This is a genomic window from Streptomyces sp. NPDC101191 (assembly GCF_044767915.1).
GTDB lineage: Bacteria > Actinomycetota > Actinomycetes > Streptomycetales > Streptomycetaceae > Streptomyces.
Map to the genome: position 1 here is coordinate 99,776 of NZ_JBIWOU010000013.1, position 56,882 is coordinate 156,657.

General features: G+C 72.3%; 47 protein-coding genes, 1 tRNA gene and 1 riboswitch (1 of these 49 cut by a window edge). Of the genes, 25 read left to right on the plus strand and 23 right to left on the minus strand.

Annotated elements, in window-relative coordinates; all coding sequences use genetic code 11:
* Positions 1-135 precede the first annotated feature (135 nt).
* Positions 136-813, minus strand: a complete 678-nt coding sequence (locus ACIRQF_RS35315) for a TetR/AcrR family transcriptional regulator (RefSeq protein WP_376637113.1) — start codon at positions 811-813, stop codon at positions 136-138.
* Positions 813-1,796, minus strand: coding sequence for an acyl-CoA desaturase (locus ACIRQF_RS35320; protein ID WP_376637026.1), 984 nt, complete (start codon positions 1,794-1,796; stop codon positions 813-815). Before ACIRQF_RS35320 ends, ACIRQF_RS35315 begins: the two co-directional genes overlap by 1 nt.
* A gap of 236 nt (positions 1,797-2,032) precedes the next feature.
* Between ACIRQF_RS35320 and ppc the strand changes: the two genes are divergently transcribed.
* The gene (gene ppc, locus ACIRQF_RS35325; protein WP_376637025.1) at positions 2,033-4,762 is read left to right on the plus strand and encodes a phosphoenolpyruvate carboxylase; all 2,730 of its coding nucleotides are present in this window, start codon (positions 2,033-2,035) and stop codon (positions 4,760-4,762) included.
* A gap of 77 nt (positions 4,763-4,839) precedes the next feature.
* Here ppc and ACIRQF_RS35330 read toward each other — a convergent pair whose 3' ends face one another.
* From ACIRQF_RS35330 to ACIRQF_RS35365, 8 genes are all read right to left on the minus strand, one after another.
* Positions 4,840-5,580 carry an LPXTG cell wall anchor domain-containing protein gene (locus tag ACIRQF_RS35330; RefSeq protein WP_376637024.1) on the minus strand — a complete coding sequence of 247 codons (741 nt, stop codon included), beginning with the start codon at positions 5,578-5,580 and terminating at the stop codon, positions 4,840-4,842.
* Positions 5,581-5,713: 133 nt separating this feature from the next.
* On the minus strand, positions 5,714-6,157 hold the full coding sequence (locus tag ACIRQF_RS35335) for a hypothetical protein (RefSeq protein WP_376637023.1): 444 nt from the start codon (positions 6,155-6,157) through the stop codon (positions 5,714-5,716).
* A gap of 45 nt (positions 6,158-6,202) precedes the next feature.
* On the minus strand, positions 6,203-6,799 hold the full coding sequence (pth, locus tag ACIRQF_RS35340) for an aminoacyl-tRNA hydrolase (RefSeq protein WP_376637022.1): 597 nt from the start codon (positions 6,797-6,799) through the stop codon (positions 6,203-6,205).
* Positions 6,800-6,901: 102 nt separating this feature from the next.
* Positions 6,902-7,498, minus strand: coding sequence for a 50S ribosomal protein L25/general stress protein Ctc (locus ACIRQF_RS35345; protein ID WP_376637021.1), 597 nt, complete (start codon positions 7,496-7,498; stop codon positions 6,902-6,904).
* Between the two features lie 362 nt (positions 7,499-7,860).
* Positions 7,861-8,835 (minus strand): ribose-phosphate diphosphokinase, encoded by a 975-nt coding sequence (locus ACIRQF_RS35350; protein ID WP_376637020.1) that lies wholly within the window; start codon positions 8,833-8,835, stop codon positions 7,861-7,863.
* Between the two features lie 120 nt (positions 8,836-8,955).
* Positions 8,956-10,401 carry a bifunctional UDP-N-acetylglucosamine diphosphorylase/glucosamine-1-phosphate N-acetyltransferase GlmU gene (gene glmU / locus ACIRQF_RS35355; RefSeq protein WP_404098757.1) on the minus strand — a complete coding sequence of 482 codons (1,446 nt, stop codon included), beginning with the start codon at positions 10,399-10,401 and terminating at the stop codon, positions 8,956-8,958.
* A gap of 111 nt (positions 10,402-10,512) precedes the next feature.
* Positions 10,513-10,584 (minus strand) — tRNA-Gln (locus ACIRQF_RS35360).
* Between the two features lie 24 nt (positions 10,585-10,608).
* Positions 10,609-11,481, minus strand: a complete 873-nt coding sequence (locus tag ACIRQF_RS35365) for a hypothetical protein (RefSeq protein ID WP_404098760.1) — start codon at positions 11,479-11,481, stop codon at positions 10,609-10,611.
* Positions 11,482-11,634: 153 nt separating this feature from the next.
* On the opposite strand from ACIRQF_RS35365, the gene ACIRQF_RS35370 reads away from it, so the two are divergent.
* The gene (locus ACIRQF_RS35370) at positions 11,635-13,017 is read left to right on the plus strand and encodes a sensor histidine kinase (RefSeq protein ID WP_404098763.1); all 1,383 of its coding nucleotides are present in this window, start codon (positions 11,635-11,637) and stop codon (positions 13,015-13,017) included.
* 14 nt (positions 13,018-13,031) lie between these two features.
* Here ACIRQF_RS35370 and ACIRQF_RS35375 read toward each other — a convergent pair whose 3' ends face one another.
* Together ACIRQF_RS35375 and ACIRQF_RS35380 are read right to left on the minus strand one after the other, a co-directional pair.
* On the minus strand, positions 13,032-13,532 hold the full coding sequence (locus tag ACIRQF_RS35375) for an SUKH-3 domain-containing protein (RefSeq protein WP_404098766.1): 501 nt from the start codon (positions 13,530-13,532) through the stop codon (positions 13,032-13,034).
* 7 nt (positions 13,533-13,539) lie between these two features.
* On the minus strand, positions 13,540-14,079 hold the full coding sequence (locus ACIRQF_RS35380) for a YwqJ-related putative deaminase (RefSeq protein ID WP_376637015.1): 540 nt from the start codon (positions 14,077-14,079) through the stop codon (positions 13,540-13,542).
* A 281-nt stretch (positions 14,080-14,360) separates the two neighbouring features.
* Between ACIRQF_RS35380 and ACIRQF_RS35385 the strand changes: the two genes are divergently transcribed.
* From ACIRQF_RS35385 to ACIRQF_RS35400, 4 genes are all read left to right on the plus strand, one after another.
* Positions 14,361-15,362 (plus strand): SMI1/KNR4 family protein, encoded by a 1,002-nt coding sequence (locus ACIRQF_RS35385; RefSeq protein ID WP_376637014.1) that lies wholly within the window; start codon positions 14,361-14,363, stop codon positions 15,360-15,362.
* A gap of 7 nt (positions 15,363-15,369) precedes the next feature.
* Positions 15,370-18,216: an SUKH-4 family immunity protein gene (locus ACIRQF_RS35390; protein WP_404098770.1), complete on the plus strand. Its 2,847-nt coding sequence runs from the start codon at positions 15,370-15,372 to the stop codon at positions 18,214-18,216.
* Positions 18,217-18,348: 132 nt separating this feature from the next.
* Positions 18,349-18,441 carry a DivIVA domain-containing protein gene (locus tag ACIRQF_RS35395; RefSeq protein WP_404098772.1) on the plus strand — a complete coding sequence of 31 codons (93 nt, stop codon included), beginning with the start codon at positions 18,349-18,351 and terminating at the stop codon, positions 18,439-18,441.
* Positions 18,442-18,516: 75 nt separating this feature from the next.
* On the plus strand, positions 18,517-19,383 hold the full coding sequence (locus tag ACIRQF_RS35400; protein WP_404098775.1) for a cellulose-binding protein: 867 nt from the start codon (positions 18,517-18,519) through the stop codon (positions 19,381-19,383).
* A 6-nt stretch (positions 19,384-19,389) separates the two neighbouring features.
* On the opposite strand, the gene ACIRQF_RS35405 is transcribed toward ACIRQF_RS35400, so the two are convergent.
* The gene (locus ACIRQF_RS35405; protein ID WP_404098842.1) at positions 19,390-21,252 is read right to left on the minus strand and encodes an MFS transporter; all 1,863 of its coding nucleotides are present in this window, start codon (positions 21,250-21,252) and stop codon (positions 19,390-19,392) included.
* A 288-nt stretch (positions 21,253-21,540) separates the two neighbouring features.
* On the opposite strand from ACIRQF_RS35405, the gene ACIRQF_RS35410 reads away from it, so the two are divergent.
* The 3 genes from ACIRQF_RS35410 (at position 21,541) to mfd (ending at position 28,647) form a co-directional block, all read left to right on the plus strand.
* Positions 21,541-22,329 carry an ABC transporter ATP-binding protein gene (locus ACIRQF_RS35410; protein WP_404098777.1) on the plus strand — a complete coding sequence of 263 codons (789 nt, stop codon included), beginning with the start codon at positions 21,541-21,543 and terminating at the stop codon, positions 22,327-22,329.
* Complete coding sequence (locus ACIRQF_RS35415) at positions 22,326-24,902, plus strand: ABC transporter permease (RefSeq protein WP_376637010.1); 2,577 nt, start codon at positions 22,326-22,328, stop codon at positions 24,900-24,902. Before ACIRQF_RS35410 ends, ACIRQF_RS35415 begins: the two co-directional genes overlap by 4 nt.
* A gap of 190 nt (positions 24,903-25,092) precedes the next feature.
* Positions 25,093-28,647, plus strand: coding sequence for a transcription-repair coupling factor (gene mfd / locus ACIRQF_RS35420; RefSeq protein ID WP_376637009.1), 3,555 nt, complete (start codon positions 25,093-25,095; stop codon positions 28,645-28,647).
* A gap of 110 nt (positions 28,648-28,757) precedes the next feature.
* On the opposite strand, the gene ACIRQF_RS35425 is transcribed toward mfd, so the two are convergent.
* Both ACIRQF_RS35425 and ACIRQF_RS35430 read right to left on the minus strand, forming a co-directional pair.
* Positions 28,758-30,044, minus strand: a complete 1,287-nt coding sequence (locus tag ACIRQF_RS35425) for an SGNH/GDSL hydrolase family protein (RefSeq protein ID WP_404098782.1) — start codon at positions 30,042-30,044, stop codon at positions 28,758-28,760.
* A gap of 100 nt (positions 30,045-30,144) precedes the next feature.
* Positions 30,145-30,708, minus strand: coding sequence for a TetR/AcrR family transcriptional regulator (locus ACIRQF_RS35430; protein ID WP_404098784.1), 564 nt, complete (start codon positions 30,706-30,708; stop codon positions 30,145-30,147).
* Between the two features lie 137 nt (positions 30,709-30,845).
* Between ACIRQF_RS35430 and ACIRQF_RS35435 the strand changes: the two genes are divergently transcribed.
* Both ACIRQF_RS35435 and ACIRQF_RS35440 read left to right on the plus strand, forming a co-directional pair.
* Positions 30,846-31,730 carry a hypothetical protein gene (locus ACIRQF_RS35435; protein ID WP_404098787.1) on the plus strand — a complete coding sequence of 295 codons (885 nt, stop codon included), beginning with the start codon at positions 30,846-30,848 and terminating at the stop codon, positions 31,728-31,730.
* A gap of 54 nt (positions 31,731-31,784) precedes the next feature.
* Entirely contained in the window at positions 31,785-32,537 is a 753-nt protein-coding gene (locus ACIRQF_RS35440) for an N-acetyltransferase (protein ID WP_376637005.1), read from the plus strand.
* Between the two features lie 310 nt (positions 32,538-32,847).
* Here the strand turns inward: ACIRQF_RS35440 and ACIRQF_RS35445 are convergent, their stop codons facing one another.
* Complete coding sequence (locus tag ACIRQF_RS35445; RefSeq protein ID WP_404098790.1) at positions 32,848-33,615, minus strand: hypothetical protein; 768 nt, start codon at positions 33,613-33,615, stop codon at positions 32,848-32,850.
* Positions 33,616-33,933: 318 nt separating this feature from the next.
* On the opposite strand from ACIRQF_RS35445, the gene ACIRQF_RS35450 reads away from it, so the two are divergent.
* The 4 genes from ACIRQF_RS35450 to ACIRQF_RS35465 all read left to right on the plus strand — a co-directional run bounded on the left by ACIRQF_RS35450 (position 33,934) and on the right by ACIRQF_RS35465 (position 38,758).
* Positions 33,934-36,015 (plus strand): N-6 DNA methylase, encoded by a 2,082-nt coding sequence (locus tag ACIRQF_RS35450; RefSeq protein WP_404098792.1) that lies wholly within the window; start codon positions 33,934-33,936, stop codon positions 36,013-36,015.
* 94 nt (positions 36,016-36,109) lie between these two features.
* Positions 36,110-36,697 (plus strand): hypothetical protein, encoded by a 588-nt coding sequence (locus tag ACIRQF_RS35455; RefSeq protein ID WP_404098794.1) that lies wholly within the window; start codon positions 36,110-36,112, stop codon positions 36,695-36,697.
* Positions 36,694-38,232, plus strand: a complete 1,539-nt coding sequence (locus ACIRQF_RS35460; RefSeq protein WP_382485218.1) for a protein kinase domain-containing protein — start codon at positions 36,694-36,696, stop codon at positions 38,230-38,232. The genes ACIRQF_RS35455 and ACIRQF_RS35460 overlap by 4 nt, the downstream gene beginning before the upstream one ends.
* Before the next feature lie 127 nt (positions 38,233-38,359).
* On the plus strand, positions 38,360-38,758 hold the full coding sequence (locus ACIRQF_RS35465) for a hypothetical protein (protein ID WP_382485220.1): 399 nt from the start codon (positions 38,360-38,362) through the stop codon (positions 38,756-38,758).
* A gap of 200 nt (positions 38,759-38,958) precedes the next feature.
* Here the strand turns inward: ACIRQF_RS35465 and ACIRQF_RS35470 are convergent, their stop codons facing one another.
* Positions 38,959-39,309, minus strand: coding sequence for a DoxX family protein (locus ACIRQF_RS35470; RefSeq protein WP_404098797.1), 351 nt, complete (start codon positions 39,307-39,309; stop codon positions 38,959-38,961).
* Positions 39,310-39,459: 150 nt separating this feature from the next.
* Here ACIRQF_RS35470 and ACIRQF_RS35475 point away from each other — a divergent pair, with 150 nt between their 5' ends.
* On the plus strand, positions 39,460-39,837 hold the full coding sequence (locus ACIRQF_RS35475; protein WP_404098844.1) for a winged helix-turn-helix transcriptional regulator: 378 nt from the start codon (positions 39,460-39,462) through the stop codon (positions 39,835-39,837).
* A 158-nt stretch (positions 39,838-39,995) separates the two neighbouring features.
* On the opposite strand, the gene ACIRQF_RS35480 is transcribed toward ACIRQF_RS35475, so the two are convergent.
* The 5 genes from ACIRQF_RS35480 to ACIRQF_RS35500 all read right to left on the minus strand — a co-directional run bounded on the left by ACIRQF_RS35480 (position 39,996) and on the right by ACIRQF_RS35500 (position 46,740).
* Positions 39,996-41,369, minus strand: coding sequence for an RICIN domain-containing protein (locus ACIRQF_RS35480; RefSeq protein WP_404098800.1), 1,374 nt, complete (start codon positions 41,367-41,369; stop codon positions 39,996-39,998).
* Between the two features lie 404 nt (positions 41,370-41,773).
* Positions 41,774-42,502 (minus strand): hypothetical protein, encoded by a 729-nt coding sequence (locus ACIRQF_RS35485; RefSeq protein ID WP_404098802.1) that lies wholly within the window; start codon positions 42,500-42,502, stop codon positions 41,774-41,776.
* Positions 42,503-42,860: 358 nt separating this feature from the next.
* The gene (locus ACIRQF_RS35490) at positions 42,861-43,343 is read right to left on the minus strand and encodes a carboxymuconolactone decarboxylase family protein (RefSeq protein WP_389753895.1); all 483 of its coding nucleotides are present in this window, start codon (positions 43,341-43,343) and stop codon (positions 42,861-42,863) included.
* A gap of 151 nt (positions 43,344-43,494) precedes the next feature.
* On the minus strand, positions 43,495-44,160 hold the full coding sequence (locus ACIRQF_RS35495) for a DUF4097 family beta strand repeat-containing protein (protein ID WP_376638295.1): 666 nt from the start codon (positions 44,158-44,160) through the stop codon (positions 43,495-43,497).
* Between the two features lie 216 nt (positions 44,161-44,376).
* Positions 44,377-46,740: a YfhO family protein gene (locus ACIRQF_RS35500; RefSeq protein ID WP_404098805.1), complete on the minus strand. Its 2,364-nt coding sequence runs from the start codon at positions 46,738-46,740 to the stop codon at positions 44,377-44,379.
* A gap of 125 nt (positions 46,741-46,865) precedes the next feature.
* Here ACIRQF_RS35500 and ACIRQF_RS35505 point away from each other — a divergent pair, with 125 nt between their 5' ends.
* The 4 genes from ACIRQF_RS35505 (at position 46,866) to ACIRQF_RS35520 (ending at position 50,028) form a co-directional block, all read left to right on the plus strand.
* Positions 46,866-47,846 carry a glycosyltransferase family 2 protein gene (locus ACIRQF_RS35505; RefSeq protein WP_404098807.1) on the plus strand — a complete coding sequence of 327 codons (981 nt, stop codon included), beginning with the start codon at positions 46,866-46,868 and terminating at the stop codon, positions 47,844-47,846.
* On the plus strand, positions 47,843-48,268 hold the full coding sequence (locus ACIRQF_RS35510) for a GtrA family protein (protein WP_376638298.1): 426 nt from the start codon (positions 47,843-47,845) through the stop codon (positions 48,266-48,268). Before ACIRQF_RS35505 ends, ACIRQF_RS35510 begins: the two co-directional genes overlap by 4 nt.
* Positions 48,269-48,349: 81 nt before the next feature.
* Entirely contained in the window at positions 48,350-48,988 is a 639-nt protein-coding gene (locus ACIRQF_RS35515) for a SurA N-terminal domain-containing protein (protein ID WP_376638299.1), read from the plus strand.
* A gap of 32 nt (positions 48,989-49,020) precedes the next feature.
* The gene (locus tag ACIRQF_RS35520; RefSeq protein WP_403527000.1) at positions 49,021-50,028 is read left to right on the plus strand and encodes a nucleoside triphosphate pyrophosphohydrolase; all 1,008 of its coding nucleotides are present in this window, start codon (positions 49,021-49,023) and stop codon (positions 50,026-50,028) included.
* Positions 50,029-50,046: 18 nt separating this feature from the next.
* Here ACIRQF_RS35520 and ACIRQF_RS35525 read toward each other — a convergent pair whose 3' ends face one another.
* Positions 50,047-51,249: a globin domain-containing protein gene (locus ACIRQF_RS35525; protein WP_382485241.1), complete on the minus strand. Its 1,203-nt coding sequence runs from the start codon at positions 51,247-51,249 to the stop codon at positions 50,047-50,049.
* A 185-nt stretch (positions 51,250-51,434) separates the two neighbouring features.
* On the opposite strand from ACIRQF_RS35525, the gene ACIRQF_RS35530 reads away from it, so the two are divergent.
* The 5 genes from ACIRQF_RS35530 to ACIRQF_RS35550 form a co-directional block, all read left to right on the plus strand.
* Positions 51,435-52,718 (plus strand): cytochrome P450, encoded by a 1,284-nt coding sequence (locus ACIRQF_RS35530; protein ID WP_404098812.1) that lies wholly within the window; start codon positions 51,435-51,437, stop codon positions 52,716-52,718.
* Positions 52,719-52,832: 114 nt separating this feature from the next.
* Positions 52,833-53,867: a transglycosylase family protein gene (locus ACIRQF_RS35535; RefSeq protein ID WP_404098814.1), complete on the plus strand. Its 1,035-nt coding sequence runs from the start codon at positions 52,833-52,835 to the stop codon at positions 53,865-53,867.
* A gap of 257 nt (positions 53,868-54,124) precedes the next feature.
* Positions 54,125-54,298: riboswitch (cyclic di-AMP (ydaO/yuaA leader) on the plus strand.
* A 3-nt stretch (positions 54,299-54,301) separates the two neighbouring features.
* Entirely contained in the window at positions 54,302-55,000 is a 699-nt protein-coding gene (locus tag ACIRQF_RS35540) for a transglycosylase family protein (RefSeq protein WP_382485248.1), read from the plus strand.
* 268 nt (positions 55,001-55,268) lie between these two features.
* Complete coding sequence (gene eno / locus ACIRQF_RS35545) at positions 55,269-56,555, plus strand: phosphopyruvate hydratase (RefSeq protein WP_376638305.1); 1,287 nt, start codon at positions 55,269-55,271, stop codon at positions 56,553-56,555.
* A 153-nt stretch (positions 56,556-56,708) separates the two neighbouring features.
* Positions 56,709-56,882, plus strand: partial view of a septum formation initiator family protein gene (locus tag ACIRQF_RS35550; protein WP_376638306.1) — the 5' portion only. Its footprint extends 297 nt past the window's final position; only the first 174 of its 471 coding nucleotides appear in the window; the start codon lies at positions 56,709-56,711; the stop codon falls past the right edge of the window.

Sequence of the window (56,882 nt, forward strand, 5' to 3'; positions counted from 1 at the left end):
GGGGTTGGGGGCCCCCCCCCGCGCCGCCCCCGGGCCGCTGACCCCGTTTGCCGGGGGCGCGCGGGGGGGGGGGGGGGGGGGGGGGGGGGTGTGGTGGGGGGGGGGGGGGGGGGCCCCCCCCCCCGCCCCCGGGGTTCAGCTCTTGCGGTGCCCTATCAGCCGGGGCTTCTGCTCCAGACCGTCCAGGCCGTGCCAGGCCAGGTTCACCAGATGCGCCGCCACCTCGGCCTTCTTCGGCTTGCGCACGTCCAGCCACCACTGGCCCGTCAGCGCCACACTGCCCACCAGCGCCTGCGCGTACAGCGGCGCCAGCTTCGGATCGAACCCGCGGGCCTTGAACTCCAGCCCCAGGATGTCCTCCACCTGCGTGGCGATGTCGCTGATCAGCGACGCGAAGGTGCCCGTGGACTGCGCGACCGGCGAATCGCGGACCAGGATGCGGAAACCGTCCGTGTAGCGCTCGATGTAGTCGAGCAGGGCGAACGCCGCCTGCTCCAGCAGCTCCCGCGGGTGGCCCGCCGTCAGCGCACCGGTGACCATGTCCAGCAGCTGACGCATCTCCCGGTCCACCACGACCGCGTACAGGCCCTCCTTGCCGCCGAAGTGCTCGTACACCACCGGCTTGGAGACCCCCGCCTTCGCCGCGATCTCCTCGACCGAGGTGCCCTCGAAGCCCTTCTCCGCGAAGAGCGTGCGACCGATGTCGAGGAGCTGTTCACGGCGCTCCGCGCCCGTCATCCTCACCCGCCGGCCACGCCTGGGCTTCTGCTCGCTCGTGCTCGGGGAACCGCCGTCGATCGCCACATCCTCCATCATGCCGCGTCGGCGGCCGCATCCCGGCGCCGGGCGTCGATCCGCGCCTGCGCCGGCCAGCGCACGTCGTGCGCCCAGCCCAGCTGCTCGAACCAGCGGATCAGCCGCGCACTGGAGTCGACCTGCCCCTTGAGGACACCGTGCCGGGCCGAGGTCGGGTCCGCGTGGTGCAGGTTGTGCCAGGACTCCCCGCAGGACAGCACCGCGAGCCACCACACGTTGCCCGAACGGTCCCGCGACTTGAAAGGACGCTTGCCGACCGCGTGGCAGATCGAGTTGATCGACCAGGTGACGTGGTGCAGCAGGGCGACCCGCACCAGCGAGCCCCAGAAGAAGGCCGTGAACGCCCCCCACCACGACATCGTCACCAGACCGCCGATCACCGGAGGGATCGCCAGCGACAGGACCGTCCACAGCACGAACTGGCGGGAGATCGCCCGGATCGCCGGATCGTTGATCAGGTCCGGCGCGTACTTGTGCTGCGGCGTCTGCTCCTCGTCGAACATCCAGCCGATGTGCGCCCACCACAGGCCCTTCATCAGCGCCGGGACCGTCTCGCCGAACCGCCACGGCGAATGCGGGTCGCCCTCCGCGTCGGAGAACTTGTGGTGCTTGCGGTGGTCCGCCACCCAGCGCACCAGCGGCCCCTCCACGGCCAGCGAACCCATGACCGCCAGCGCGATCCGCAGCGGGCGCTTCGCCTTGAAGGAACCGTGCGTGAAGTAGCGGTGGAAACCGATCGTGATGCCGTGGCAGCCGATGAAGTACATCGCCGTCATCAGCCCCAGATCCAGCCAGCTCACCCCCCACCCCCAGGCCAGCGGCACCGCCGCGACCAGGGCGAGGAAGGGCACCGTGATGAACAGCAGCAGCGTGATCTGCTCGATCGAACGCTTGTTGTCCCCGCCCAGCGTGGCGGAGGGCAGGGCCTGGGCGGTGTCGAGCACCTCGGACTCCGAGGTCACCTCGGGGCTTGTGGTCATGGGTGTCCCCTGGGGGGTGAGGGTGGGGGTGCGTGCGGAAAGAAGGCCGAGGCTACGGTCCCGTAACCTACGGCGACGTAAGTATGGCAGCGCCGCGGCCCGCGGCAAGAGCGCCAAAGGCGGGGCGTTCGCCGTGCCGGGAAGACGGACACCTATCCTGGGTGCGTCGGACAGCGCGGTCCGCAAGCCTGCAGTACCCCTCCAGACGTGCTCAAACACTGCAAGGAGCCGCACCTGTGAGCAGTGCCGACCAGACCTCCACCGCCAGCGCCGAGCTGCGCTCCGACATCCGCCGACTGGGCGATCTCCTCGGCGAGACCCTCGTCCGCCAGGAGGGCCCGGAGCTCCTGGAACTCGTCGAGAAGGTCCGCAGCCTCACCCGTGAGGACGGCGAGGCCGCCGCCGAGCTGCTGCGCGGAGTCGAACTCGAGACCGCCGGCCGGCTGGTACGGGCGTTCTCCACCTACTTCCACCTCGCCAACGTCACCGAGCAGGTGCACCGAGGCCGCGAGATGCGCGAGAGGCGGGCCGCCGAAGGCGGTCTGCTCGCCCGCACCGCCGACATGCTCAAGGACGGCGACCCCGCGCACGTCCGCGAGACGATCAAGAATCTCAACGTCCGGCCGGTCTTCACCGCCCACCCCACCGAGGCCGCACGCCGCTCCGTGCTCAACAAGCTCCGCCGGATCGCCGTCCTCCTGGAGACCCCCGTCATCGAGGCCGACCGGCGCCGCCACGACCTCCGGCTCGCCGAGAACATCGACCTCATCTGGCAGACCGACGAGCTGCGCGTCGTCCGGCCCGAGCCGGCCGACGAGGCCCGCAACGCCATCTACTACCTCGACGAGCTGCACGGCAACGCCGTCGGCGACGTCCTGGAGGACCTCGCCGCCGAACTGGAGCGCGTCGGCTACGAGCTGCCCGCCGGCACCCGCCCGCTCACCTTCGGCACCTGGATCGGCGGTGACCGCGACGGCAACCCCAACGTCACCCCGCAGGTCACCTGGGACGTACTGATCCTCCAGCACGAGCACGGCATCACCGACGCCCTCGAACTCGTCGACTACCTGCGCGGACTGCTCTCCAACTCCATCCGCTACGCCGGCGCCACCGAGGAACTCCTGGAGTCCCTCCAGGCCGACCTGGAGCGGCTCCCCGAGATCAGCCCCCGCTACAAGCGCCTCAACGCCGAGGAGCCCTACCGGCTCAAGGTCACCTGCGTCCGGCAGAAGCTCCTCAACACCCGCGAGCGCCTCGCCAAGGGCACCCCGCACCAGGAAGGCCGCGACTACCTCGGCACCGCCGAACTGCTCCGCGACCTCACCCTGATCCAGACCTCGCTGCGCGAGCACCGCGGCGCCCTGTTCGCCGACGGCCGGATGGACCGCACCATCCGCACCCTCGCCGCCTTCGGCCTCCAGCTCGCCACCATGGACGTCCGCGAGCACGCCGACGCCCACCACCACGCCCTCGGCCAGCTCTTCGACCGGCTCGGCGAGGAGTCCTGGCGCTACGCCGACATGCCGCGCGACTACCGGCAGAAGCTGCTCGCCAAGGAACTGCGCTCCCGCCGCCCGCTCGCGCCGACCCCCGCGCCGCTGGACGCCGCCGGCCAGAAGACCCTCGGCGTCTTCCGGACCGTCAAGCGGGCCCTCGAGGTCTTCGGCCCCGAGGTCATCGAGTCGTACATCATCTCGATGTGCCAGGGCGCCGACGACGTCTTCGCCGCCACCGTCCTCGCCCGCGAGGCCGGCCTCGTCGACCTGCACGCCGGCTGGGCCGAGATCGGCATCGTGCCGCTCCTGGAGACCACCGACGAGCTCAAGGCCGCCGACGTCATCCTCAACGACATGCTGGCCGACCCCTCCTACCGACGCCTCGTCTCGCTGCGCGGCGACGTCCAGGAGGTCATGCTCGGCTACTCCGACTCCTCGAAGTTCGGCGGCATCACCACCTCCCAGTGGGAGATCCACCGCGCCCAGCGCCGGCTCCGCGACGTCGCCCACCGCTACGGCGTCCGCCTGCGCCTCTTCCACGGCCGCGGCGGCACCGTCGGCCGCGGCGGCGGCCCCTCGCACGACGCGATCCTCGCCCAGCCCTGGGGCACCCTGGAGGGCGAGATCAAGGTGACCGAGCAGGGCGAGGTCATCTCCGACAAGTACCTGATCCCCTCCCTGGCCCGGGAGAACCTCGAACTGACCGTCGCGGCCACCCTGCAGGCCTCCGCCCTGCACACCGCGCCCCGCCAGTCCGACGAGGCCCTCGCCCGCTGGGACGCGGCCATGGACACCGTCTCCGAGGCCGCCCACTCCGCGTACCGGCGCTTGGTCGAGGACCCCGACCTGCCCGCGTACTTCTTCGCCTCCACGCCGGTCGACCAGCTCGCCGACCTGCACCTGGGCTCCCGCCCCTCGCGCCGCCCCGACTCCGGCGCCGGGCTCGACGGACTGCGCGCCATCCCGTGGGTGTTCGGCTGGACCCAGTCCCGCCAGATCGTCCCCGGCTGGTTCGGCGTCGGCTCCGGCCTCAAGGCGCTGCGCGAGGCCGGCCTCGACGCCGTCCTCGGCGAGATGTACGAGCGCTGGGGCTTCTTCCGCAACTTCCTCTCCAACGTCGAGATGACGCTGGCCAAGACCGACCTGCGGATCGCCCGCCACTACGTCGACACCCTCGTGCCCGACGAGCTCAAGCACGTCTTCGAGACCATCGAGGCCGAGCACCGGCTGACCGTCCAGGAAGTCCTCAAGGTGACGGGCGGCCAGGAACTGCTCGACTCCAACCCGGTCCTCCAGCAGACCTTCTCCATCCGCGACGCCTACCTGGACCCGATCTCCTACCTCCAGGTCGCCCTGCTGCACCGCCAGCGCGCCGCGGCCGAACGCGGCGAAGAGGCCGACCCGCTGCTCTCCCGCGCGCTGCTGCTCACGGTGAACGGCGTGGCGGCGGGTCTGCGCAACACCGGCTGACCCCCTTCCGCACGAACGACGGTGCCCCCGCCGGAGCCAGGCTCCGGCGGGGGCACCGTCGTCGTTCAGGCGCTGCGTCAGTGCTGCTGGGCCTTGCGGCGGCGCATCACCAGGAAGGCACCGGCGCCCGCGAGCGCGACGGCCGCGGCCGCGAGGAAGCCGACGGGGGCGCTGGAACCGGTCTCGGCGAGGTTGCCCTCGGAACCGCCGTCGTCACCGCCCTTGTCGCCGGGGACCGTGGTGGCGCCGGGCGTGGTGGGGGAGCCGGAGGCGGAGGGCGACTCGGAGGTGCCGGGGGTACCGGACGGCGTTCCGGAGGGGGTGCCGGACGGCGTGCCCGACGGCGTCCCGGACGGGGTGCCCGACGGGGTGCCCGTCGGCGTGCCCGGGTTCTCCTCACCGGGCTCGCAGTCGGTCTTGAAGACCTTGTGCTTCGCGCGGCCGTTCTCGCCCTCGAAGTTCCAGAACAGCTTGTACTGGCCGTTCGGGAGGGTCATGTCCTCGGTGCGCTCGTGGCCCTTGCCGTCGAGGACGAGCGTGCCCTCCTTGACCGTGGTGCCCTTGTCCTGGTCGTTGTTGGCCCACGCCTCGATGTGCCACTGGACCTTCTGCGCGGCGTCGAAGCCGAAGGAGACCAGGTAGAACTCGCAGACCTTGGGCTCGTTCTTCTTCAGCTCTTCGCCGGTCTCGGCGTCGTGGATCTTCACGGTGCCGTTGTCGCCGTGCGGCTTGCCGGTGGCCGAGGCGGCCGGCGCCAGCACGAGAGAGCCCGCAACGGCCGCGACGAGCGCGCCGGCGGAAATCAGGGAACGTCGCATGTGCAGTCGTCCATCTGTGGGATGAGGGATGCCGTGGGGAGTGGCGGAGGCAGCCTATCCGTCGCTCTGCGTAGCACTTAACCCAAAGGGAGATAACGATTCGAAGGGACCAGGTCACTCTGTCCGATAACGCTCAGAGCGCGAAGAACGCACCCAGCAGAACCGCCGCCCCCGCAGCCGCGAACCCCCACGCCGTCCGCACCAACCGCAGCCCGCCACCCACCAGCGGCGCCGCCAGCAACAGCGCCCCGCCCAGCGGAAGCCACGCGTGCAGACCGCCGCCCCAGCCCGCACGGACCGCCTCCTCCGTACCCGGCTTCACCACCACCGGCAGCGTCTCGCCCTTCTCCGCCGCCACCGAATGCCCGATCGTCAGCGTGTGGTGCGAGGACCCCGCGGAATCCGGCGTGTAACGGCCGCTGCACGTCTCCTCGTTGCAGCCCGTCACCGTCAACGTGCCGTGCTCACGCCCCTTCGGCAACAGGACATGCTGGGCCGTCTCCCAGGACGACCACGCGCCCCCCACGAGAAGCAGCAGGACGACCAGGGCCACGGCGGCGTTACGGACGTGCGTCATGACCCGCGATCGTACAGTCGTACGGCAAAGCCGCCAGGAGTCGCGCTACGAGTTGTACGCCGACTGCGCCCGCTCCAGGCCCTCCGTCACCAGGCACTCCACCGCGTCGGCCGCCCGGTCCACGAAATAGTCGAGCTCCTTGCGCTCCGTCGACGAGAAGTCCTTCAGAACGAAATCGGCCACCTGCATCCGACCCGGCGGACGCCCGATGCCGAACCGCAGCCGGTGGTACTCCGCCCCCATCGCCTTCGTCATCGACTTCAGACCGTTGTGCCCGTTGTCACCGCCACCGACCTTCAGCCGCAGCACCCCGTAGTCGATGTCCAGCTCGTCATGGACCGCCACCACATGCGCCGTCGGCACCTTGTAGAAGTCCCGCAACGCCGTCACCGGCCCGCCCGACAGATTCATGTACGACATCGGCTTCGCCAGCACCACCCGGCGGTTCGCCGGACCCGGCGCACCCAGCCGACCCTCCACCACCTGCGCCTGCGCCTTCTGCGCCCGCTTGAACTTGCCGCCCATCCGCTCGGCCAGCAGGTCCGCCACCATGAAGCCCACGTTGTGCCGGTTGCCCACGTACTCCGGACCCGGATTACCGAGGCCGACGATCAGCCAGGGGGCGTTCGCGTCGTCCGTCATCTGCGTCTCGTCTCCTCGTATCCGCACGTGCTCGGGACAGAAAGAAACGGGGTGACGGGCCCGTGGGCCCGTCACCCCGTCACGTCAGGCAGAGCCTACGGCTCAGGCCTCGGCGCCCTCGGCGGCCTCGGTCTCGCCCTCGGCGGCCGGCTCCTCGGCCTGCGCGGCCAGGACCTGCAGGACGACGGCGTCGCCCTCGGTCACCAGGGAGATGCCCTTCGGCAGGTCGATGTCCTGCGCCAGGACGGAGGCACCGGCCTCCAGGCCCTCGACGGAGACCGTCACGGACTCCGGCAGGTGGGTGGCCTCGGCCTCGACCGAAAGGGTGTTCAGAACGTGCTCGAGCAGGTTGCCACCGGCGGCCAGCTCGCCCTCGGCGACGACCGGCACCTCGACGGTGACCTTCTCGCCACGCTTGACCAGGAGCAGGTCGACGTGCTCCAGGAAGCCCTTCAGCGGGTCACGCTGGGCGGCCTTCGGGATGGCGAGCTCGGAGCCCTTGCCCTCGATGTCCAGGGACAGCAGGACGTTCGGGGTACGCAGCGCCATGGCGGTGTCGTGGCCCGGGAGGGTCAGGTGGACCGGGTCCGTGCCGTGGCCGTAGAGCACGGCGGGGATCTGCGCGTCGCGGCGGATCTTGCGGGCGGCACCCTTGCCGAACTCGGTACGGATCGACGCGGTGAGCTTCACCTCGGACATGTGCACTCCTCGTAATGTGGTGACGATGGCGACTGTCACCCGGCCCCGACTGGCGTGGGCCTGCTACGAAGAGCGCGTCGATAACGGACCGCCGGCACCCGGTGCGTCCTGCGCACGGGCACGGCCTCCCTCGCCGAGCAACCACGACAGTCTAGCCGGACCCCTCCGGACCGCCCAAATGGATCACACCGCCACCGCCGGCACGGGCCCACCAGCCCCGCCGGTACGCGCCCACCGCCCCTGCGGACACGGCCCCACCAGCCCCCGCCGGCCCGATCCGGACCCAACCCCCACAGGACACGCGGAAGGGCCGCCTCCCCAGGGGGAGACGGCCCTCACGACACCGGCACGTCGGCCGAGGCTCAGTGCTCCTCGAACAGGCTCGTCACCGAACCGTCCTCGAACACCTCACGCACCGCGCGCGCGATCGTCGGAGCGATCGACAGCACCGTGATCTTGTCGAGCTCCAGCGAGCTCGGGTCCGGCAGCGTGTCCGTGAACACGAACTCGCTCACCTTCGAGTTCTTCAGCCGGTCCGCGGCCGGACCGGACAGGATGCCGTGCGTCGCCGTCACGATGACGTCCTCCGCACCGTGCGCGAACAGCGCGTCCGCAGCCGCGCAGATCGTGCCCGCCGTGTCGACCATGTCGTCCACCAGGACACACACACGGCCCTTCACGTCACCCACGACCTCGTGGACCGTCACCTGGTTGGCGACGTCCTTGTCACGACGCTTGTGCACGATCGCCAGCGGCGCGTCCAGACGGTCGCACCAACGGTCCGCCACCCGCACCCGACCCGCGTCCGGAGACACGATCGTCAGCTTCGTACGGTCGACCTTCGCACCCACGTAGTCCGCCAGCACCGGCAGCGCCGACAGGTGGTCCACCGGACCGTCGAAGAAGCCCTGGATCTGGTCCGTGTGCAGATCCACGGTCAGGATCCGGTCCGCACCCGCCGTCTTCAGCAGATCGGCGACCAGACGGGCCGAGATCGGCTCACGGCCACGGTGCTTCTTGTCCTGACGGGCATAGCCGTACGACGGAATGATCACGGTGATGCTCCGGGCCGAAGCCCGCTTCAGAGCATCGAGCATGATCAGCTGCTCCATGATCCACTTGTTGATCGGAGCCGTGTGGCTCTGGATCAGGAAGCAGTCCGCGCCGCGAGCGGACTCCTGGAACCGAACGTAGATCTCACCGTTGGCGAAGTCGAACGCCTTGGTCGGAACGATCCCGACGCCCAGCTGGTGCGCGACCTCCTCGGCCAGCTCGGGGTGGGCGCGGCCGGAGAAGAGCATGAGCTTCTTCTCGCCGGTCGTCTTGATCCCGGTCACAGCACTGTCTCCTCGACGGTTTCTCTGGCCGCGAATCCCGCGCTCCCGTGCGCGCGTGCGAGCCAGCCGAATTTGTGTGCACGTATCACGGTACGCCGAGTTCGACGTACCCGTTTCCGGTCAGTCTTCGGCAGAAGCCTTCCCGGACGCCGTCTGAGCAGCCTGCGCAGCGGAACTACCCGGCCGCTTACGAGCCACCCAACCCTCGATATTCCGCTGCTGGCCACGGGCGACGGCCAGCGCGCCGGCCGGCACGTCCTTCGTGATGACGGACCCCGCAGCCGTATAGGCACCGTCCCCGATGGTGACGGGAGCCACAAACATGTTGTCCGAACCCGTCTTGCAGTGTGAGCCCACCGTCGTGTGGTGCTTCGCCTCACCGTCGTAGTTCACGAAAACACTCGCCGCACCGATGTTGGTGTACTCGCCGATCGTCGCGTCACCCACATACGACAGATGAGGGACCTTCGTACCCTCACCGATCTGCGCGTTCTTCATCTCGACGTACGTACCCGCCTTGGCCTTCGCACCGAGAACCGTCCCCGGACGCAGATACGCGTACGGCCCCACCGAAGCGCCCTCGCCCACCACGGCCGAATCCGCCACCGTGTTGTCGACCCGCGCCCCACGCCCCACCGTCGTGTCCGCGAGGCGAGAATTCGGCCCCACGACAGAATCCTCACTCAGATGCGTGGCACCCGACAGCAACGTGTTCGGCAGCACCGTCACGTCCGGCTCGAACGTCACCGTCACATCCACGAACGTCGACGCCGGATCCACCACCGTCACACCCGCGAGCATCGCCCGCTCCAGCAGGCGCTCGTTCAACAGCGCACGAGCCTCCGCCAGCTGCACCCGGTTGTTGATCCCCAGGATCTCCCGGTGATCCGCCGCCACCGACGCACCCACCCGGTGCCCCGCCTCACGAAGAATCGACAGCACATCGGTGAGGTACTCCTCGCCCTGGCTGTTGTCCGTCCGCAGCTTGCCCAGCGCATCCGCCAGCAGCACCCCGTCGAACGCGAACACCCCGGAGTTGATCTCCCTGATCGCCCGCTGCCCGTCCGACGCGTCCTTGTGCTCCACGATCGCCGTCACCGCACCCGACGCATCGCGCACGATCCGCCCGTAACCGGTCGAGTCCGGCACCTCGGCCGTCAGCACCGTCACCGCGTTCCCGTCACCCACATGCGTGCCGGCCAGCGCCCGCAGCGTCTCCCCCGACAGCAGCGGAGTGTCGCCACACACGACGACCACGGTCCCCTCGGGCGCCCGCCCCAGCTCCCGCAGCGCCATCCGCACCGCGTGCCCGGTCCCGTTCTGCTCCTCCTGCACCGCGGTCCGCGTCCCCGCGTAATGCGCGTCGAGGTGACCCTTCACCTGCTCCCGCGCATGCCCCACGACCACGACCAGGTCCTCGGGCTCCAGCTCGCGAGCGGCGGACACGACGTGCCCGACGAGCGAACGTCCGGCGATCTCGTGCAGGACCTTGGGGGTCTTCGACTTCATGCGGGTGCCCTCACCCGCTGCGAGGACGACGACGGCTGCCGGGCGGTTGGCGCTCACGGGAATGCCCTTCGGCTTTCGGGTGGTGGACTTCCGAAGGATACCGGGGGGTGCCAGGGGGGACATGAGTAAGGGTCCCGACCTCCCAGGTCGGGACCCTTCGTCGCCAGGCTCCCCTGCCAGGACTCGAACCCGGACATAGGACTCCAAAGGTCCCAGTGCTGCCGATTACACCACAGGGGATAGCAAAGTCGACCAAATCGGACATTAGGTCGTGCTGATCGAGTCGACGGCACCTACTATGCCGCACCACCAGCCCTCGATGCGACGGTAAAGCTCGGCGCCTTGCGAGACGCGGATGACGAGGCACCCCCGATAGTCGGGGCCGACGTTCTTCCGGATCGTCTTCGGGTTGTGCGTTTTGATCGTGGTCTTCCGGAAGGCGCTCGGATCGACACCGACGAGATCGGCCCAGTAGCGCAGCGCACCTTCGACATCCGCCGTCGCGTGGATCATGAGCCGGAACGCCAGTCGTTCCGGCTCGATCCGCAGGAGGCGCAGCCAGGCCAGGTAGAGCTGAATGACGCCGGGGTCGCTGTTCACGAACTGGACGTTCTCCCGGCGCGAGTACGGCTTGTCCTTCGCGCCTTCCGCCCAGTAGAGAGCGGTCCCCACGAGCAGGAGTTCACGGTCGGAGAGTGAGCCGATCTCCAGGGCCGCGGCTGTCTTGGTGCTCCGGCGTCGCGCGTCGCGCACGGCCGACTCGTGCTCCCAGCGTTTCCGGGCGGCGATCCTCGCCTGCTCGGACGGATCGCGGCGCTCCGGCTTCGGCAGGTCCCGTACCCAGAGCGAGATCGAGCTCTTCGAGCAGCCCAGCTCGACCTGGATCTGGTCGTAGGTCCTGCCCTCCAGGCGTAGCTCGCGGGCGCGGGCGCGGAGGTCGTCCTTGGCGTTGGGGCGCTTTGTCCAGTCCGGCGCGGGCTCGCCCTTGACGAGGCGGTGGAGGAGGTCGTTGTTGTAGATCTGCAGGCGGTCGCGGATCTGGCGGAGGCTGAGGCCCTCGCGGCGTAAGGCGACGGCCTGCGCGCGCAGGCCTTCGAAGTCGGCGTACCGGCTGGTTTCCGGCGTCTCGTGTGTCATGGGGACACTTTCGTTCGGAATGCGGACACCCGTGTCGAAAACCCTGTCGATTCAACAGTTCGAGGGACTGGCGTGCGCGCGGGTTGACGGGCGGCGCTCCGGGGCCCGTGGGAGGCGGGAAAATCGGTGGCCCTCGCCCGTAGGGTGGAAGGCATGACCACAACGGGGGCAGGGCGGGACGCGGTGGCGCCGCGTACCTGGTGGTGGTGGGGAAGACGGCGCAGTGTGGTGCTGGATGTGACGCTGGGCGTCCTGTCCGCACTGGAGTGCGGGCTCGAAGGGGTGGGCTTCGCGCAGCAGGCGTCGTTGCCGGTGCCGCTGGGGGTGTTGTTCGGGCTGCTGGTGGGGTCCGTGCTGCTGGTGCGGCGAAGGTGGCCGATCACGGTCGTGCTGGTGTCGATCGCCGTCACGCCGGCCGAGATGGGCTTCCTGATGGGGATCGTCGGCCTGTATTCGCTGGCGGCGTCCGAGGTGCCCCGGCGGTTCACGGCCGCGCTGGCCGGTATGTCGACGGTCGCGGTGTACATCGTGACGGTGGTGCGGATGCGCCAGGACGTCGCGCAGGCGGACGCGGGGCAGCCGGACTTCGATCCGAGCACCTGGTACGTGCCGGTCGTGTCGCTCTTCATGACCTTGGGGCTCAATGCCCCGCCGTTGCTGTTCGGCCTCTACATAGGGGCGCGCCGCCGGCTCATGGAGTCGTTGCGGGAGCGGGCGGACAGTCTGGAGCAGGAGCTGTCGTTGCTCGCGGACCGTGCGGAGCAGCGGGCGCAGTGGGCGCGGCAGGAGGAGCGGCGGCGGATCGCGCGGGAGATGCATGACGTGGTGGCGCACCGGGTGTCGTTGATGGTGGTGCATGCGGCGGCGTTGCAGGCGGTGGCGTTGAAGGATCCGCAGAAGGCGGTGAAGAACGCGGCGCTGGTGGGGGACATGGGCCGGCAGGCTCTGACGGAGCTGCGGGAGATGTTGGGGGTGCTGCGGGAGGAGCCTTCTCCGGCGGGTGTGGCAGGTCCGGCGGGCGTGTCAGGTCCGGGTCCGGAGGGTTCGGTGGGGTCTTCCGTGGTGCCGTTGGCGGCGGTGGGCCGGGCGGCGGCTGCGGCTGCGGAGGCGGCCGCGGTGGGCGGGTCCGAGGGTGCCGGGCCGTGTCTGGACGCCCTGGAGGCGTTGGTCGAGCAGTCGCGTCAGGCGGGTGCCGTGGTGGAGTTCGTGGTCATGGGTGAGGTCCGGGCGTACGGCGCGGATGTCGAGCGGACGGCGTACCGGGTGGTCCAGGAGGCGTTGACGAACGTCCACAAGCATGCGGCGGGTGCCGAGGTGGTGGTGCGTCTCGCGCATCGTGGGGCGGAGGTCGCGATGCAGGTGGAGAACGGTCCGTCGGACGCGACGGCCGCGGACGCGCATCTGCCGAGCGGGGGGAACGGGCTGGTGGGGATGCGGGAGCGGGTGACCCGGCTGGGCGGGGTGTTCGTGTCGGGTCCGACGGACGCGGGGGGTTTCCGGGTGAGTGCGGTGCTGCCGGTGACGGCGGTCTCGTAGGCCCCCCGGCGTCGTCAGGCCTCGGCGACGAGTCGGGTCGGCTGGGTGCCGGTGACCAGGGTGGCGAGGGCGGTGTCGATGTCGCGGCCGAGGAACCAGTCGCCGGTGTGGTCGATGCTGTAGACGCGGCCTTCGGCGTCCATGGCGAGGACGGCGCGCTGTCCGCTTTCCTCGCCCTCCTCTCCGAGGGGGGCGAGTTCGGTGTCGAGGGCGCGGCCGAGGTCGCCGAGGGTGCGGGCGAGGTGGAGGCCGGCGAGGGGGTCGATGCGGACGGTCGCGGGGGCTATCTGGCGTCCGTGGCCGGGGGCGGTGACGCGCAGGCCGCCGAATTCGGCCCAGGCCTCGACGACTGCGGGGAACACGCTGTGCCGGTGGCCGGCGGGTGAGACGTGGGCGCGCAGGAGGTCGGCCCAGTGTTCGGCGAGCTGTATGTCCCAGCGGCCGGGTTGCCAGCCGGCCTCGCGGAGGGCGGCGTCGATGTTGACCGGGAATCGGGTGCTGTTCAGGTCGGGCATGGGCGGGTCAGCCGTTCTGGGCGGTGGCGGCGGTGGTGCCGGCGGTGGGGTCGACGGTGCGGACCCCGAAGTGCGCGAGCATCGCCGTACAGGAGCGGCAGGGGGCGGCGTAGCTGCCGTGGAGGGGGTCTCCGTCCTCGCGGATGCGGCGTGCGGTGAGTTTGGCCTGCTTCAGGGAGCGGCGGGCTTCGCTGTGGGTGAGCGGTTTGCGCTGGGCGCGTTTGGAGCGGGCGTTCTCGGCGGCGGTGAGGTGCCGGGAGAGCAGGATGGCTTCGGGGCAGCGTCCGGTGAAGCGTTCGCGCTGGCCGCTTGTGAGGGTGTCGAGGAAGTCCTGGACGAGCGGGTGAAGGGTGGGCGGCAGGTCGCCGCGCGCGGCGGTGCAGGTGAGTGTCTCGCCGCGGACGGACAGGGCCGCGCCGACGGTGGGCAGGATGCCGTCGCGGCGGTGGCGCAGTAAGGGGGCGCGGTGGGTGTCGGCGGCGCTGCCCCAGCTGAGGCGTGGGTCACCCTGCGTGGGCGTTGGTGCTGGTGTTGCGCTTGCGTGCATGGTGCGGTTCTTCCCCTCCTGCAATCCCCCGAGTTGCGGGAACAGCCTGCCAAACGCGGTGCCCGATGGGGAAGCTGGGGCGCGGAAACGTGCTTTCGGTGTGTCGGAACCATGGCGTTGCTGTCATGCCGTCGTGACAGTTGGTCACCAGGGGTGGGGTGGCGGGGTCAGGCCGGGGCGGGCCGGGTCGGGGGCTTGTGGCAGCGCATAGGCTGTGCGGACCACCAGCCAGTAGAAGCCACAGGCAGAAGCAGCCAGCAGCCACTCAGGGGGCAACCGCCATGACGACAGGTCGGCTCGGCCAGGACACCGCGCCGCCGAACGCGGCGTACGCCGGTCAGGTCGTGCACTTCCCGGATCCGGTCCGGGCCTCCCGTCATCCCCGAGGGGTGCGGGTGGACGAGCGCGGCTACCCGGATTTCTCTCCGTACGCGCGGGCGGCGGCGGAGATCGCCGATCCGCCGGAGGGTTTCGGCGTCGACGAACTGCGTCTGACGGACTACGTGTCGGCGAACGCGGCGCTGGCCGCGACGGGGCACGAGTTGTGGGACACGATTCCGGCGGTGGCGACGCCGCACGGCTGGACGTGGCACCACGTGGCTCATTCGCGGCGTCTGGAGCTGGTCCCGGTCGAGGTGAAGGCGCTGTTGCGGCATCACGGTGGGGTGGCGACGGCGCGTTCGGTGGACCCGTCGAAGCGGGGTACGCGCCCGCTGCAGGAGACCCGGCCGGTGCACTTCGGGCTGCCGAAGCGTGTGGTCTCGGTGTCGGAGCAGCAGGTGCAGGGCGTGGAGGAGGATCTGGGCTACCGCCTGCCGGGCGCGTACCGCTCCTTCCTGAAGGCGGCGGGCGGTGCCGCTCCGGTGGGCACGGCGCTGGACGCGGAGCTGGGGCTGCTGGTGGACCAGCCGTTCTTCACGCTGCGTGAGGAGGCGGGGATCAACGACCTCGTCTATGTGAACAAGTGTCTGCGGGACCACCTGACGAAGGACTACCTGGGGGTGGCGTTCGTGCAGGGTGGTCTGCTCGCGGTGAAGGTGCGGGGCGCGGCGGTCGGTTCGGTGTGGTTCTGCGCGTACGACGACGCGCGGGACGGCGGCGAGGTGGCGGCCGGCTGGACGGTCAACGAGCGGGTGGAGCGGTTGCTGCTGCCGTGCGGTGGGGACTTCGACGAGTTCCTGCAGCGTCTCGCGGGCAGTCCGCCGGAGCTGGAGACGGTGGCGAACCTGATGGTGGACGGCGGCTTCGCGCGTGCCGTGCCCGTGGTCCCGGTAGGGGAGTGAACTGGCTGTGGTGACGTTCGCGCAGGCGCAGGAGCGCGCCGAGGAGTGGATCAACGGCGATGTGCCGGCGTATCTGCACCGTGAGGTGCGGGTGCGGGAGTTCGGGCTCGGGTTCGTGGTCTGGGCGGAGGACCGGGAGGAGGCGCCGACCCCGGACGGGGATCGGCTGCGTCTGGTCATCGCTCGGGACAGCGGCGAGGCGACGTTGTGGCCGGGGTTGCCGGTGGGTGAGGTGATCCGCCGTTACGAGGAGGAGTACGGCGCTGTCGCGGAGCCGGCCGCGGCGGTTCCGGCGCAGGCGGCCCGGGTCGATCTGAATCAGACGTCGTTCCTGCTGAGCCCGCCGGAGTGGCTGCAGGAGGCGGCGGACAAGATCGGTCTTCCGCCGGTGGAGTCGAACGCGTCGCAGGCGGCGGCGTCGGCGTCCGCGGAGGCGGTGTCGGCCGCGCCGGCGCCGGTGGCGCCCGCTTCGCCCGCGTCGCCGGTGGAGGCGGGTGCGGGTGTGCCGGCGGCGGTCGAGCCGGCCGCCGGTGGTGCCGGTTCCGGGGGGTCGGGCGGGGTGTCGTCCGGGTCCTCGGCGGGGGAGAGCGCGCCGGGTGCTTCCGGGGCGGGTGTCCCGGACGCTGCTTCCGGGGCGTCGGGCGAGGTGTCGGCCTCGCCGTGGGCGGCTGCGCCGGACGCCGTTCCGGGCGCCGTTCCGGGCGCGTCCGCGTCGGCCGCTGCCGCTTCCGGTGAGGTTTCCGGTGCTTCTGCTGCTTCTGCTGCTTCCGGTGCCGGGGCGGCCGGTGCGCCTGAGGGCTCGGCCGGCGCGTCTGCTTCCGGTGCCGTTCCGCCGGCGTCCGGCCCGGTGGACTTCGCGGTCCCCGCGACCCCGGCCGCCCCCGCGACCCCGGCCGCCCCTGCGACCCCGGCCGCCCCTGCGACCCCGGCCGCCCCCGCGACCCCGGCCGCCCCGGCGACGCCGGCCGCCCCCGCGGCATCGTCTTCCGCCGCGACCCCGCCCCCGGCTTACGAGCCCACCGCCAACGACGGTGTCCCGGCGCAGAGTCCGTGGGCGGACGCGAACGCGAGTGCCGGCGGGGCCGAGGGTGCCGTGCCGTTGCCGGCGACCGTGTTCGCGCCGCCCCTCTCGGGGGCGGACGACGAGGACACGCCGCCGCCGTCGGTGGGGGCGGATGCGCCCACCGCGCTGATGAAGGGCGGGAGCGCGCTGCCGGCGACGGCCATCGCGCCGCGTCTGAACAACGACGGGACGTTCGGGCGGGGCGGCGCGCAGACGCCGCCTCCGCCGCCGGGCGTGCCGGCTTCGGCGGGTGACATCGCCGATGCCGCGACGAGCAAGGCGGCCACGCCGCCGCCCGCCGGGGGCTACGTGCGGACGCAGTTGGTGTCGCAGCTGCCCGACGGTCCGCCGGCCCCGCCCGGGCCGCCCGCGCCCACACCGCCCGGTCCGCCGGGGCCTCCCGCGCCGACGCCGCCCGGTCCTCCCGGTCCGCCGGCGCCGCCTTCGGCGACGCCTCCGCCCGCCGTTCACCAGGCCGCGACGATGCTCGCGCACCCGAGCCAGGGCGGTCCCGGTACCCCGCTGCCGCCTCCGCCTCCGCCGGGTGCGCCCGGTGGCGGTGGTACGCCCGCGGGCGGGGTGGCGCACGCCGCGACGATGCTGGCGCACCCGGGTCAGAGCGGTCCGGGGGCTCCGCCGCCTCCGCCTCCGCCGCCGGGTGTGCCGGGCGGCGGTACGCCGGCGGCCGGTGTGGCGCACGCGGCGACGATGCTGGCGCAGCCCGGTCCGGCCGGGCCGCCCCCGCCGCCGGGGCCGGCGCCCGCGCCCGTACAGGGGCAGGCGCCCGCGTACGGGTACCCGCAGCCGCAGCCGACGGGTCAGCCGACGGTCGGTCCCGGCTACCAGGCCGTGCTGCGCTATCGCGCGCCCGACGGTTCGGAGCAGCAGATCATCCGCCGCTCCGCGCCGGGCACTCCGCACCCCGAGTGGCAGATCCTGCACGAGCTGCGCGCGATGAACGTGCCGCCGCAGCAGGTGCTGGAGCTGCACACGGAGCTGGAGTCCTGTGAGCTGCCGGGCGGTTACTGCGCGCGGATGATCCGGGAGACCTGGCCGCAGGCGCGGATCACCAACATCGCGCCGTACGGGCGGGATCACGCGGGCCGTCAGCAGGGGATGCGTCAACTGCTGACGCACCAGGGTGAGCTGCACCAGGTGGCGGACGGCCCGGCGCGGCCCGCGCCGGTGCGGGCGCCGCTGCCGCAGGTGCAGCCGGCGCCGCCGCTGCCGCCGGACGGGGTGGCGCAGGAGCTGGCCGGGGCGTTCGGTCCGGGCATCCTGCGCTTCGACCAGCGCGCGGTGTCCCGGCAGGGCGTGCCGGAGTTGGTGGCGGTCACGCTGATGTGGGCGGGTCTGCCGGCGGACTTCGGTCCGTTCTTCTGGGCGCAGCCGGCGATGCCGGTGGTGCCGACGCTGGCGGAGCTGGCGGGTCAGCGGCAGGTGCAGCCCGCGGCGGACGCGAGTTCGTACCTGGTGCTGGGTTCGGACTTCGGCCGCGCGATCTGTGTCCAGTACGGGACGGCGAACATCGTGGCCGTGCCGGTGGAGTCGGGTCCGGGCGGGCAGTCGGTGCCGCCGCAGTTCGTGAACACCGGGCTGCCGGAGTTCGTGCGCTGCCTGGCGCTGCTCGGGCGGATGTGGCGGCTGCGGTTCGGGCTGAACCCGGAGCAGGCGGGGCGCTGGACGGCTGATTTCCAGGCGCAGTTGGCGATGCTGGACCCGGCCGCGCTGTCGTCGCCGGAGAACTGGTGGTCGGTGCTGCTCGAGCAGATGTGGGACGGGCTGCTGTAGCCGGAAGGGCCCGCTCCATAAGCGCAATGTGACCAAAGGCGCTCGATGTGTGTTCACGTCGGGCGCCTTTTGTCTGTTCCCATGGCGCATCCTTGATGTTTGAGGACATAAGGATACGAAGGGGCGTCAGGGATGAGTTTCTCCGTCGGACGCGGGCGTGGATACCGCCCCGAGCAGGTCGACCGCCATCTCGCGGCGCTCACCGCGGAGCGCGACGACGCCTAGGGGCGGGCGGCGCGTCTGCAGGTCCTGGCCGAGGAGAGCGAGGCGGAGGCGGCCCGGCTGCGCGAGGCGGTCGCCGTGCTCGCCCCGCAGCGTTACGAGTCCCTGGGCGAGGCCGCGCAGAAGATCCTGGCACTGGCCGAGCAGGAGGACGAGCGGCTCGTCCGCGTCGCCGAGGCGGAGGCGCAGGCGCTCGTGGAGGCGGCCGAGGCGGCGGCCCGCGAGGCCGAGGAGGCGGCCCGGGCGTACGCGGAGGGCGTCCGGTCGGCGGCGGAAGCGTCGGCCAGGTCGGTCCTGGAGGAGGCCCGGGCGCGGGCCGAGGAGCTCGGCACGATCGCCCGCCGCGACGCGGAGGGCGTCGCCGACGCGGCCCGCGAGCGCTTCGAGGAGACCGAGCGGCGCGCGGCGGCGCTCCTCGCCGGGCAGCGCGAGGAGCAGCGGACCGCACGGGACGAGGCCGAACGCGCGGCCGACACCGCGTCCGCCGAACTGGACGCCCGCCACCAGGAGCGGATCACGGCGGCCGAGGCCCGGCTCGCGGAGGCGCAGAGGGCGCTGGCGAGAACGGAGGAGACGGCCCGTCACGGCCAGGAGGACGCGGAGGCACGGGCGGCCGACCTCCTCGCGGAGGCCCGCCTGAAGCAGGAGCGGATCGAACGCGAGACGGACCGGGTGCGCCGCGAGCACGACGAGGCCCGCGACGAGATCCACTCCCACATGGAACACATCCGCTCCTCCCTCGCCGCCCTCACGGGTCGCGTGACCGGCCAGGACCCGGGGACTCCGGCCGACGGCCCCGGCGGGGCGGAGGGCTCGGGGCGTGGCGGGGGCGCCGGGGGTGGCGGGGGCGCCGGGGACGTGGGGGAGTCCGGCGGCTCGGACGGCCCCGACGGCTCCGAGGGCTCGCGCGGCGCGGCGGGGCCCGCCGCCGATCGGGACGACTAGGAGTCCTCACCCCGCGGCGTCGGCGGTCTGCTCTTCCTCCTCCTGCTCCTGGGGGTCCTTCAGCTCCTTGAGGACCGGGAAGCGGCGCGGGGCGATCGTGAGCAGGACGATCAGGGCGAGGGCGGCGGCGCCGGCCGCGCCCAGGTAGACGTAGTCGACGGCCGCGTCGACCGCGCGCCGCAGATGGTCGGCGGCCGGGCCGGTCAGCGCGCCGGGGGTCTCCAGGGCGCGCAACAGGCCGTCCAGGTCGCCCTTGCCGTCGCCGACCCGCGCGGCCAGCACGCCGTTGGCGATCGCGCCGAACAGTGCCGCGCCGACGCTCTGGCCGACCTGCCGGACGAACAGCACCGACGCGGTCGTCGTGCCCCGTTCCTCGTACGGGACGGTCGACTGGACCCCGACGATCAGCGGCAGCTGGAAGAAGCCCAGGGCCCCGCCGAGCAGCAGCATCAGCAGCGCCGGCTGCCACGGTTCGCCCGGGAACGGCAGCAGCGGGAACGCGAGCAGGACCAGGAGCGCGAGGCCCATGCCGAGCACGGCCGTCTGCCGGAAGCCGATGCGGGTGTAGACCCGGTTGGAGAGGGCGGCCGTGACCGGCCAGCTCAGGGTCATCGCGGAGAGCACGAACCCGGCCGCGATCGGGCCGAGGCCGAGGACGGCCTGGGCGTACGTGGGCAGGAAGACGGTCGGCGCGACCATCAGCAGACCGAGCGCGCCGAGCGCCAGGTTGACGGCGGCGATGGTGCGGCGGCGCCACACCCAGCCGGGGATGATCGGCTCGGCGGCCCGCCGTTCGACGAGCACCGTGACACCGGCGAGCAGCGCCGCCCCGCCGAACAGACCGAGTGACGGCGCCGAGAGCCAGGGCCAGGCGACGCCGCCCTGTACGAGCGCGGTCAGGAGGAGGGCGCCGGACGCGAACACCCCGAGCGCCCCCGCCCAGTCGACCGACACCCGCCGGGCCTTCGGTACCCCGGCCCCGTCCGGTAGTGCGTCGGCCTTCGCCCGTACGGCGCCGGCCTCGTCGCGGCCGGCCCAGGCCCCGTCCCCTAGGGCGTCCGTCGGTTGTGCGTGGGCCTTCGTCCGTACGGCGCCGGCCCCGTCCCGGCCTGCCCCGTCCCCTACGGCGCCCGCCCCGTCCCGTACCGCGCCCGCCCCGTCCCCTGCCGCTCCTGCTTCCGTCCCCGTCCGTGTCCCCGTCCCTGTCCCCCGCCCCGTTCGCGTCGCCGGCGCCACCCCCGGCTCGACCAGGTAGCGCGCGATCAGCCACAGGGCGGCCGCTCCCACCGGGAGGTTGACCAGGAAGATCCAGCGCCAGTCCGCGTAGCCGGCGAGCAGGCCGCCCGCTGCCGGGCCCGCGACGGCGGAGGTGGCCCAGACCGAGGAGAGGCGGGCCTGGATGCGGGGGCGTTCCTTCAGGGGGTAGAGGTCGGCGGCGATGGTCTGGACGGTGCCCTGGAGGGCGCCGCCGCCGAGGCCCTGGACGACGCGGAAGGCGATGAGCGAGGCCATGTCCCAGGCCGAGGCGCACAGCACGGAGCCGACGAGGAAGAGGATGATGCCGGCGATCAGGACGGGCTTGCGGCCGAAGGTGTCGCTGAGCTTTCCGTACACCGGCAGGGTCACGGTGACGGCGAGCAGATAGCCGGAGAACAGCCAGGAGAAGACCGAGAGTCCGCCGAGGTCGCCGACGATCTGGGGGACGGCGGTGGAGACGATCGTGCCGTCGAGCGCGGCCAGCGCCATCCCCAGCATCAGCGCGGCGACGACCGGCCCGCGCCGGGTGCCGTCCGCCTCCGGCGGCGCGGCCGCCCGTCCCGTGGTCGCCTCGGACACCGCCGGCCCCTTTCCCCGCCCGCCCCGCGCCATGACGGATGCTTCGTACATCTAAGTGCGCCCGGGTCAGCCTCTCACCCGTACCCAGGGTGGAGGAACCCCTAGGGGGTCCTCCCTCATACGGTCCAGGGGCCGCTCGTCCCGGCGGAGGACGAGAGGGGGGTCCGGCCGTCCTTAACTTGGTCTTACGGATAACCCCAGGGCGAAGAGTGCGCCTGGCACCAGTGCCGAGGCCCCCGCCCCCGACCAGACTCGAATGCGCCACCGCACGCGCACCAAGAAGACGCCGTAGCAATACATCCCACGCATAGGAGACATACCGTGACTTCGGCTGTGACCATCCCCAGGCACGGGGATACGGGAGAGGGAACGGCCGTCGCCGCACGGGCGCGGCAGGTCGTCAAGGCGTACGGCTCCGGGGAGACCCGGGTCGTCGCGCTCGACCACGTCGACGTGGACATCGCCCGCGGGCGGTTCACCGCCATCATGGGGCCGTCCGGCTCCGGCAAGTCCACGCTCATGCACTGCCTCGCCGGGCTCGACACCGTCAGCGGCGGTCAGATCTTCCTCGACGAGACCGAGATCACCCGCCTGAAGGACAAGAAGCTCACCCGACTGCGGCGCGACCGCATCGGGTTCATCTTCCAGGCCTTCAACCTGCTCCCCACGCTCAACGCGCTGGAGAACATCACGCTGCCCATGGACATCGCCGGCCGCAAGCCGGACGCCGCCTGGCTGCAGCGGGTCGTCGAGACCGTCGGTCTGGGCGAGCGCCTCAAGCACCGGCCCACCCAGCTGTCCGGCGGCCAGCAGCAGCGTGTCGCCGTGGCCCGCGCGCTCGCCGCCCGCCCCGAGATCATCTTCGGTGACGAGCCGACCGGAAACCTCGACTCCCGCGCCGGCGCCGAAGTGCTCGGCTTCCTGCGCCAGTCCGTCGACGAGCTCGGCCAGACCATCGTCATGGTCACCCACGACCCCGTCGCCGCCTCCTACGCCGACCGCGTCCTCTACCTCGCCGACGGCCGGATCGTCGACGAGATGCACGCGCCCACTGCCGACCAGGTCCTGGACCGCATGAAGGACTTCGACGCCCGGGGGCGGACCTCATGACCGTCCTCAAGACCTCGCTGCGCAACTTCCTCGCGCACAAGGGCCGCATGGCGCTGTCCGCCGTCGCCGTCCTGCTCTCCGTCGCCTTCGTCAGCGGCACCCTGGTGTTCAGCGACACCATGAACACCACCTTCGACAAGCTCTTCGCCTCCACCGCATCCGACGTCACCATCAGCCCCAGGGGTGCCACCGAGGACGACGAGATCCCGCAGAACGGGCGCCCCGAGACGCTGCCCGCCGCGCTCGTCGACCAGGTCAGGGGCGTCTCCGGCGTCAAGGCCGCGCAGGGGCAGGTCCTGTCCATGAGCGTGACCGTCGTCGACGCGCGGGACGAGAACGTCGGACCCACCTCCGGCGCGCCCACCATCGCCGCCAACTGGGCGGCCACCGAGCTGCGTTCGATGGAGATCGCCTCCGGCCACGAACCGCGCGGTCCCACCGAGGTCATGGTCGACGGCGGCACCGCCGAGAAGCACCATCTGAAGATCGGTGACGAGCTGCGCACCATCGCCGTCACCGGTGACTTCACGGCGAGGATCTCCGGCATCGTCGACTTCAAGGTCACGAACCCCGGCGCCACCCTCGTCTACTTCGACACCGCCACCGCCCAGCGTGAACTCCTCGGCAAGGAAGGGCTGTTCACCCACGTCAACGTGGACGCGGCGTCCGGTGTCAGCGACGAGAGGCTGAAGGCGGGCATCGCCGCCGAGATCGGCTCCGCCTACAAGCTGCAGACCGCCGCCGAGGCCGCCGACGCGGGCCGCGAGGACGTCGCCGGATTCCTCGACGTCATGAAGTACGCGATGCTCGGCTTCGCCGGGATCGCCTTCCTCGTCGGCATCTTCCTCATCGTCAACACCTTCTCCATGCTGGTCGCCCAGCGGACCCGCGAGATCGGCCTCATGCGGGCCATCGGGTCGAGCCGCCGCCAGATCAACCGCTCCGTCCTCGTCGAGGCGCTGCTGCTCGGCGTCGTCGGCTCCGTCGCCGGTGTCGCGGCGGGCGTGGGTCTCGCCGTAGGCCTGATGCAGATCATGTCCTCGATCGGCATGCAGCTGTCCACGGAGGACCTCACGGTCCGGTGGACCACCCCGGTCGTCGGCCTCGTCCTCGGCGTCGTCGTCACCGTCGTCGCCGCCTTCGTGCCCGCCCGCCGGGCCGGCAAGGTCTCCCCGATGGCCGCCCTGCGCGACGCCGGCACCCCCGCCGACGGCAGGGCGGGCCTCGTCCGCGGCGCCCTGGGGCTGCTGCTGACCGCGGCCGGCGCGGGGGCGCTGTGGACCGCGACCCGGGCCGACGAGGCCGGTGCGGGCTCGCTCTGGCTCGGCCTCGGCGTCGTCCTCAGCCTCCTCGGCTTCGTCGTCGTCGGCCCGCTGCTCGCCGGGGCGGTCGTCCGGGTCCTCGGCGTCGTCGTCCTGCGGGTCTTCGGCCCCGTCGGCCGGATGGCCGAACGCAACGCGCTGCGCAATCCGCGCCGTACGGGCGCCACCGGCGCCGCCCTGATGATCGGCCTCGCGCTGGTCGCCTGCCTGTCGGTGGTCGGCTCCTCGATGGTCGCCTCGGCGACCGAGGAGCTCGACCGGTCCGTCGGCGCCGACTTCATCGTGCAGTCCACCAACGGGCAGCCGGTCGTGCCGCAGGCCCAGGCGGCGGTCGAGAAGGCGCCGGGCCTGGACCACGTCACCGAGTACAAGTGGGTCGAGGTCACCGTCACCGACCCGCACGGCAAGGCCGGGAAGAAGACCGGGCTGGTCGCCGCCGACCCCTCCTACGCGAAGGACGTGCGCCGCGACACCACGGCGGGCACCCTGCCGGACGCGTACGGGCCGGGGGCCATGTCGGTCGGGAGCGACTACGCCGCCGAGCACCGCGTCAAGGTCGGCGACCGCCTCACCGTCGCCTTCCAGGGCGGCCGCACGGCCACGCTGCGGGTCGCGGCGATCACCTCCGACGCGAACAACATCGACAAGGGCGTGATGTACACGAACATCACGACGGCCGAGCGCTACCTGCCGGCGGAGAAGATGCCCAGGAGCATGATCGTCTTCGCCACGGCGAAGGACGGCCAGGAGACCGCCGCGTACCAGGCCCTCAAGGACGCCCTGAAGCCGTACCCGCAGTACAAGGTCGCCGACCAGGCCGACTACAAGCAGGACCTGAAGGACCAGGTCGGGCAGCTCCTGAACATCGTCTACGGGCTGCTCGCCCTCGCGATCGTCGTCGCGATCCTGGGCGTGGTGAACACCCTCGCCCTGTCGGTCGTCGAGCGGACCCGCGAGATCGGCCTCATGCGCGCCATCGGCCTCTCGCGCCGGCAGCTGCGCCGCATGATCCGTCTGGAGTCCGTGGTCATCGCCCTCTTCGGCGCCCTCCTCGGCCTCGGCCTGGGCCTGGGCTGGGGCACCGCGGCCCAGAAGCTCCTCGCCCTGGAGGGCCTGGAGGTCCTGGAGATCCCCTGGCCGACGATCGTCGCGGTCTTCGTCGGCTCGGCCTTCGTGGGCCTCTTCGCGGCCCTGATCCCGGCCTTCAGGGCGGGCCGCATGAACGTCCTGAACGCGATCGCGACGGACTAGCGCGCCGCGTGCACGGGGGACGGGCCGGGCCCGGCGGAGCGATCCGCCGGGCCCGGCCCGCGTCGCGGAGGTCAGGGGTGTGTCCGACACGAACGAGTGATCGTCGCCGCGTCGTCGTAGGCTGGAAGCCCCGGCCCGTGAGACGTGTCGGGCCGTTCGCGTTGCCCACCTTCGCCGGGATGGACCCTTCATGAGCCTGCACGGTCTGCTGGACGTCGTCGTCAAGGACGCCGCACTCACCGAGGCGGTCAAGGCCGCCATGGACGGCAATCGCCACCACGTGGACCTCGTCGGTCCCCCCGCGGCCCGCCCCTTCGCCGTGGCGGCCCTGGCCCGGGAGACGAAGCGCCCGGTGCTCGCCGTCACCGCCACCGGGCGCGAGGCCGAGGACCTGGCCGCCGCCCTGCGCTCGCTCCTCGATCCGGACACGGTCGTCGACTACCCGTCCTGGGAGACGCTCCCGCACGAGCGCCTCTCGCCGCGCTCCGACACCGTCGGCCGCCGTCTCGCCGTGCTCAGGCGACTCGCGCACCCGCGTGACGACGACCCCGCGGCCGGACCCGTCAGCGTCGTCGTCGCACCCATCCGCTCCGTGCTCCAGCCGCAGGTCAAGGGGCTCGGCGACCTGGAGCCGGTGGCGCTGCGGAGCGGCGGGACGGCCGACCTGGGGGAGGTCGTGGCGGGTCTCGCGGCCGCCGCGTACTCCCGCGTCGAGCTCGTCGAGAAGCGCGGCGAGTTCGCCGTCCGCGGCGGCATCCTGGACGTCTTCCCGCCCACCGAGGAGCACCCGCTCCGGATCGAGTTCTGGGGCGACGACGTCGAGGAGATCCGCTACTTCAAGGTCGCCGACCAGCGGTCCCTGGAGGTCGCCGAGCACGGACTGTGGGCGCCGCCCTGCCGGGAGCTGCTGCTGACCGACCAGGTGCGGGAGCGGGCCGCCGCCCTCGCCGAGCAACACCCCGAGCTGGGAGAACTGCTCGACAAGATCGCCGAGGGCATCGCGGTCGAGGGCATGGAGTCCCTCGCGCCGGTGCTCGTCGACGACATGGAGCTGCTCCTCGACGTCCTGCCGAAGGGCTCGATGGCGGTGGTCTGCGACCCGGAGCGGGTGCGGACCCGGGCCGCCGACCTCGTGGCGACGAGCCAGGAGTTCCTGCAGGCCTCCTGGGCGGCCACCGCGGGCGGCGGCGAGGCGCCGATCGACGTCGGCGCGGCCTCCCTGTGGGGGATCGCGGACGTACGGGACCGGGCGCGCGAGCTCGGCATGATGTGGTGGTCGGTGTCGCCGTTCGCCGCCGACGAGGCGGTGACGGAGGGCTTCGCCACCGACGCGGGGGGCGACACGCTCAAGCTGGGCATGCACGCCCCCGAGTCGTACCGCGGCGACACCGCCCGCGCGCTCGCCGACACCAAGGGCTGGCTGGCCGACGGCTGGCGCACGGTGTTCGTGACGGAGGCGCACGGACCGGCCTCCCGCACCGTCGAGGTCCTCGGCGGCGAGGGCATCGCGGCCCGTCTCGACGCCGACCTGACGCAGATCTCCCCGTCGGTCGTGCACGTGGCCTGTGGCGCGATCGACCACGGCTTCGTCGATCCGGCGCTGAAGCTCGCCGTGCTCACCGAGACCGACCTGTCGGGCCAGAAGGCCGCCGGCAAGGACGGCCAGCGGATGCCGGCCAAGCGCCGCAAGACGATCGACCCGCTGACCCTGGAGGCCGGCGACTACATCGTCCACGAGCAGCACGGCGTCGGCCGCTACATCGAGATGGTGCAGCGCACCGTGCAGGGCGCCACCCGCGAGTACCTGCTCGTCGAGTACGCCCCCGCCAAGCGCGGCCAGCCCGGCGACCGGCTCTACATCCCGACCGACCAGCTGGAGCAGGTCACCAAGTACGTGGGCGGCGAGGCCCCGACCCTGCACCGGCTGGGCGGCGCCGACTGGACGAAGACGAAGGCGCGCGCGAAGAAGGCGGTCAAGGAGATCGCCGCCGACCTGATCAAGCTGTACAGCGCCCGGATGGCGGCCCCCGGCCACGCCTTCGGCCCCGACACCCCCTGGCAGCGGGAGCTGGAGGACGCCTTCCCGTACGCGGAGACGCCCGACCAGCTGTCGACGATCGCCGAGGTGAAGGAGGACATGGAGAAGACGGTCCCCATGGACCGCCTGATCTGTGGCGACGTCGGCTACGGCAAGACCGAGATCGCGGTCCGGGCGGCCTTCAAGGCCGTCCAGGACGGCAAGCAGGTCGCCGTCCTGGTGCCGACGACGCTGCTGGTGCAGCAGCACTTCGGCACGTTCTCCGAGCGCTACGGGCAGTTCCCGGTGAACGTCCGTGCCCTGTCCCGCTTCCAGACGGACACGGAGGCGAAGGCGACGCTGGAGGGTCTGAAGGACGGCGCGGTCGACGTCGTCATCGGCACCCACCGCCTGTTCTCCTCCGAGACGAAGTTCAAGGACCTGGGCCTGGTCATCGTCGACGAGGAGCAGCGGTTCGGCGTCGAGCACAAGGAGCAGCTGAAGAAGCTGCGCGCCAACGTGGACGTCCTGACGATGTCCGCCACCCCGATCCCGCGCACCCTGGAGATGGCGGTCACCGGCATCCGCGAGATGTCGACGATCACCACGCCGCCGGAGGAGCGGCACCCGGTCCTCACCTTCGTCGGCCCGTACGAGGAGAAGCAGATCGGGGCGGCCGTCCGCCGTGAACTGCTGCGCGAGGGCCAGGTCTTCTACATCCACAACCGTGTCGAGTCCATCGACCGGGCGGCGGCGCGGCTGCGCGAGATCGTCCCCGAGGCGCGCATCGCGACGGCCCACGGCCAGATGTCGGAGTCGGCGCTCGAACAGGTCGTCGTCGACTTCTGGGAGAAGAAGTTCGACGTGCTGGTCTCGACGACGATCGTCGAGTCGGGCATCGACATCTCCAACGCGAACACCCTGATCGTGGAGCGCGGCGACAACTTCGGTCTCTCGCAGCTCCACCAGTTGCGCGGCCGGGTGGGCCGAGGCCGCGAGCGGGGCTACGCGTACTTCCTGTACCCGCCGGAGAAGCCGCTGACGGAGACGGCGCACGAGCGGCTCGCGACGATCGCCCAGCACACCGAGATGGGCGCGGGCATGTACGTGGCGATGAAGGACCTGGAGATCCGCGGCGCGGGCAATCTGCTCGGCGGCGAGCAGTCCGGTCACATCGCGGGCGTCGGCTTCGACCTCTACGTCCGGATGGTGGGCGAGGCCGTCGCCGACTACCGGGCCTCCCTGGAGGGCGGTGTGGAGGAGGAGCCGCCGCTGGAGGTCAAGATCGAGCTGCCGGTCGACGCGCACGTCCCGCACGACTACGCCCCCGGCGAGCGGCTGCGCCTCCAGGCCTACCGCGCGATCGCCTCCGCGAACTCGGAGGAGGACGTCAAGGCGGTACGCGAGGAGCTCACGGACCGCTACGGCAAGCTGCCCGAACCGGTCGAGAACCTCCTCCTGGTGGCCGGCCTGCGGATGCTGGCCCGCGCCTGCGGCGTCGGCGAGATCGTCCTGCAGGGGCCCAACATCCGCTTCGCGCCGGTGGAGTTGCGCGAGTCCCAGGAGCTGCGCCTGAAGCGCCTGTACCCGCGCACGGTCATCAAGCCGGCCGTCCACCAGATCCTGGTTCCCCGCCCGACGGCGGGGAAGATCGGCGGCAAGCCGGTGGTGGGCCGTGAACTGCTGGCGTGGACCGGGGAGTTCCTGGCGGAGATCCTGGGTTCCTGACCCGGTGCCCCTCGCGGGGGGACACGTGCGCGCACGGTCCTCCGGCGGCGCCGGCCCCCCGTGGGGCGGCACCCCGCGCCGGGACGCGGGGTGCCGTCACGGGCCGGGGCCTACAGCGCGTCGAGGTCGAGCGCCTCGGCCATCGCCCGGTAGCCCGCGTCGCCCGGGTGGAGGTGGTCGCCGGAGTCGTAGGCCGGGAGGATGCGGTCGGGGTCGGCGGGGTCGGCGACGGCGCGGTCGAGGTCGACCACGGCGTCGTAGGCGCCCGAGGTGCGCACCCACGCGTTGAAGGCCTCCCGCTTGGCCTCGTTCTCCGGGGTGTCGTAGAAGGAGCCCTTGATCGGGGTGAGGGTCGCGCCGACGACCTTCAGGCCGTGGGCGTGGGCCTGGCGGATGAGGGCGCGGTGGCCCTCGACGAGCCGGTTCACGGAGACCTCGGGGGTGGGGCCGCCGGGGAAGGCGGGGGTGCTGCCGCCGATGTCGTTGATGCCCTCCAGGAGGATCACCGTTCCGACGCCCTTCTCCGTCAGCACGTCCTTGCGGAAGCGCACGACGCCCGCTTCGCCCGCCCAGGTGGTGTCGTTGACGACCTGGTTGCCGCCGATGCCGTGGTTGAGGACCGCGCGCGGGCGGCCGGTGGCGGCGAGGCGCTCGGCGAGCTCGTCGGGGTAGCGGTTGTCGGCGTCGGTGGTGGAGCCGACGCCGTCGGTGATGGAGTCGCCGAAGGCGACGATGCCGTCCCGGCGGGCGGTGCGGGGGCCGCCGGAGACCTCGACGCCGGACAGGTAGTACCAGGAGGTGCCGGTCTCGGTGAAGGCGGCGCCCGAGGCGTCGGCCCGGTGGTCGCCGGACGCCCGGTAGCTGGTGGCGGAGGCCATGTGGTGGAAGGTGGCCGGGCCGGTGGGGCCGGCCAGGTAGAGGGTCACGGTGACCGACTCGAGCGCCTTGGTGCGGAACGGCACGCCGTCGCTGAGCAGGGTGCCGCCGGCCGGCACGGTGACCGCGCCGCGGCCGCCGAAGGTGAGCGCGCGGACCGAACCGGGCTCCACCGCACCGCCCCCGGCGGTGCGGGCGACCGTCGCGCCGGTCACGCGCAGCGGGGTCGTGCCGTAGCGGTTGGTGAGTTCGATCCGGGCCCTGGTGCCGCCCGCGGTGACCCGCACGATCTGCCGGACGGTCTGGTCGGCGAAGCCCTGCTGCGACCAGTTGGGGCCGAAGGGCGCGGCGGGCGCCTGCGGCGACGCGGCCCACGCGCCGTGCCAGGCGCCGGCGGCGGTCGCCGACCGGCCCGCGGTCGCGCTGTCGGCCGTGGCGGCGGTGGCCGGGACGGTGGCCAGGGTGAGGGTGGCGAGCAGGGCGATGCCCGCTCGCCGGAGGGTGCTGGTGCCGGTGGTCATGTCGCTGATCGCTTCCCCGTTGTCGTCAGTGCGTACGACGGGGATCAAGGTCGTGCCGACTTCAACTATTCCCGTGCCAGGGAAAGAAGTTGGCGGGGCGTCAGCCGAACGTCAGGCCCGCGAGCGCGTGGAAGACCTCGCCCGGGTCCCGGCCGGCCAGCGGGTCGTCCAGGTTGTGGGTGAGCAGCAGGGTCGCGAAGCCGTGCGCCAGGGACCAGGCGGCGATGCCCGTGGCGCGCGGGTCGGCGGCGCCGGCCGCGAGGCCGGTGACGCCCGCGCGGAGTTCGGTGGAGGCGCGTTCCTTGGCGGCGAGCAGCTCGCGGTCGTCGGCGCGGTGGAGGTCGGGCTGGAACATCACCTGGAAGTGCGCCGGGTGGGCGGCGGCGAAGCGTACGTAGCGCACTCCGCGTTCGCGCAGGTCGGGGGCGTCGGCGAGGGCCTCGGCGAGCAGGTCGTAGCCCTGGGCGGCGATCGCCGTGAGCAGTCCGGTGCGGTCCTTGAAGTGGTGCGCGGGGGCGGCGTGCGAGACGCCCGCGCGGCGCGCGAGGTCGCGCAGGCTCAGGGCGCCCGGCCCCTCGGTCGCGATGACGTCGAGGGCGGCGGAGAGGACGGCCTGCCGCAGGTCGCCGTGGTGGTAGGTGCGCCGGCCGGTGCCACTGGTCATGGCAGCAGCGTACGCGGAATCTAGGCATTGACAAGTTCGGACGGCGGGAGCAATCTTGTCAGTGACAAGATGAGCTGTGCGAGACCGAGGGGACCGGGCCGGCGCCCGGCGCGCCCCAGGAACCCAGGGAGGCAGTCATGACCGTGGAAACCCTGACCGTGGAGCCCGGCCGCGTCCGCCAGATGTGGCACCTGCTCGAACCGCTGAGCTCCGTCCTCTACTACGCCCCCGAGGCCTTCGACGAGGCCGCCGCCCTCGGCTACGACGTCGAGGAGCGCTGGCCGAGCTACTTCGCCTGGCGCGCGGCCGCCCTCGGCCCGGTCGGCGCCGGGCGGGTCGCCTCGGCCTTCTACAGCTTCAGCCCCGCCAAGGTCGCCCGGTACGTCCCCGCCGCCTGGGCCGTCGCCGCCCCCGTCGACGTGCTCGCCGCCCGGCTCCGCGCGGCCGACCGCGTGTACCGGACGCTCCTCGGCGACGAGTTCCTCGCGAGCCCCGGGCTCGCCGAGGCCGCCGCCCTCGCCCGGCGGGCCGCCGAGGCCGCCGGGACCCACGGGCGCCCGCTGGCCGCCGCCCACGCCGAGCTGCCCTGGTCCGAGGTCCCGCACCTGGTCCTCTGGCAGGCCGCCACGGTCCTGCGGGAGCACCGCGGCGACGGACACCTCGTCGCCCTCCTCGCCGCCGGGCTCGACCCCGTCGAGTCCCTGGTCTCCTTCGCCGCGGTCGGCGCCGCCGCCGAGGTCACCTTCGCCGGTCGCGGCTGGAGCGAGGACGAGTGGGCCGCCGCCCGGGAACGCCTCGCCGCCCGCGGCCTCGTGAACCCCGACGGCACCGCCACCGACGCCGGCCGCGCCCTGCGGGCCGAGGTCGAACTCCGCACGGACGAGCTCGCCGCCGCCCCCTGGGCCGCGCTCGGTCCGGAGGCCACGACCCGGCTCGCCGACCTGCTCGGCGGTCCCTGGCTGACCGTCATCGGCTCGGGACTGCTGCCGGGCGAGAACACGCTGGGGATCGGGAAGGTCTGAGGCCGGAGAAAAACCGTTTCTGCGCCCTACCGAACGCCCGTTAACCTCCCCCGCATGGACCTGCACATCACGACCCTCGCCGAACGCCCCGAACTCGAGGGGCGGATGTGGAACATGAAGGACCTCTGGCCGGAGTACATGATGTACGACCCGGTCGGCTGGTCCCACATGGGCCGCATCGTCGCGGAGTTCCCCGAGTACGTCCTCGTCGCCACCGACGGGGTCGCCGGGGCCGACGTCGTCGCCCGCGGCTTCAGCGTGCCCTTCGAGCTCCGTGCCAAGGGCCGCGGCGAGCTGCCGGCCACCGGCTGGGACCAGGTCCTGCTCTGGGCGTTCTCCGACCTGCGGCACGGGCGCACGCCGGACACCGTCAGCGCGATCGAGATCACCGTCGCGACGAGCGCGCTCGGCAACGGCGTCTCGCACCGCATGCTGGCCGCGATGCGCGCCAACACCCAGCGCCTCGGCTTCGCCGAACTGGTCGCCCCCGTGCGTCCCAACGCCAAGCACCTGGAGGCCGCGTCCTCCATCCACGAGTACGCGTTCCGCACCCGCGAGGCGGACGGCCTGCCGCACGACCCGTGGCTGCGCGTGCACGTCCGGGCGGGCGGCACCGTGGAGAAGGTCGCCCCGGCGTCGATGACGGTCGGCGGGTCCGTCGAGCAGTGGCGCGAGTGGACCGGCCTGCCCTTCGACACCGACGGCCCCGTCGAGGTCGAGGGCGCCCTGGTGCCAGTGCACTGCGAGGCCTCCCGGGGCTACGCGGTGTACGTCGAGCCGAACGTCTGGGTCCGCCACGCCATCTGAGCCGGACCCCGGTCCGAGCCATCTGGGCCGGACCCCGGTCCGAGCCATCTGGGCCGGACCCCGGTCCGAGCCATCTGGGCCGGACCCCGGTCCGAGCCATCTGAGCCGGACCCCGGTCCGAGCCATCTGAGCCGGACCCCGGTCCGAGCCATCTGGGCCGGACCCCGGCCCGAGCCATCTGAGCCGGACCCCGGCCCGCCCCCCGACATACAGAAAGGCGTGAAGGCCACCCCCCTCCGGAGGCCTTCACGCCTTTCGTCTTCCGGATGCCGTCCGGCCCGTCCGTCCCCCGTACGGACGGGCCGGAGGGTCAGCCGAGGCTCTTCTCGTCCACGACGTCCTTCTTCGCCGGCGCCTTCGCCACGACCGGCTTGTCGTAGTCGGAGAAGGCGATCGTGCCGGGCTCCTTGCCGCCGGTCGTGACGATCTTCAGCAGGTACGGCTTGCCCTCGGTGGCCACGTAGACCGTGGTCTTCTCGGAGCCGGAGGACTGCGTCAGCGTGAGCGCCTTCTTCCCGCCGACCGTGGTCTCCTGGCCCTTGGCCGCCCCGTCGGAGCCCTGCTCGAACTCGGCGAGCAGCGACTTCAGGTCGCACAGGGCGAGGCTCTCCTTCGCGTCCGGGTCCTTGGCGTCGGTCTTCACCCAGCGGCCCTTGAGCTCCTTGAGCACCGCCGCCTGGACCTCGGGCGACTCGCCCTTCGCCTGCTCCTTCAGGAACGCCTCGTCGAAGCGCATGTAGACCGCCTCGGCGTCCGGCCTGATCAGCTCGGCGGTGCCCGTCACGCCGAGCGTCATCGTGCCGGCGCAGCGGCCCCGCACGTCGGTCGCGAGGTTCGCCTTGACCGGGCCGTCGGTGGTCTTCAGGTCGATGTCGAGGGTGAGCGAGTCCGCCGTCTTCGTCGCCCCGATCGCCTTGTCGACGATCTGGGGCCCGCTCAGTCCGCCGAAGGGTCCGGCGGGCTTGGCGTCGTCCTTCGTGCCCCCGGAGAAGGGGCCGCAGGCGGTCGCGCCGAGCGCGACGGCGGCGCAGAGGGAGGCGGCGAGGGCGGCGCGGCGGAGGAGGGCGGTGGCAGGCATGGTGGGTTCTCCGGGGATCGGGGGCGTACGTGGTGCGCGGGGGAGTGGCGGGAGGGCGGGAAGGGGGCGGGGCGTCGGGCGGTGGCGCGGGTCAGCCGACCGCCGGAAACGGGGCGTGCGGGAGCTGCGTGTCGTACGACATGGGTGTGCCCTCCCGACAGTGAGTTCGTCTGACGCGATGGATCAATGACAACAGAGACTGTGAACCGAGTCAACACGGTTCACAGAAAATTGATCGGCTCACGCTGTGAAGTGGTGTCGGTGACGTTCGTCAGTAAGATCTGCGGCACACACACGCCATTGAGGGAGTTGAGGCAGGTGCCCGACAGCGCAGCCGAGGTGACCGCCGCGGGTATCGCCCGCCTCGCGGGGGTCGGCCGGGCGGCCGTGAGCAACTGGCGCCGCCGCCACGCCGACTTCCCCAAGCCGGTCGGCGGCACCGAGACCAGCCCGTCCTTCGCCCTCGCCGACGTCGAGGCCTGGCTGCGCGACCAGGGCAAGCTCGCCGAGGTCCCGCTCGGCGAGCGGGTGTGGCAGGAGGTCGCCGGCCATCCCGCCGGCGCCGTCACCGCCCTCGCCCACGCGGGCAGCGTCCTCCTCCTCGTCCGGTACCGGGCGGCGGCCTGGCCGGCGCTCGCCGGCGCGCCCGACGACCGGCTCGCGGAGCTGCTCCCGGTGCCGCTGGAGGAGACGCTGACGGAGCGTTTCGGCGCGGAGCGGGCCGTTCGCACGCCCACCGCCCGTGCGCTCCGCCCCTCCGTCCCGTTGGTGCGCGGGGTCGCCGAGCTCGCGGCCCGGACGAGCCCCCGCGAGGCATTCGACTTCCTGCTGGGCCGGCACCTCGACGCCAACCCGCGCCAGTACACGCTCACCCCGCCCGGTCCCGCCGCCCTCATGGCCGCCCTCGCGGGACCCGCGGCCACCGTCCTCGACCCGGCCTGCGGCACCGGCTCCCTCCTGCGCGCGGCGGCGGCCACCGGGGACACCCTCACCGCCCTCCACGGCCAGGACGCCGACCCCGACCTCGCCGCGCTCACCGCCCTGCGACTCGCGCTCGGCACCGACGCCGCCGTCGACGTCCGGGTCCTGCCCGGCGACACCCTCCGCACCGACGCCTTCCCGGCCCTCGCCGCCGACGCCGTGCTCTGCCACCCGCCGTTCAACGAGCGCAACTGGGGCCACGACGAACTGGCCTACGACCCGCGCTGGGAGTACGGCTTCCCTGCGCGTACGGAGTCCGAGCTGGCCTGGGTGCAGCACTGCCTGGCCCGGCTGCGTACCGGCGGCACCGCCGTCCTCCTCATGCCTCCCGCCGCCGCCTCCCGCCGCTCCGGCCGCCGCATCCGCGCCGACCTGCTGCGCCGCGGCGCCCTGCGGGCCGTCGTCGCCCTGCCGGCCGGCGCGGCGCCCCCGTACGGGATCCCGCTGCACCTGTGGGTGCTGCGCCGGCCCGTCCCCGGCGAGCGCCCGCCGGCCGAGCTGCTGCTCGTCGACACCGCGTCCGAGACAGGCGGCGGCCGCGATCGGCTCGACTGGCCGGCCGTCGAGACTGCCGTCCTGGCCGCCTGGCGGCCCTTCGACCGGGACGGCACGATCGGCGGGACACCGGGCGGGAGCCGGGCCGTGCCGGTCATCGAACTCCTCGACGACGACGTCGACCTGGCCCCCGCCCGGCACCTGCCGCCGCCCGCCGCCGCCGAGGGCGCGGCCCAGCTGGCCGGGGTGCGCACGCGCCTCACGGAGACGCTGCTCCGCACCCGCGAGCTGACCCCGCCCCCCGCCGCCGACACCGGCGCCGCCCCCGGCACCGTCCGCTGGCCCGCGACGACCGTCGGCGAACTCGCCCGGGCCGGCGCCCTCACGCTGCGCGCGGGCGGTACCGGCACGGCGGGCGCCCACCCCGGGTCCGGCCCGGTCGCCGTGCTCACCGACACCGACGTCCTGGCCGGTCAGGCGCCGTCCGGCGCGCTCCCGGAGGCCCCGGCCGACGCTCCGGCCGATGAGCCGGTGCTGCTCGCCGCCGGCGACGTGGTCGTCCCGGTCCTCGGCGGCGGCGCGGTCGCCCGGGTCGTCGACGCGGCGACGGCGGGCGCCGCCCTCGGCCGGAACGTGCACCTGCTGCGCCCCGACCCGGCGGCCCTCGACCCCTGGTTCCTGGCCGGCTTCCTGCGCGCCACCGCCAACAAACGCCAGGCCAGCTCGTACGCCTCCACCGCGACCCGGCTCGACGTCCGCCGTCTCCAGCTGCCGCGGCTGCCGCTCATCGAACAGCGGCGGTACGGCGCCCGGTTCCGCGCCCTGGCGGAGTTCGAGGAGGCGCTGCGGCTCGCGGGGCGGCTCGGCGAGCAGCTGGTGCAGGGGATGTACGACGGCCTGGCGGACGGCACCGTGGAGCCCTGAAGGTCTCGGTCCGGAGAACCCTGAGGTGGCTGTCGCCGCCGGTGTATACGCTCATCCCCGACAGAACCCTCGCAGGACCGATCCGGGAGCAGCAATGTACGGCCACGGCTATCCCCAGCCCACGCCACCGCCGAGCGGCGTCCCGGTGAACGTCATCGTGCTGCGGGTGGTCTTCGCGGTGCTCCCGCTGCTCAGCTGCGGCCTCCTGACCTGGGTGACGGCGCTGCGCATCGGTCTGCTGACCCGCCGGGTGGCCGACTGGGTGCTGCTCGCCGTCTCGGTGGCGGTCGTGATCGCCGGCATCGTCCTGATGCCCGACGACCCGGACACGACCCAGGCCGACTGGGCCGTGGGGCTCGTCCTCGTCAACGCGGCCGCGTTCACGGCGTACTTCCTGGTCGTGGACATCCGTCATGACCGCACGGGGACCCGCGGTCAGGTGCCGCCGCCGTACAACCCGTACGCGGCGACGGTGCCGCAGCAGCCCGGCTACGGCTACCCGCCCCAGCCCCAGCCCCAGCCCCAGACGCAGCCGCAGCCGCAAACGCAGCCCCAGCCCCAGCCCCGGCAGGTCGCTCCGCAGCAGCCGCCGGTGGCCAGTCCCCGCATCGACCAGGTCCGCGCCGAGCTCGACGAGCTCAGCCACCTGCTCCGCAAGGACCCCCGGGAAGGCGGGCAGTGAACGGCCGCGTCATCGGCGGTCGGTACGAGCTGTCCACGCTCATCGGACAGGGCGGCATGGGCCAGGTCTGGACCGCCTACGACGGCCGGCTCGACCGGCGGGTGGCCGTCAAGCTGCTCAGCCCCGTCACCATCAGCGGCCCGGCCACGGCGGCGGAGGAGCTCAGGCGCCGCTTCGTGCGCGAGTGCCGGGTGACCGCGCAGGTCGACCACCCCGGCCTCGTCACCGTCCACGACGCGGGCAGCGACGGCGACGAGCTGTATCTGGTCATGCAGTACGTGGAGGGCGCCGACCTCGCCGACCACCTGGCCGAGCAGGACCCGTACCCGTGGCCGTGGGCGGTGTCCGTGGCCGCCCAGCTGTGCGCCGTGCTCGCGGCCGTGCACGCGGTGCCGATCGTGCACCGGGACCTCAAGCCGCGCAACGTGATGGTCCGTCCCGACGGCACCGTCACCGTGCTCGACCTGGGCATCGCGTCCGTCCTCGACACCGACACCGACACCACCCGCCTGACCCATACCGGCTCGCCCATCGGCACCCCCGCCTACATGGCGCCCGAGCAGGCCATGGGCGGCGTCGTCGGCCCGTACACCGACCTGTACGCGCTCGGCGTGCTGCTGCACGAACTCCTCAGCGGAAACGTGCCGTTCGCGGGCTCCACGGCGCTCGGCGTGCTGCACCGGCACCTGTACGAGCCGCCCGTCCCGGTCCGCCGGCTGCGCCCCGAGGTGCCCGAGACCCTCGAAGCGCTCGTGCTGCGCCTGCTCGCGAAGGAGCCGCAGGCGCGTCCGTCGGGCGCGCAGGAGGTGTACGAGGCGCTGCTGCCGCTCCTGCCGCCGCGCGGCGCGGCGGGTCCCTCGGGCCCGCTCGACCCGACCCGTCCGTTCCGGCGGCCGCACGCGCCGTGGCCCGACCGGGCGGTGCAGGTCGCGGCGCCCCCGCCGCCGGTGCACGCACCGGCGAAGCCGGACGTGGCGGCGGCCGTCGACGAGGTGAAGCGGCTGCTCGCCGAAGGCTCGATCACCCGGGCCGTGGACATCCTCGGCGGCATCCTGCCGGCGGCGGCCGCCGAGCACGGCGAGCGCTCTCCGGTCGTCCGCATCCTGCGCAAGCAGTACGCGACGACGCTGCTGGACGACGGTCAGTACCGCCGCGCCCTGCCCGAACTGCGCCGCCTCGCCGAGGACCGCGTGGCGGAGGCCGGCCCGGCCGATCCGCAGGCCCTGCAGTTCCGCTACGACGCGGCACTGTGCCTGGAGCAGTTGGGAGACCCGGCGGCCGCGCTCACCGAGTACCGCGCGCTCCTGCCGTACTACGCGCAGGGCGGCGCCGATCCGGAGCGCCGGTCCCGCTTCTTCGACATCCGGCACCGGATCGGGCTGCTGCTCCTGGCGCGGGGGGACCACGCGGCGGGACAGGGCGAGTTGAGCGGGCTCCTGTTCGACGTGGAGCGAGAATACGGCCCGTATCACCCGCTTGCGGGTGATTTGCGGCGGGCGCTGGAGCGTCAGCGGCAGATGGGGCGCGGGTTCTGACGGGTCGGCAGGATCACGACTGCGTATCCGATTGGCGAACGACAAGAAGACGTCCCATTTGGGCAATTCGCGCTGTGTAACGTGCGCGTTTGATCGTGTCCACGCCTTCCTGTTCGAGGATCACTCCATGACCACGCCTCCGCCGTCCGACCCGTTCGCCGCTCAGGGTGCGCCCGCGCCGGCCCCCGCGCCCCAGAAGAAGGGTGGCGTGCTCAAGAAGATCGGCGGCTTCGTCGTACTGGTGATCGTCGCCGTGGCCGTCAAGGTCGGCCTGCCGCACCTGACCGGCGACGCCCCCGTGCACGCCAAGGTCGGCGAGTGCGTCACCGTCTCCGGTGCGGAGAACGACCCGAAGGTCGACACCAAGGACTGCTCCTCCGGCGTCAAGGACCTGTTCAAGGTCGCCGCGGTCCACGAGGACACCTTCGACCTGAACAAGTGCGACGAGACCAAGTACTCGGCGCTCGCCCAGCAGCTGGGCTCGGACAAGTTCGTCCTCTGCCTCGAAGAGGTCGCGGCGAAGTAGTTCGCCCCACGCACGGGGGAGGGGCCGGCCCGCAGGGGCCGGCCCCTTTCCGCGTCTTCGGCGCCGGGGCAAGGTCGCGGGCCGGTGCGAGCAGGGCTGTCGTTCGGCGACACGACCCACGATGATCAACGGTGGCCGTCCTCATCGGAGACCAACCTCACTCGGCACGATCAAGACAGCGTCAGACTGGCTGTCCGTTGTCAGAGGGTGGCAGCACGCAGCACGATCAGGGCGACGGAGGCCATGGTGAGGACCGCCGCCGGAGACGCGCCCTTGCGGTCGCCGACGCGCAGGTGGAAGGCGACCGCCCCGGCGAAATAGAGCGTCAGGCCGATCGCGGCGGCGATTCCGACGGGTCCCCACCAGAGTCCGGCGATCACACCGGCCGCGCCCGCGATCTGAGCGCCGATCAGGAAAGGCATCATGCTCGGCGGCACTCCGAGGGTGGATATCTGCTCGGTGATGTGCCGTGTCCGCAGCGACTTGGCCCCGGCCGACACCAGGAGAAGCGCCGACATGAGCACGGTGACGACGGCAAGGGAGACGAACATGGCTGAAACCTCAATCGTGCGAGATGCGAGTAAGGGGGCGTGCGCACCTCGACGACGATAGGCGGCCACCAGGAACCTCCAGGTAACCTTCGGGGCGTGAGCCTGCGACCCGGAATCGTCTTCCTCGCCGACTGTCCCGCTCTCCTGGCCATGGAGATCATCGCCAGCAAGTGGTCCATGGTCACGCTCTTCGCGCTGACCGACGGCCCGTTGCGCCACGGCGAGCTGGTCGAGCTGAGCGGTGGCATTTCGCGCAAGGTACTGACCCAGACGTTGCGCCGGCTCCAAGCCAACGGGCTCGTCGAGCGGCACGCGTACGCCGAGGCGCCGCCGCGCGTGGAGTACGCCCTGACCGATCTCGGGCGAACCCTGGAGGAGCCCATCAGGATGCTCACCGCATGGGCGCGGGAGAACGGCGAGGCGGTCGTCACCTTCCGGGAAGCAGCCGAGGCGGCCAGGACCGTCGAGGCGGATCAGGCGACCCCGGTGCAGACCCCTCATGTCGATGAGAACCCGAGCCGTTTCTGATCAACAGAAGAGGCTGGACCTGTAGACCCTGCCGCCGCCGGAGACGGCCCTCCGGTCCGCCTGGCGCAGCGGCACGGACGAGGCCACCCACGATCGACGGCGGGCGGCGGCAACGACAGGTCCCTCCGCAACAGTGATCAAGAACTACAGCTGGAACACTAGAAGCCCCTCACCGACCAGTCCTGCACGTTCGGCGTCCCGCCGGTCGCCTTCGTCCACAGGGTGAGGACCGCCCCGTCCGCCATGGAGTTCGCCTTCGGGTTGATCGCCTTGCCGTAGGCGTTGACCAGGACGCCGGAGGCGTCGGGGGTGAAGCGCTGGACGTCGCTCGACGGGTTGCAGGTCCACAGGGTCAGCACCGCCCCGTCGACGTTCGCCCCGTTGGCCTTCGGCGTCAGGCACCGGCCGCTCGCCCGGTGGACGAGGAGGTGGTCGGCCGCGTCGTACCGCCACCGCTGGACGTCCGAACCGGTGCACGACCAGATGGTGACGACGGTGCCGTTCGCCGTGGCGTTGCCGAGCGGCGTCGCGCAGACGGCGCCCGCGCGATGGGGATTGGTCAGCCAGGACCAGCCGTCCGCCTCGCGGCCCGCGGCGGGATCGACGGAGAAGACGACACGGCGCCCGCCGCTCGCGTTCTCCAGCGCCTCGTTGAGCCCCCAGAGCCGTCCCGCGCGCGGGTCGTACGAGAGCCCCTGCGACAGGTACGGCGCCTGGGTCAGCACCCGCGGCGCCTCACCGGCGCGGGCCGCGTGCAGACAGCCGTACCCCGCCGGCGAACCCGGGGGGCAGTTGCCGCTCACGTAGAAGGTGTCGCCACCCTTGGCGATGCCCTGGATGCCGCCCACGGGGCTCGTGTACGCCGTCCCGTACGCGGCCACCCGCTCGGGCGTCCCCGTCCCCAGGTCGGCGAGCGGCCAGCGGACGACCCGTGCTCCGCCCTCCGAGCGGTTCTCCACCGAGACCAGCGCGGGTCCGTTCGCGGTGTCGGAGAGGTCGACGCTCAGGCTGCTCAGGCACAGCTCGCCGAAGTTGTTCGCGGCCGGCCCGCAGGCGCGCGGGGTGCCGCGCAGGAACGCCGTCGACGGGTCGTCGGGCTTCGCCGTGCTGATGGTGCTGTAGCGGGCCACGAGCGGCAGTGCCCAGCGGTGGTACCGGGCCGAGCTCGTGCCGCCCGACAGGCCGGTCCCGGCGCCGGTGGTGTCCGTCATGCGCCACAGGTGGTTCAGGTCGTACACCTGGAGTTCGGCGCCGTTCGCGACGAACAGCCGGTCCTTGTACCAGGCCAGACCGTCCGCGTGGGACGGGAAGACGGGCTTGGTGAACCCGCCGCCCGCGACCGGCTCCACCAGCGCGACGTGCCCGTACGAGACGGGGGCGCCGCCCCCGGCCGACTCGGCGATCGAGACGCGGGTGTACTCCTCGGGGCTGCCCATCGTCCCGAAGTACCAGGACGCGGCGACCAGGGGCCGCCCCTGGTACGTACCGTCCGCCGTCCCCGACGCGTGCGCCCCGGCGAAGCCCTGCGGCATCCACCCGCCGCCCGTGTCCGTGTACCCGGTCCTGTCGTCCTGGTCGTCCCAGCAGAAGCCGTCGGGCCGCAGGGCGCCGTTGAGGCCGGTCGCGCGCAGAGGCCGGGCCGGCCGGTCCGGGAGCCGAGCACCTCGCTCACCGGGGCCGTCGAGACCCCCGCGGCCTCGACGGCGCCGATGAGCTCGGTCTTCACCCCGTCCACGCGGGTCAGCGCGAAGTTCGCCTCGAAGGGATCCAGGCCGCCGGCGGCGTGGGCGGTGGGTACGGGTAAGAGGGCGGAAGCGGCCAGGGCGGCCCCCACCACGAGTCTGGTGATACGCATCCGGGCAGCTTAGGCACCGGCTCGCGATCACCTGGGATCCGGCGCGTCGGGGCAACACGCGCCCCGCCGGCGGATCGTCGCCTAGGCGTCCCAGTCGACGCGGGTCGAGGGGCTGACCGGCAGGGTTTCGAGTCCGTCGTCCTTCAGGAGCCGCTCGGCGGTCTCCGCCGAGCAGCCGACGTAGGTGGACAGGAGGTCGTAGTCACTCGTGACCACCCAACTGCGGTCCTGCGGCCACCAGAACTCGGGGCCGCTGTCTCCGACCACCGACGCCAGCTCTTCCCTGACCGTCTCCAGCCCGGCCGGCGAGGCACACCGGACGATCGGCCCGTCCTCGCCGTGCAGCAGGGCCGCGAGGTCGTAGGCGAAGAAGAAGACGGCCTGCTCGCCGGAGACTCCTGCGAGTACGCGGGTGAGCGCCTCCCGGCTGTCGTCGTCGAGCGCCCCGTCCGGGGCCTGCCACAACGAACGCGCCGGGCCCTCCCGGGCGTCGTCCCGCAGCCGCCGGTGGGACAGCTCGGCACGGAACGGGACGGCCGACTCTTCGGCCCACGCCCGCCAGGTGCGCGTACGACCCGAGCCGTCGGTGGCCTCGAAGCGGTGGAAGATCCGGACGTACGCCTCGAATCCGCCCGGGACGAGCTCGGACACCACATGCCCGGGCCCCGGCTCCGCCCGCCCCAGCCCCTCCTGGAGCCAGGCGAGCTCCGTCCCCTCGTACGTCCAGTCGCGCTTCTCCGCCATGTTTTTGACCCTGCCTTGGGCGGCGAGTGTCTGGAGGTCGCCGACGGCCTCCTCCCACAACTGCATGATGAACTTCCGCGAATCGGAGGGGGAATGGGCTCGATCGCGAACTTGATCGTATCTGAGCCGGAGGTGCGCGACAGCGGCCGAATCCTGGACCAGCTCACCCGAATATCCGCAGGCGGAGCGGCTGAGCGCGGGTCTGAGGGCGGTGAACGAGCGGGTGCGGGCCGCGGCCGTCGGGTTGCCGGACGCGGAGGTTCCCGGCGCCGCCCGTGGCGGTGGCGGGGTGTGCGTACGGTGACGGGCTCGCCGTACGGCGGCGGGAGGCGCGGTCGCGGTACGACGGGAGCGCGGAGGCGGACGCGAACGTGCTCCTCCGGCGGCATCTCGCGGAGGAGCACGGGGGGTGAGCGGTGGGCGTTCAGGCGTGCATCGCGGCGGCCTGGCCGGCCACGTAGTCGCCGGCCGGGACCTGGAGCATGACGTTCAGGCGGTTGAAGGCGTTGATGAGGGCGATGAGCGAGGTGAGGGCGAGGAGCTGGTCGTCGTCGTAGTGCTTGGTCGCGTTCTCCCAGACCTCGTCCGGGACGCCGTATCCGTCGGCGAGGCGGGTGCCGTGCTCGGCCAGGGCGAGGGCAGCGCGCTCGGCCTCGGTGAAGACCTTCGCCTCGCGCCAGGCGGCGACCAGGGCGAGGCGGACGGCGGTCTCGCCGGCGGCGACGGCCTCCTTGGTGTGCATGTCCAGGCACCCGGCGCAGCCGTTGATCTGGCTGGCGCGGATCTTCACGAGCTCCTGGGTGGTCAGCGGCACCCCGGCGTCCTCGACGACCTTGTTCGCCGCGACGAGGTGCTTGACGAGCTTGGCGGAGACGGGGCTGCCGAAGATGTTGAGACGCGGTTCCATGGTGGGCTCCTTCTGCGTTCTTCCGTTGTCGCCGTCGCCTTGCCGGAGCGGCTTCAACCCTGGGACGAGACGGCCCGCCGGGCTGTGACACGGCCGGACGTGACCTGGGTCACGCCCGACCGTGTCGTGTCGCACGGCTTCCCCGTGCGGATCACAGGCTGCGGGCGGTGATGTCGCCGTTGGAGGTGGTCGCGCGGATGTCGAGCTCCGGGTTGCCCTCGTTGCGAAGGGCGTTGCTGACGCGGCCGTAGGCGGTGCCGGCGTCGAGGGTGGCGGAGACGCCGCGTGCGGCGCCGATGTGGATGTCTCCGGACCGGGTGCTCAGGGCGACCGTGCCGCGTACGGCCTCGGCGATCCGGACGGCGCCGCGCTGAGTGCTGATCTCCGCGGGGCCGCCGAGCCGGCCGACCTCCACGTCGCCGTCGGTGGCGGTGAGGCGGAGGCTCGCGGTCTCGTCGAGCTGGATCCGGCGGTAGGCGCCCTCGAAGACGACGTCGCCGAGCCGGCCTTCGCCGCGCAGTTCGGCGGCGGCGGCCTTGCCCTCGACGCGGGAGCCGGCGGGCAGCTGGACGGTGACCTCGACGGAGCCGCGGTCGCCCAGGATCCGGCTGTCCGCGGCCGGGGTGGCGACCCGCAGGACGCCGTCGGTGAAGTCGACCTCGATCTGCTCGGCGGCCTTGGTGTCGCGGCTCTTGGAGGAGTCGGCGGGCAGGACCTCGACGGTGGCGTCGGAGCGGTCGGTGGCGACGAACCGGATGCGCCCTGCGGGGATCTCGACGACGGCGGTGACGGGGGCGGCGGTGGCGAACTTCTGCATGACGGTTCTCCTCGGTGTGCAGCGCGGACCCTTGCGGCCCGTCGTTTCTGACGATGGAAACGCTACGTTGCGTTCGAGGAGTCGGCAACAAGTATGTTGCGCCAACCTGGGATATCGGCAGGTCAATAGAGGGAAATCGTTGCAACGGATGCGTATCTAACGCAACATCGAAACGAGGGGTATCCGGCGTCCATTGCAATGAATGGCGGTTGAACGCTACGGACGCGCCGCGGGGACGGGCGGTCCGGCCGCGGCGGCCGCGTCCTCGGCCGCACGCGCCACCGGGACGGCCGGGCGCCGGCGCGTCCGGAGCACCGCCACCCACCCCGCGAGCGCCAGAAGCGCCGCCGCGCCCGTGCCCAGGCCCGCGCGGAGCCCCGGTGGCCGGAAGGTGCAGTCGACCTGGCGCTGACCGGCCGTCAACGGGACGGCCACCAGGCCGCCGTACGACGCCGCCGGGCGCCCGTCGCAGCGCCAGCCCTCGATGGCGGGGGAGGAGAGGACGAGCGTTCCGGTGGCGCCGGGGCGCAGGACGGCGCGGAAGCCGGTGTCCGTCACCCGGACCGACGCCGGGGCGGTGGCCCGCAGGGCGGTGACGGCGGCCCGCAGGCGGGTGTGGTCGAGGCAGGCGACCTCCGCCTTCGGCGGGACCTCCGGGCGCAGGCCCGGCACCTTCTGGACGCCCAGGGAGGTGACCGTGGCGCGCCACTTCGGCAGCTGCCCGCGCAGCTTCACCGTGCGGTCGCCCAGCCGGGCCCGGCCGGTGAAGTCGGGGGCCGAGAGGAAGACCTCGGTGCCGGACCGGCAGGCGCCGTCCGCCGCCGGCGGCTCGTACACCCGCGCGCCCAGGAGGAGTTCCTGGTTGCGGAACGGGGAACGCCCGTAGACGGGGGCCGGGCCCGGCGGGCGGACCGTCACGAGGGGCAGGGCCGGGCCCGTACGGACCACCGTGCCGTCCCGCCAGCGCGCGCCGACCGCGAAGAGGGCGTCGGTCACGGGGTTGTCCAGGCTCTGGAGGTTGCGCCCGCGGGAGGTCCAGCCGACGCCGAGCGCGGCCATGGTGCGGGTCAGGACGTCGGGGGTGAGGCTGCTGTAGTAGGAGCCGCCCTGGGTGCCGAGCATCATCGGCTCGTTGCCGGTGCGCTGGGTGCGGCCGGAGTCCGTGCGGTAGGCGGGCCAGCCGTCGGCCTCGGCGAGGGCGGCGGTCCGGCGGCCGTCGGCCGCGCTCCACACGGGGTAGTCGTCCAGCCGGGCGAGCCGTTCCTTGTCGCCCCAGGCCGTCGTCGCCGAGGCCTGGGCCACCAGGACCGCGGCCAGGAGCAGGGCGGCGAGCCGCCCGCGCCGTACGGACGGGACCGCGACCACGACCGCGAGGCCCGCCGCGAACAGCGCCCAGCCCCACGGTGTCGCCTCGTCGCTGCCCAGCGCCGCGAGGGCCGGAAGACCGACCACCGCCGCGCCGCCGAGCAGGGAGCGCCGGTCCGGCAGGCCGTCGGCGATGGCCGCCCACGCCGCGAGGACCAGCACGCCGGTCAGGACGAAGGTCTGGCGGTACGGGCTGCCGTTCGGCGTCGCGAAGCAGTGCCAGACCAGGTGGGTCGGGCCCCACTGGAGGGAGAGCGCCACGCCCGCCACCACGGCCGGCCACAGCCACCGGCGGCGGAAGAGCAGGGAGGCCGCGAGGACCGGGACCGCGGTGAAGACGAAGAGGGCCGGGGTGGAGAAGCCGTACGTGGCGGGCATCAGCCGGGCCGCCAGGTCCGCGCCGTCCGCCGCCGTGAAGTCCCGGACGACGCCCGGGAAGGCCTGCCGCGTGCCGAGGAAGACGGGGACCAGGACGGGCGCCGCCAGGCCGACGCCGACGAGGACCGTCACCGCGCCGCGGAGCAGCACCCGCCACCGCGGGGCCGTCACCAGCAGCACCAGCGCGGCGCCCAGCGTCGCCATGTACGCGGTGTAGAAGTTGGCGGTCCAGCACACGGCGACGACCAGCGGCCCGAGCAGCGGCCGGCGCCCCTCGCGTACCCACACGCCCACCAGGCAGAGCAGTGGGAAGGCGATGAGGCCGTCCATCCACATCGGGTTGTAGACGGCCTCCAGGACCGCCCAGCCGCACAGTCCGTACGCGGAGCCGAGCAGCCCCGCTCCCCACCACACGCCCGGCCGCATCCGCGGCAGCGTGAACGCCATCGCGGCGGCCGCGGCCGCCATCTTCAGGACGGTGATCGCGTAGAGCGCGTAGGCCAGGTCCGCGCGTGGCGCGAGGGCCACGAGCGGCGCGAAGGGGCTGGTCAGATAGGTGCCGAGGTCGGGAAGGAAGCTGGTGCCCCAGCCCGACTGCCAGTTCAGCAGCAGTCCGCCGTCGGCCCGGCCGTGCAGCAGGTCCCACAGGTGGGCGTGGAAGGGCAGGTACTCGTTGCCCAGGTCGTTGACGCTGCGCCGGTGCGAGCCGAACGGGAACGTGTCGGCGACGGCGTCGCCCGCGCACACGGCGAGGACGGTGAGCAGTCCGGCCAGCGCGGGCGCGCGGCCCGTACCGCCCGCCACCGGCCGGTTCTTCCAGATCTTCCGGATCTTCATCGTGGAACGAATATGGCAGTGATAATGCCGAAATCCGCCCCCGATCCGGGCAGTTCATTGAATGGTCGCCTGGAGGTCACCGGTGGAATCCGACGGCGCCATCCGCACCGGTTGTCGTGTCGTGTGTGCTGCTCTCGATCGTGGTCCCGTGCTTCAACGAAGAAGAGATCATCGGTCGCTTCCACGACCATGTGACGAAGGAACTCTCCCGCTTCGAGGGGGAATTCGAGATCGTCTACGTGGACGACGGAAGCCGTGACCGAACGCTGACCCTCCTGCAGGGGATCGCCGGTGCCGATCCCCGCGCGCGTTACGTCTCCTTCAGCCGCAACTTCGGCAAAGAGGCCGCCATGCTGGCCGGCCTCCAGCACGCGGCCGGCGACGCGGTCGTCATCATGGACGCCGACCTCCAGCACCCGCCGGAGCTCGTGCACCGCATGGTGGCGCTGCACGCGGAGGGATACGACCAGGTCATCGCCCGGCGCACCCGCACCGGCGACCGGGTCACCCGCACGCTGACGGCCCGCGCGTACTACCGGGCGATCAACCGGCTCGTGGACGTCGAGCTGGTCGACGGCGTCGGCGACTTCCGGCTCCTCTCCCGCCGTACGGTCGACGCGATTCTGGAACTGACCGAATACAACCGTTTCTCGAAGGGTCTCTTCGCCTGGGTCGGATTCCGGACGACGACCTTCGAGTACGAGAACGTGGTGCGCGAGCAGGGACGTTCCACATGGACGTTCGGAAAGCTGCTCAACTACGGTCTCGACGGCCTTATCTCCTTCAACAACAAACCCCTGCGTGCCGCCGTCTATCTCGGAATGATGCTGGTCGCGGTGGCTTTCGCGTACGCCGCCTGGATCGTCGGTGTCGCCCTGGTGAACGGGGTGGACACGCCGGGCTATGTCACCCTGCTCGTGACGGTCACGGCGCTCGCCGGTGTCCAGATGGTGATGCTGGGACTGGTCGGCGAGTACGTCGGCCGTATCTACTACGAGGTGAAGCGGCGCCCGCACTACCTGGTGCAGGCCTCCAACGCGGTCGTCCCCGGACCGCGCCGCGCCTCCGCCTCCGCCGCACGTGACGAGGAGCTCCTCCGGCGATGACCCGAACCGCCGTGACCTGGCAGGTGGTGCGCTTCGGTCTGGTCGGCGCCGTGAACACCGGCACGTACTACGGGCTCTACCTGCTTCTCGGCCGCGGGCTGCCGTACATCGCCGCGCACGTCCTGGCCTTCGCGCTGTCCATGGTGGGCTCGTTCTTCCTCACCTCGTACTTCACCTACCGCACCCGCCCGACCTGGCGGAAGTTCCTGCTCTTCCCGCTGACCAACGCGGCGAACTTCGTCATCACGACGGTCGGCGTCTACGTCCTCGTCGACCTGCTCGGCGTGGACAGCACCTACGCGCCGCTGATCGCCGCGGCGGCGGCGATCCCCGTCACCTTCGTGCTGTCCCGGACGATCATGCTGGGACCCGACACCACCCGAACACGTGAGTCGTTGACCGAAACAGTCGCCTCCAAGTAGTGGCCCGGGCCACGGCGACTGCCTAACATCGATCACCGCACGGTCGTCCCACTGACGCACGACCCACGCCGGGAGGCTCCTTTGCACCGCCGCACTGCGCTCTCCGTCTCCGCCGCCGCGTTCCTCGCCGCGGCCCCGCTGCTCACCGCCTGCGGCAGTGACGCCCACCCGGGGGCGGCGGCCGTCGTCGGCGGGCAGCGGATCGAGGTGTCCAGCCTCCAGGCCCAGGTCGAGGACGTGCGGGCCGCGCAGCAGGCCTCGCCGCAGTCCGCGACACTCCTCCGGGAGACCGGCGACCTCAGCCGGCAGAAACTGCACGACATGATCTTCGACCGGGTGGTCGACAGGGTCGCCGAGGACAACGGGGTCACCGCGAGCCGCGGCGAGATCCAGCAGGCCCGCGGCGAGTTCGCCCGCCAGAGCGGCGGCGAGGAGCAGATGGCGGCCGTGCTGCTCCAGCAGCGGGGCGTGGCGCCCGACCGGATCGACGACGTCGCCCGCCGGGCCGTCCTGATGAACAAGATCGCCGAGAAGCTGGGCGCCACCGACACCCCCGAGGGCCAGAAGAAGCTCACCGAGGCCTTCAGCCAGGCCTCCAAGGACCTGCGGATCGACGTGAACCCGCGCTACGGCAGCTGGGACGACGACAAGATCACCCTCGCCACCTACTCCGCGCCATGGGTGCGGCAGATCAGCAAGGCCCCGGCGGCGGGCGCCTGAGGGGCCCTTCCGGGACGACGTAGGGTCGAGGGGTGAACACCGACACCTCCGGCACCGACACCCCCGGCACTCCCGGCGCCGACGCCGCCGGCCGCATCGTCCTGCTCACCGCCAGCCACCGGGTGGCGCCGGGCCTGCTGTCCTGGCCGGCCTGGCAGACGCTGCACGGGGCGGACCGGGTGCTGTGCGGCGACGCCGACCACCCGCAGCTGCCGTACCTGCGGGAGGCCGGGGTCGCCGTCGAGCTGCTCCGGCCCTCCGCGCCGGAGCTCGTCGAGGCCTGTGCGGGCGGCCGGACCGTCGTCGTGCTGCCGTCGGGCGAGGGGGACCGGGCGCTGACCGACGGGCTCGCGCGGATGGCCGGCTCCGGTCGGGCCGTCATGCCCGACCTGGAGCTGCTGCCCGGCTCGTACGACCTGCCGGGGGCCCGGCTGCTCGACCTCGTCCAGGTCATGGACCGGATCCGGCGCGAGTGCCCCTGGTCCTCGCGGCAGACCCACCAGGGCCTCGCGAAGTACGGCATCGAGGAGGCGTACGAGCTCGTCGAGGCCATCGAGGACGGTGACCGGGAGGCGCTGCGCGAGGAGCTGGGCGACGTGCTGCTGCAGGTCGTGTTCCACGCGCGGATCGCGCAGGAGGACGCGGAGGAGCCGTTCTCGGTCGACGACGTGGCCGGGACGATCGTGGAGAAGCTGATCCACCGCCACCCGCACGTCTTCGGGGACGCGACGGCGACGACGCCGGAAGAGGTCAAGGAGCACTGGCTGCGGACCAAGGCCGTGGAGAAGCAGCGGGAGTCCGTGACCGACGGGGTGCCGCTCGGCCAGCCGGGGCTCGCCCTCGCGGCGAAGCTCGCGAGCCGGGTGCGGACCGCCGGGCTCGACGTGGCGCCGCCCACGGGTGACGGCGTCGGCTACGAACTGCTCGCCCTGGCCGTACGGGCGGAGGCCGCCGGGGTGGACCCGGAGGCGGCGCTGCGGGCGGCGGGCCGGCTCTACCGCGACGAGATCCGTGCGGCGGAGGGCGTGGAGACGGCGTAGGGCACACCCGGGTGGGGGTCAGGGCCGGCGGGCCTCGGGGTCGTGCCAGTGGATCTGCGGCGGCTCGATCAGCCACTCGGCGCGGCTGCCCGGGCGGGTGGTGAAGCGGCCCACGGCCGGCAGGCGGTCGCGGAAGACCCGGACCGGGTCGGTGCCGAGCTCCTCCAGCTCCTCGGCGACCTCGGCGAGGAAGGCCGGCGGGCCGGCGAGGTAGACGTCGTGGGCGGGCCAGTTGACGCAGGACCGCAGCGCCTGGACGAGCCGCTCGGTGGCCTGGTCGCGGGGGCGGCGGGGGGCCGCGGTGATGTAGGTGACGTGCAGGCCGGGTATCGCCTCGCGGAGACGTTCGGCGTCGGCCCGCCCGTACAGGTACTCCTTGGCGCGGGCCACCACGAACAGGCGCCCCTGCAGCCGCGGTTCGTCCTGCGCGGCCTCTTCGAGCAGCGCGCGGACCGGGGCCCAGCCGGTGCCGGCCGCTATATAGGTGCGCGGTTTGCCGGGCGGGGTGCGGGCGGTGAGCGCGCCGCCCGGGCTGCTGAGCCGCAGTGTCTCGCCCACCCGCAGGCGCTCGGTGAGCGCGGTGCTCATCAGCCCGCCCCTGATGCGGCTGACGTGCAGGTCGAGCGTGCCGTCGGCGCGGGGCGCGTTGGCGAGGGAGTACGTGCGCCAGATCCGGGGCACGTGCAGCGAGCTGACGCTCACGTACTGCCCGGCGAGGTACGGGTAGGGCTGCCGGGGGCGCAGGGTCAACAGGGTCAGGTCCTCGCCGTGGCGTTCGTGCCGGACGACGTCGGCGTCCCACCAGGCGGGCAGGCCCTCCGCCGCGGCCTCCTCGGCCCCGGCCGACATCAGGTCGGCGACCCGCCCGTAGGCCTCGGTCCACGCCTTCTCCGCCTCCAGGGTCCAGGCGGCGCCGGCGGCGTGCGCGAAGGCGGCGAGCAGGCTGGCTCCGACCGCGCTGTAGAGCGCGGGGGTGGCGAGGAACTTGCGGTGATCGCGGCCCAGCTGCCCGAGGTAGCCGACGAGCGCGGGGTCCTCCAGGTGGGTCACCACATGGGTGAGCGCGGCGAAGAGCCGGTCCCGCTGAGCGCCCATCTCCTGGGGGAAGAGCTCGCGGACGCCCGGGTTGTGCCAGAACAGATGGGAGTAGAAGAAGGTGGCGGCGTGCTCGGCCCGTCTCTCGACGACCGCGAACGTGTTCCTGAGCAACTGGGCATCCACGCGGTGAATCTAAGCCACGCAGCGTCACCGCATAGGAGGATCGCGTACGGACATGTCACCTCACGCGGTGGCGCCCGTCCGTGACCTCGGGCCAGGCCGTCTCTTCCGGATCGCGCCGGGCCCGATCCGAAAGGGACCGCCCGGCCGGCGCGGAGGGGCTCCGGGCGCGGGGCCCGGCCGTCCCCTTGTACGGTCGGGGAGTGAGTGCCACCCCCTCTTCCGTCCCGCCCGGCCCCGAGCTCTTCACCTGGGAGTTCGCCACCGACCCGTACCCCGCGTACGCCTGGCTGCGCGAGCACGCTCCCGTGCACCGCGCGAAGCTGCCCAGCGGGGTCGAGGCCTGGCTGGTGACCCGGTACGCCGACGCGCGGCAGGCGCTGGCGGACCAGCGGCTCTCGAAGAACCCGGCGCACCACGACGAGCCCGCGCACGCCAAGGGCAAGACCGGCATTCCGGGCGAGCGCAAGGCCGAGCTGATGACGCATCTGCTCAACATCGACCCGCCGGACCACACCCGGCTGCGCCGGCTCGTGTCGAAGGCGTTCACGCCGCGCCGGGTGGCGGAGTTCGCGCCGCGGGTGCAGGAGCTCACCGACCGGCTCATCGACGGCTTCGCCGAGCGGGGCGAGGCGGACCTCATCCACGAGTTCGCCTTCCCGCTGCCCATCTACGCCATCTGCGACCTGCTCGGGGTTCCGGGCGAGGACCAGGACGACTTCCGCGACTGGGCCGGGATGATGATCCGGCACGGCGGCGGACCGCGCGGCGGCGTCGCGCGCTCGGTGAAGAAGATGCGCGGCTACCTCGCGGAACTCATCCACAAGAAGAGGGAGGAGCCGGGGGACGACCTGATCTCCGGGCTCATCAAGGCCTCGGACCACGGTGAGCACCTCACCGAGAACGAGGCCGCCGCCATGGCCTTCATCCTTCTCTTCGCCGGCTTCGAGACGACCGTCAATCTGATCGGCAACGGGATGTACGCGCTGCTGCGCCATCCCGGTCAGCGCGAGCGGCTCCAGGAGTCGCTCGCCGCCGGGGAGACGGGGCTGCTGGAGACCGGCGTCGAGGAGCTGCTGCGGTACGACGGACCCGTGGAGCTGGCGACCTGGCGGTTCGCCACGGAGGCGCTGACCATCGGCGGGCAGGAGATCCCGGCCGGCGACCCGGTCCTGGTGGTCCTCGCCGCGGCGGACCGGGATCCGGCGCGGTTCGACGAGCCGGACACCCTGGATCTGGCGCGGCGCGACAATCAGCACCTCGGCTACGGCCACGGCATCCACTACTGCCTGGGCGCGCCGCTGGCCCGCCTGGAGGGACAGGCGGCGCTGGCGACGCTGTTGACTCGCCTGCCAGACCTGCGACTTGGGGTTGATCCGGAGGAACTGCGGTGGCGCGGGGGGCTCATCATGCGTGGCCTACGCACCCTTCCGGTGGAGTTCACGCCTTCCCACAAAGGGACGCATAACTGACGGGGCGTCAAGAATGTGATCTTCGCGTGATCTCCGCTGCATCGACTTGTGACTCACGTTCGAATGCCGCTACGTTCACCCGCAGTCTCAGCAGTCACGCGAAAGGCACTCCGCATGCGCTCCGGAAACGGACGTCACCGCAGACCCCGCCAGGCTCCCGCACTCGTCGTCGCGGCGGGAGTCACCGGCTCGGCCATGGCGCTGCCCCTGCTCGCCACCGGCTCGGCCTCCGCCGCTGACGCGACGACATGGGACCGGGTCGCCGAGTGCGAGTCCGGCGGCGCCTGGAGCGCCAACTTCGGCAACGGGCTCTACGGCGGCCTGCAGTTCTCCCAGGAGAGCTGGGAGCGGCACGGCGGCCTCGCCTACGCGCCGAGCGCCGACCTCGCGAGCCGCGCCCAGCAGATCACCATCGCGGACCGTGCGCTCGCCGCGGGCGACACCCAGTGGGCCACCTGCGCCCCGATCGCCGGCCTGAAGAACGACGGCAAGGCGCCCGCGGTGAACCCGGGCCCGGGCGTGACGCCCAAGAAGTCGACGGGTCCCGTCCCGGAGTCCAACCGCACCGACGGCCTGCCCGCCGGCTCCGGCCAGGAGAGCGGGAAGCCCTCCACGGCCCCCACCGCGCCCACGGCCCCGGCCACGTCGGTGACCCCCGCGAACCCCACCACCCCCGCGCCCACGACGCCCGGGACCTCCACTTCGCCCGTGACGCCCGGTACGTCCGTGACGCCCGGTACGCCCGGTGTGCCCACGACGCCCGGTACCCCCGGCACGCCGGGCACCCCCGGTGCGCCGGGCACGACCGCGCCCGGCACCGGCAAGCACCGAGGTGACGCCGCGCCAGAAGAGCCGGGCAACTCGGACACCTCCACCGATTCCGGGCGCCACGCCGCTCCGGGTGACGAGGTGACGGGTGGCGCGACCGATGGCAAGACGGCGGGTAATTCGGACACCACGGACAAGGCGGGCGAATACACCGTTCAGCCGGGTGACAGCCTGTCGGGCATTGCGGAGGAGAACGGGCTCACGGGCGGCTGGAGCGCCCTCTACGGTGCCAACAAGAAGACCGTCGGCTCCGACCCCGACCTCATCCTTCCTGGTCAGAGCCTTGAGCTGGACCTCGGACTGACGGAATCCCAGAAGTAGTTCGGGGGTGAATGTCCGTTCTGTGTAAGTGAGACATGAGTCTCTCTTCCCGAACGGGCGTGTCACGTCCGCAAACTTTGCTTCAATCGCCCCTCACCTGCGCAAACACCTCCTGACGGTGTGCAAGTAGGGGCGATTTTTCCGTCTTGAGGGTCTTTGAACTTCCCCCGGCTCTATGTCTACGGTCGTGACCGCTCGCCACCGCGGGCCCCGCCGACCGGTACGCCGAATCCTGCCGCCGGACGGAGGGAACAGTCGTCGCGCAAGCGCCGAAGGCAGGACCGGGGGACCCAAGGTAAGTGCCGGTCCCGGCCGTTGAGACAGACGGCCGACGATCGGCTTGGGGTGGAGCCGCGTGCAAGGTCACGCGGCCGGGCAACTCACTCGCCCGAACCCGACAGCTCACCTCGTAGGCGTCGGTGAGGAGAACTTCCATGCTGCTTTCCGGCAAGGGCAAACACCGTCGTGCCGCCAAGGCCACCCGCATCGTCGCGCTGGCCGGTGTCGCCGGCGTCGCCGTCGCGGCCCCGCTGATGACCGCGGGCACTGCCTCGGCCGCCACCGCCTCCGAGTGGGACGCCGTCGCCCAGTGCGAGTCCGGCGGCAACTGGTCCATCAACACCGGCAACGGCTTCTACGGCGGTCTGCAGTTCTCGGCCTCCACCTGGGCCGCGTACGGCGGCACCGCCTACGCCCCGAGTGCCGACCAGGCCTCCAAGTCCCAGCAGATCGCCGTCGCCGAGAAGGTCCTCGCGGGCCAGGGCAAGGGCGCGTGGCCGAGCTGCGGCGTGGGCCTGTCCGGCGCGTCCTACGACGGTGGCGCCGCCGAGGCGGCCCCGCAGCCCGCCGCGCCGAAGCGCTCCACCGAGCAGCCGGCGACCCGCAGCGAGCAGCGTCAGGCGCCGAAGAAGACCGCTCCGAAGAACGAGTCCAAGAAGACCGTCACCACCCCGACCGGCAAGAAGGTCAAGAAGGGCGACGGCGAGTACAAGGTCGTCGCCGGTGACACCCTCAGCAAGATCGCCCAGGCGCACGGCGTCAAGGGCGGCTGGGAGAAGCTCTTCCAGCTGAACAAGGGCGTCGTCGAGAACGCCGACCTGATCTACCCGGGCCAGCAGCTCCACCTCAAGTGAGCCTGCCGACCCTCCCGCGGTGACTGACCACCCCGGCCCGGAGCGCCCTTCCCCCGTGCGCGCTCCGGGCCGGGGTTTCTCCGCTCTCTACGGTTACCCTCCAGTAGATCTGGGGCCTTTCGTCCCCGGATGCATGCCCTTGGGTCCTTTTTCGTCCCAGGGGGCGGGCGCCCGGCTGGCTGGAGCCCCCGAGCCGGTTAGGCTCTTGTCGCAAGGCGAACGAGACCTTGCCGCATGCGTCACAACCAGCGTCACATCCCAGAAGGAGATGCTCGTGCCGTCCATCGACGTCGTCGTAGCCCGGGAAATCCTGGACTCCCGAGGCAACCCCACGGTCGAGGTCGAGGTCGGCCTCGACGACGGCAGCACCGGCCGTGCTGCCGTTCCGTCCGGTGCCTCCACCGGTGCGTTCGAGGCCCTCGAGCTCCGCGACGGTGACCCCAACCGTTACCAGGGCAAGGGCGTGGAGAAGGCCGTTCTCGCCGTCATCGAGCAGATCGGCCCCGAGCTGGTCGGCTACGACGCCACCGAGCAGCGCCTGATCGACCAGGCGATGTTCGACCTGGACGCCACCCCGGACAAGTCCTCGCTCGGCGCCAACGCCATCCTCGGCGTCTCCCTCGCCGTCGCGCACGCCGCCTCCGAGGCCTCGGACCTGCCGCTCTTCCGCTACCTCGGCGGCCCGAACGCGCACCTGCTGCCCGTTCCGATGATGAACATCCTGAACGGCGGCTCGCACGCCGACTCCAACGTGGACATCCAGGAGTTCATGATCGCCCCGATCGGCGCGGAGTCCTTCTCCGAGGCCCTCCGCTGGGGCACCGAGGTCTACCACACCCTCAAGTCCGTCCTGAAGACCAAGGGCCTGTCCACCGGTCTCGGTGACGAGGGCGGCTTCGCCCCGAACCTCGGCTCCAACCGCGAGGCCCTCGACCTCATCCTCGAGGCCATCAAGCAGGCCGGCTACGTCCCCGGCAAGGACATCGCGCTCGCGCTCGACTGCGCCGCCTCCGAGTTCTACAAGGACGGCAAGTACGAGTTCGAGGGCAAGGCCCGCTCGGCCGCCGAGATGACCGAGTACTACGAGGAGCTCGTCTCCGCGTACCCGCTCGTGTCCATCGAGGACCCGCTGTTCGAGGACGACTGGGCCGGCTGGAAGGTCATCACCGACAAGCTCGGCGCCAAGGTGCAGCTCGTCGGCGACGACCTCTTCGTCACCAACCCGGAGCGCCTCGCCCGCGGCATCGAGGAGGGCTCGGCGAACGCCCTGCTCGTCAAGGTCAACCAGATCGGCTCGCTGACCGAGACCCTGGACGCCGTCGAGCTCGCCCAGCGCAGCGGCTTCAAGTGCATGATGTCCCACCGCTCCGGCGAGACCGAGGACGTCACCATCGCCGACCTCGCCGTCGCCACCAACTGCGGCCAGATCAAGACCGGCGCCCCGGCCCGCTCCGAGCGCGTCGCCAAGTACAACCAGCTCCTGCGCATCGAGGAGATCCTCGACGACGCCGCGGTCTACGCCGGCCGCAGCGCCTTCCCGCGCTTCAAGGGCTGACCTGCCCCGACGCCGTAGCCACGGACTTTGCATCCGGAGAACTGAACAGGGCGCAAAGGCGTAGCGAAGCGAAGCGTCCCCGCACTCGGTCCCGTACCGTGTGCGGGGACGTACGCATGACCAGGACCCACGAGTGACGGGGAGGCGCACGACATGGCCGTGAAGGACCGGGACCGGTTCTCGACCGCGACCCGGATCAGGCTGCTCGGCGAGCAGACCGCCGCCCGTGTCTACCGCTCCCAGACCCGCCGTCAGGCGCGCCGCTCCCGGCTCACCGGCCGCGCGGCCTTCCTGGCCCTCGTCGTCTGCTCGCTCGTGGTGGCGCTC

Excerpts from the sequence above, each read along its gene's own strand:
- ACIRQF_RS35315 (WP_376637113.1), bottom strand. The coding sequence starts at position 813 with ATGGAGGATGTGGCGATCGACGGCGGTTCCCCGAGCACGAGCGAGCAG.
- ACIRQF_RS35320 (WP_376637026.1), bottom strand. The coding sequence starts at position 1,796 with ATGACCACAAGCCCCGAGGTGACCTCGGAGTCCGAGGTGCTCGACACC.
- ACIRQF_RS35330 (WP_376637024.1), bottom strand. The coding sequence starts at position 5,580 with ATGCGACGTTCCCTGATTTCCGCCGGCGCGCTCGTCGCGGCCGTTGCG.
- ACIRQF_RS35335 (WP_376637023.1), bottom strand. The coding sequence starts at position 6,157 with ATGACGCACGTCCGTAACGCCGCCGTGGCCCTGGTCGTCCTGCTGCTT.
- pth (WP_376637022.1), bottom strand. The coding sequence starts at position 6,799 with ATGACGGACGACGCGAACGCCCCCTGGCTGATCGTCGGCCTCGGTAAT.
- ACIRQF_RS35345 (WP_376637021.1), bottom strand. The coding sequence starts at position 7,498 with ATGTCCGAGGTGAAGCTCACCGCGTCGATCCGTACCGAGTTCGGCAAG.
- ACIRQF_RS35365 (WP_404098760.1), bottom strand. The coding sequence starts at position 11,481 with ATGACACACGAGACGCCGGAAACCAGCCGGTACGCCGACTTCGAAGGC.
- ACIRQF_RS35370 (WP_404098763.1), top strand. The coding sequence starts at position 11,635 with ATGACCACAACGGGGGCAGGGCGGGACGCGGTGGCGCCGCGTACCTGG.
- ACIRQF_RS35375 (WP_404098766.1), bottom strand. The coding sequence starts at position 13,532 with ATGCCCGACCTGAACAGCACCCGATTCCCGGTCAACATCGACGCCGCC.
- ACIRQF_RS35380 (WP_376637015.1), bottom strand. The coding sequence starts at position 14,079 with ATGCACGCAAGCGCAACACCAGCACCAACGCCCACGCAGGGTGACCCA.
- ACIRQF_RS35385 (WP_376637014.1), top strand. The coding sequence starts at position 14,361 with ATGACGACAGGTCGGCTCGGCCAGGACACCGCGCCGCCGAACGCGGCG.
- ACIRQF_RS35395 (WP_404098772.1), top strand. The coding sequence starts at position 18,349 with ATGAGTTTCTCCGTCGGACGCGGGCGTGGATACCGCCCCGAGCAGGTC.
- ACIRQF_RS35405 (WP_404098842.1), bottom strand. The coding sequence starts at position 21,252 with ATGGCGCGGGGCGGGCGGGGAAAGGGGCCGGCGGTGTCCGAGGCGACC.
- ACIRQF_RS35415 (WP_376637010.1), top strand. The coding sequence starts at position 22,326 with ATGACCGTCCTCAAGACCTCGCTGCGCAACTTCCTCGCGCACAAGGGC.
- mfd (WP_376637009.1), top strand. The coding sequence starts at position 25,093 with ATGAGCCTGCACGGTCTGCTGGACGTCGTCGTCAAGGACGCCGCACTC.
- ACIRQF_RS35425 (WP_404098782.1), bottom strand. The coding sequence starts at position 30,044 with ATGACCACCGGCACCAGCACCCTCCGGCGAGCGGGCATCGCCCTGCTC.
- ACIRQF_RS35430 (WP_404098784.1), bottom strand. The coding sequence starts at position 30,708 with ATGACCAGTGGCACCGGCCGGCGCACCTACCACCACGGCGACCTGCGG.
- ACIRQF_RS35435 (WP_404098787.1), top strand. The coding sequence starts at position 30,846 with ATGACCGTGGAAACCCTGACCGTGGAGCCCGGCCGCGTCCGCCAGATG.
- ACIRQF_RS35440 (WP_376637005.1), top strand. The coding sequence starts at position 31,785 with ATGGACCTGCACATCACGACCCTCGCCGAACGCCCCGAACTCGAGGGG.
- ACIRQF_RS35445 (WP_404098790.1), bottom strand. The coding sequence starts at position 33,615 with ATGCCTGCCACCGCCCTCCTCCGCCGCGCCGCCCTCGCCGCCTCCCTC.
- ACIRQF_RS35455 (WP_404098794.1), top strand. The coding sequence starts at position 36,110 with ATGTACGGCCACGGCTATCCCCAGCCCACGCCACCGCCGAGCGGCGTC.
- ACIRQF_RS35465 (WP_382485220.1), top strand. The coding sequence starts at position 38,360 with ATGACCACGCCTCCGCCGTCCGACCCGTTCGCCGCTCAGGGTGCGCCC.
- ACIRQF_RS35470 (WP_404098797.1), bottom strand. The coding sequence starts at position 39,309 with ATGTTCGTCTCCCTTGCCGTCGTCACCGTGCTCATGTCGGCGCTTCTC.
- ACIRQF_RS35475 (WP_404098844.1), top strand. The coding sequence starts at position 39,460 with ATGGAGATCATCGCCAGCAAGTGGTCCATGGTCACGCTCTTCGCGCTG.
- ACIRQF_RS35480 (WP_404098800.1), bottom strand. The coding sequence starts at position 41,369 with ATGCCGCAGGGCTTCGCCGGGGCGCACGCGTCGGGGACGGCGGACGGT.
- ACIRQF_RS35485 (WP_404098802.1), bottom strand. The coding sequence starts at position 42,502 with ATGCAGTTGTGGGAGGAGGCCGTCGGCGACCTCCAGACACTCGCCGCC.
- ACIRQF_RS35490 (WP_389753895.1), bottom strand. The coding sequence starts at position 43,343 with ATGGAACCGCGTCTCAACATCTTCGGCAGCCCCGTCTCCGCCAAGCTC.
- ACIRQF_RS35495 (WP_376638295.1), bottom strand. The coding sequence starts at position 44,160 with ATGCAGAAGTTCGCCACCGCCGCCCCCGTCACCGCCGTCGTCGAGATC.
- ACIRQF_RS35500 (WP_404098805.1), bottom strand. The coding sequence starts at position 46,740 with ATGAAGATCCGGAAGATCTGGAAGAACCGGCCGGTGGCGGGCGGTACG.
- ACIRQF_RS35510 (WP_376638298.1), top strand. The coding sequence starts at position 47,843 with ATGACCCGAACCGCCGTGACCTGGCAGGTGGTGCGCTTCGGTCTGGTC.
- ACIRQF_RS35535 (WP_404098814.1), top strand. The coding sequence starts at position 52,833 with ATGCGCTCCGGAAACGGACGTCACCGCAGACCCCGCCAGGCTCCCGCA.
- ACIRQF_RS35540 (WP_382485248.1), top strand. The coding sequence starts at position 54,302 with ATGCTGCTTTCCGGCAAGGGCAAACACCGTCGTGCCGCCAAGGCCACC.
- eno (WP_376638305.1), top strand. The coding sequence starts at position 55,269 with ATGCTCGTGCCGTCCATCGACGTCGTCGTAGCCCGGGAAATCCTGGAC.